Raw genomic sequence first — 57671 nt, forward strand, 5'->3', positions numbered from 1 at the left:
CCAAACAACGCGTGCCGTTTCAGCGCCAGCCACTGCAGTCCCAAAATGGTGCTGGCGTTGTCGATGGTGCCATCCTCTATCCACGCCATCGCCTGCTCGCGGCTGACCACATGGCGCAGAATGTCCTCGTGCTCATCATCCAGACCAAATACGCCCTGTCCGGCATCTGCGGCTGGCGCAGTCACTTCGGCCAGATAAAGGTAAAGCCGTTCCGAGCATGCCCCCGGACTGGGTAAGTAACTGTAAAGGAAGGTCAGGCTTTTGGCGGCCAGGCCGGTCTCCTCTTCCAGTTCACGGCGGGCCACCGACTCCGGCGCCTCTCCGGCTTCGATAATGCCGGCAGGCAACTCCAGCAACCAGGGCGTTTCACTGGTGCGGGCAGCAGGTACACGGAGTTGTTCGACCAGAATCACCTGATCGCTGATCGGGTCGTAAGGCAGGATAACCGCGGCATCGCCGCGCTCGAACACCTCGCGCCGGACCGGCTCGCTCCATTGGCCATCAAACCGCTGGTGAGTAAACGTCACCGCTTCCATTTCAAAGAAGCCCTGGAACAACGGCTCTCGTTGCAGGATGGTTAATTCGGATTTCCCGTACTTCTGGACCCGGTATTTCGACATTTTTCCTCTGTTATTTATCTCTCATTCAGCCAGATTTATATGTGTTCTGTTACACTTAGCGCGTCAATTTACGTTGACTTAACAGCTAAGGATTCAGTTAACTATCGCTGTCAAAGTCATCGTCGTCTAGGGGAACTCGCGGGGTACCCGCCAACATTTCAGCCGGCCTGTCCTCAGGCGGGCTCGTTTTTGTGAAGAAATTAAGGATTAGGAATGAACTTCAAACTGCGTTCCGTCTGTCTGGCTGTCGGCCTGGCCTCCGCCTCCTCCGCCGTACACGCCGACGATCTACTGCAGATCTACCAGCAAGCTCTGGCCAAGGATCCCATCCTGCTGCAAGCCCGCGCCAACCGTGACGCCGCTTATGAAGCCATCGGCGAGAGCCGCGCCAGCCTGTTGCCGCAAATCAACGCGACCCTGGGCTACAGCAACACCTTCTACAACCGTGAAGTGTCCGACCGCGAAGACGACGGCTTTAACGCCGGCCTGCGCCTGGATCAGACCATCTACAATCACGCCAACTACGTCAACCTGGATCTGACCAAGCAAGCCGCCAGCCAGGCGGAACTGGCTTACAGCCTGCAGATCCAGAGCCTGATCGTGCGTGTCTCCCAGGCCTACTTTGACGTACTGTCCGCCCAGGACAACCTGGACTTTGTTCAAGCCAACAAGCGCGCCATTGAGCGCCAGCTGGAGCAAACCAAGCAGCGTTTTGCCGTGGGTCTGACCGCCATCACCGACGTGCATGAAGCCCAGGCCCAGTTTGACCTGGCCGTGGCCAACGAGATCCAGGCCCAGAACAACCTGGAGAACAGCTACGAAGCGCTGCGTGAGATCACCGGCCTCGCCCACGACGACCTGAACGTGCTCGATACCGCCCGCTTCAGCCCGAGTGCACCGACCCCGACCAGCCATGAGCAGTGGCAGACCATCGCGGAAGATTCCAGCCTGCAGCTGCTGATCGACCGTCTGGGTGTTGAGATTGCCAAGCAGCAGATCAGCCTGGCCAAAACCGGTCACCTGCCGAGCGTCGGCTTTGTCGCCAGCTACAACGAGAACGCCGAGTTCAGTAACACCCCGGATAACGGCGAAGGCAGCCTGGGCGTGGAAGTGAAGGTGCCGATCTTCTCCGGCTTCGCAGTATCCAGCCAGGTTAAACAGGCCAACTACAACTACGTGGGCGCCCAGCAGAGCCTGGAAGAGACCCACCGCAACGTGGTTCGTAACCTGCGTGCCAGCCTCAACAACGTGAACGCGTCCATCAGCTCCATCCGCGCCTTCGAGCAGTCCGTGGTTTCCGCGGAAAGCGCCCTGAAGGCCACCGAGGCGGGCTTTGAAGTGGGTACCCGTACCATCGTTGACGTGCTGAACTCCACCCAGCAGCTGTACAGCGCCAAGCAGCAGCTGTCCGATGCCCGTTACGGTTACATCATTGCGGTACTGGCCCTGAAACAGGCTGCCGGCACGCTGTCCGAAGAGGACGTGGCGATGATCAACCAGGGTCTGCGTCAGGCCACTGCCGCCGACAGCGACGGCGACCAGAAGCAGTAAGCGTCACCGCATTAAAAAACCCGCCAATAGGCGGGTTTTTTTGTCTCTGGAGGATGCCTCAGAACGCCAGTTCAGCGCCCAGGAACCAGCCATCCTGACTCACGTCGGCGGTGATGCCATTAAAGTTCTTCACGTCAAAGTCGTGCTGACGGTAGCCGCCGCGCAGGTTCAGGTCGAACGCGAAGAGGCCGAGGCCATAACCCAGACCCAGCTGGTAGTCGCTGATCTTGCGGTCGGAGTAGTTGGTCAGCGCCACGTCGGCAAAGGCAAACAGGCCGGTGCCCACCAGGTTAAAGCGGCTGCGGGCGTAACCCATAAACACGCCTTTATCGATGTCCTGGCTGTCCCAGCTGCCGTCACGGCTGGCTTCACCACTGTACAGACGGTAGTTCACACCCAGGTCCAGTTCGATGCCCGGGTTGTCCAGCAGCTCGTAGTAGAAGATGAAATCGGTGTTGGTCAGGTCCAGATCGGCGCCGTTGCTGGCACCGCCATCACCCACGGTACCCATGGCGTTGTAACGCACCATCAGGTTCGGCACGATCGGGATAAAGTGCTCAAACGCGGCGTAAGCACTGATGCGGTTCTTGTCCTTCCAGGCCGCCTCATCACCCTGCAACTCACCGTTGGTGGAAACAAAGTACAGGTCCATACCGGCCTTGACGCCCAGCACATCCGCTTGGGCCGGCACCGCACATACTGCCGCCAGGGCGACAGCCAACATGCTCGGTTTCAACTTCATGGTTCGATTTATCCTTGAGTCAGTAGTTGTTTTAGGTCGATCAGCGCGGCATTCGCCCGGGAGATGTAATTGGCCATCACCAGGGAGTGGTTAGCCACCAGGCCAAAGCCACTGCCGTTCAGAATCATCGGGCTCCAGACCGTCTCCTGGGTCGCTTCAAGCTCCCGGATGATCTGCTGGAGGCTGACCCGGGCATTCTTCTTATCGAGTACCGGGCCAAAATCTTCTTCAATGGCGGTCATAAACGCCAGCAGCGCCCAGGTATGGCCGCGTGCTTCATAAAACACGTCATCGATCTTCCACCAGCTGGTGCGGACCATGCTGCTGCCGGAGGACCCGGTGGACTGACGGGCGCCGGTGTCACCGGCCAGATCGGTGTTCAGGCGCTCCTGGCCGACACTGGCTGCGAGGCGCTGGGACAAGCTGCCCAGGCGCTTGCCCACCTCATCGAGGTAGCTCACCAGGTTATCGGCGCGAGCGTAAAACTGGGCATCCTGGTTATTGGCATCCAGGATGTCAGCCCGGTAACGCTCCAGCGCTTTGATGGCATCGCGGTATTCCGACTCGGCCCGCGGCACCATCCAGCTGCGATGGTCGATATTGAACTTGGGCTGCGCCACCTGCAGGTCTTTATTTTCCGCCGATTGCGACTGCGAACGGGAGAACTCCCGGCGCATCATCAACGAGATATCACGCAGCTGTTCCAGCGCACCAAACTCAAACGCCGGCATATTATCCATCATCACGGAAGGCGGCATGATGTCGTTTGAGAGAAAGCCACCCGGCTTGTCCAGCAGGGTGGTCGCCACATCAATCACCGCCGTGGTGGTGGCATAGCCCACCACCGCTTGCCCACTCTGTGGGCGCAACTGTTCGGCGCTGATGGGGTCCGGCTCGAAACTCCACCAAACCGCAATCAAGTAGTTGATCAGCACCACAACCGCGATGCCGATGCCCAGGGCTTTCTTATTGACGGCGACCATGGCGCCCTCCTTGTTTAGTGGTGATGGTGATGATGGTGGCCCTCGTCCTCACCGCCCATTCGGGTCACGGTGAAGGCCACCGACTGCGGTGCCGCATAGCGGAACCGGAGTTCACAGCTTAGCGTTTTCCCTTCTTCCAGCGGCTGTTGCAGGCCCATCATCATCAGGTGATAGCCGCCTTCGGTCAGAGCCACAGCATCGCCGGCTTTCAGCTCAATCGCCTCCACCGGGCGCATCTTCATCATGCCGTCCTGCTGCAGCAGGGTGTGCAACTCGGTGGTTTTCACACCCTCACAGCGGGCCCCCACCAGGGCATCGTCCTTATCGGTGCTGGTCAGTACCAGGTAGCCCGCCGTATTGGGCACGCTTGGTGGCATGGCACGCACCTGAGGATCGGACACTTCAATGGCTGCCATTGCAGGCAGCGCGCACAGCAGGGGGAAAAATCCAAACAAGCGTTTAAACATCAATCACCATCCTTTAGACTGAGTTTTGTGCAACAGGACCGCACCTCAGGAGAGACCATGGACCTCATAACCGTGCACCGTGACAATGCCGTCATGGTACTGACCCTCAACCGCCCGGACAAGCGTAATGCACTGACGCAACAGATGTATTCAGCATTGTCTCAGGCCCTGACCGAAGCGGAGCAGGACGATGCCATCCGCGTGATTCTGCTTCAGGGTGACGCCCACTGTTTCACCGCCGGCAACGACCTCAACGATTTTCTGCAGAGTGGCCCACTCACCGCAGAGACACCGGTGATTCAATTTATCCAGCTGCTGCCGAAGTTGACTAAGCCCTTGGTGGCAGCGGTATCCGGTGCGGCGGTGGGCATCGGCACCACGGTGTTGCTGCACTGCGATCTGGTTTACGCCAGCGACACCGCCAAATTCCAGCTGCCCTTTGTGAATCTGGGGCTGGTGCCGGAAGCGGGTTCCAGCGCCCTGCTGCCGGCCCTGTGCGGTTACCCTAAGGCCGCCGAGTTGCTGATGTTTGGCGAGCCCTTTGATGTGCAGACCGCAGAGCAGATCGGCCTTATCAATGCGGTGGTCGCCGCAGAGCAGGTGCTGCCTTATGCCCTGGAGAAAGCCCAACAGTTGGCCACTCGTCCCCCGAAAGCCCTGATGGCCACCAAAGCCTTGCTCAAGCAGGCCCAACCCCATGATCTGGCCGCGGTGATGGAAGCCGAACTGGCACGATTCTCTGACCACCTGGTCAGCGATGAGACCCGTGCGGTCATTGCTGCCAAGCTGGCCAAACGCTAAAAAAAGGGCCCCGCATCTGCGGGGCCAAGCTCGGTTGCGCTAGCTTACGATTGGCGGTCGGCGTTACGGCGCCGTCCCAGCCACAGGCGACCAATCCATCGCCCAAGGAGAATTCCGAATCCGATCAGGGCCAGCAACAGGGGCCACCAGGTGCCCCACTCGCCCAGCGCCACTGAACGGATGTCCACCACGCCGATCAACAGGATCAGGCACAGCAGTAAAGTGATCAGCAGCCACGCCATGACGTCGGTAACAGCCAGGCGGCAGCCAGGTAGATCAGCACCACTTTCACCGGTGCCAACAGAGCCAGGCCCACTACCGCCAGGCGGGTCCAACCGGTGGACCATTGCAGCCGGTGGCTGACGCCAGCGATAACGCCGAAGCACCAGCTTTGCGGTCGAGGTGTAAGCCTTTCCATTGTCTCTTCTCCCCTATTTACGGGGGCGGCGACGCGGCATCAGCCGGTCCAGCCCCAGTGCCACCACTGCGCTGAGAGCCCAACCCAGCAGCGGCATAACCATGACCCAAAGTGTGGGTTGCATCATGCCCATCACTTGCTCCCTCCAACGCCTTGCACATCAATGCGCTTAGCCAGCAGCTGGGGTTGTTCCACGCGGGTCGGACCGAACGCGTCTTTCACCTGCTGTTTCACTGACTGGGTAACGTCGCGGTTCACTTCGGAACGGACCTCATTCAGTGAAGCGCGGATGGCGGCGTCAATGGCCTGGGCCAGGGTTTGGGTTTCGCCCGCATGAGCAGTAGGAGCCAACAACGCTGATACGGCCAGGGTGGCGAGCAAGGTGCGACGAACAGTGTTGAAGCGTGACATGATTCATTCCCTCTGATTGGTGTGCCATGTGTCTCGAATACAACAAGGTATTAACAAGGGGCGTGCCAACTTTTCAAAAACAGATAAACCACTGTTTTAAAAGGAACTTTATTTTTGCAGGTGTTGGGAAGGATTGGCGCATATGGGGAAGGGTTGAGGAAATGGTGGATTTGACCAACGCCATAGTCAAATCCACCACCGAGTGCATTACGCCTCGCGAGCCGCCTCCGGCATGCTGGCCAAAGCGTCCGCCAGCAGCTCAGCGCCCATGCCCGGCAGGTGGGCATTCTGGGCCAGGTAACGACGCCACTGACGGGCGCCCGGCATGCCGTTAAACAGCCCCAGCATATGGCGGGTGACGTGGTTGGCACGGCCGCCGTTGGAGATATGGCGCTCCAGATAGGGAATCATCTGCTCCACCACCTCAGCACGGCTCAGTACCGGACGGTCATCGCCGTACAGGCGCTGATCCACCTCTGCCATCATATAGGGATTCTGGTACGCCTCACGGCCCACCATTACGCCATCCAGGTGCTGCAGGTGCGCCTCGCACTGCTCCAGCGTGGTGATGCCACCGTTGACGGAGATGTTGAGGTGGGCGAAGTCCCGCTTCACCTGATAGGCACGATCGTAGATCAGCTCCGGGATCTCACGGTTCTCTTTCGGGCTCAGCCCCTGCAGCCAGGCCTTGCGGGCATGGATGGTAAAGATGTCGCAGCCGGCGCTGGCCACGGTGTCGATAAAGCGGGTCAGGAACTCGTAGCTGTCCTGCTCATCGATGCCGATGCGGGTTTTCACCGTCACCGGAATGCTGACCACGTCCTGCATCGCCTTGACGCAGTCGGCCACCAGCTGCGGCTCCGCCATCAGGCAGGCACCGAAACGGCCATTCTGAACCCGATCAGAGGGGCAGCCGACGTTGAGGTTCACTTCGTCGTAGCCGCGCTGCTCCGCCAGCTTGGCGCAATGGGCCAAGTCCGCCGGGTTGCTGCCACCAAGTTGCAGCGCCACCGGGTGCTCTTCCTCGTTAAAGCCCAGGTAATCGCCCTTACCGTGGATAATGGCACCGGTGGTGACCATCTCGGTATAGAGCAGCGCCTGACGGGAGATCAGTCGGGCAAAGTAGCGATAGTGGCGGTCAGTCCAGTCCAACATCGGGGCTACGGAAAAGGTGCGCTTCATCGGGGGCCTCATGGAATTTGGGGAGGCGTATTCTACCCAAGGCGGGGCCAAAAGCACAGGCGATTTTTTGAGCAGCCGGATTGGCTGCGCCAGTGCGTAAAAAGTCGTCACAACGCTAGGGCCGGGCGACGGCTTTTGGTATCCTGTGCGGCGCCGGGAGCCACAAGCCAAAAAAGCGAATAAATCCAATAGCCACGGCAGGTTCCCGCCCACTTACCTCTACCTACAACTACAGGACAGTTGCAATGAGTCTTGCTGATAAAGTCTTGGCCGTTAACAACGATCTCCCCATCCGCACCGAACTGCCGGTGCACTCCGGTAAAGTCCGCTCGGTTTACTGGCTGACTGAAGCCGACAGCCGCCGCCTGATCAAGGAAAAAGGCTACGACGTGGCCGAGGATGCGCCGCTGGCCATCATGGTCATCTCTGACCGCATCAGTGCCTTTGACTGCATCTGGCACGGCGAAGGTGGCATGAATGGTGTCCCCGGCAAGGGCGCGGCCCTGAACGCCATCTCCAACCACTGGTTCCGCCTGTTCAAAGAGCAGGGTCTGGCCGACAGCCACATTCTCGACATTCCGCACCCCTTTGTCTGGATCGTCCAGAAAGCCAAGCCGGTCATGATCGAGGCGATCTGCCGTCAGTACATCACCGGTTCCATGTGGCGCGCCTACAGCAAGGGCGAGCGCAACTTCTGTGGTATCGAACTGCCGGAAGGTCTGGAGAAAGACCAGAAACTGCCGGAGCTGCTGATCACCCCCTCCACTAAGGGCATTCTGGAAGGCATTCCGGGCGTTCCTGCCGTGGACGACGTCAACATCACCCGTCAGAACATCGAAGACAATTTCGAGGCGTTCAACTTCCGCAGCCGTGAAGACATCGACCGCTATGAGCTGCTGCTTAAGCAGGGCTTTGATGTGATCTCCGATGCCCTGGCCCAGCTGGACCAGGTGTTTGTCGACACTAAGTTCGAGTTCGGTTACGTCACCGACGCCGCCGGCAATGAAAAGCTGATCTACATGGATGAAGTAGGTACCCCGGATTCCTCCCGCATCTGGGACGGCCCGGCCTACCGCGATGGTAAGGTGGTGGAGAACTCCAAAGAGGGCTTCCGCCAGTTGCTGCTGAGCCACTTCCCCGACCCGGACATCCTGCTCAACAAAGACCGGATGGCCGAGCGCAGCGCGCTGGCTCGTGATAACGCCCTGCCGGAAGAGGTTCTGATGGCGGTGTCCAAAACTTACGTCGACATCGCTGAGAAGATCACCGGTGAAAAACTGGTGCTGTCGGACAACCCGAAGGCCGAGATCATTCAGATCCTCAAGGATCAATACGGCCTGGTGGACTGAGTCCGCAAACCCCAGCAATAAGGAGGCGAAACGCCTCCTTTTTTGTCTTCGGAAACAGGGAGGGGCCCATTGGGCCCCTATTCCTCACGCGGCTTGAATGCGCTGGTACAGCTCGTCTTTTAACTGCAGGCGTTGCTTCTTCATGCCTTCGAGCGCCTCGTCCGCGGCGGCCTCCAGGCCCTCCTCAATGCGGCGGATTTCACGGTCAAGCTCGTGATACTGGTTATACAACTGATGGAAGGTGTCGTCGGAAAGGTTCAGCTCCTGGATCTGTTCAACGTAGGCGGGGAATTCGTTCACCAGGCTGTGGTCGGCAACTATCATCGTTAGAGTCCTCCTTTGGGGGGTTCCATTTCATCATGCGCCTCTGCTGACCCATTTTTTTTGACCCGGATCAGTAAAGGGTTTGTTACTAAGCCGATTGTTTCTCCACCCGATTGCCTCCTCGCCGGGCGGACACTCCCCGCTTCAGTTCAGTCGCAATCTCCCGCTCATACCGGGCAAAATCGAGCTGCATCGTGTGGCGACGGGACGCGTAGTAGTGGCCACCATGAGCCTGCTCATCCGCAGCAATGGCCGCCTCCATCTCCGCCGCCGACGGCAACCGATAGCGCCCCTGAATAAGCGGTACCACCAGGCGCATCTGCACTTGTGCCAGGTTCAGCAATGACGGCAATGCCTGCGCCAGTCCCAGGAAAATCAGGTTGGGGTGCTCCGGCCTCAGCAGCCGCTTAAACAACGGCAGTCGGTTATCATCCAACGGCACCAGCCCCTCCGGCAGGAACGGGAAGCTGATGTCGTAGCCAGTGGCGAAAACCAACACATCGAAGCGCTCTTGGCGGCCATCGCTGAACACCACTTCATCCCCCGCCAGCCGCTCAATCGCTGGCCGCATCTCGATATCGCCACTGCCCAACCGCTGCAGAAACTCCCCCGATACCGATGGATGGGCTTCCAGAGGTTGATGATCCGGTTGCTGAATGCCCCAACGGGTGACGTCACCCACAGTGAACCGGTAGACCCAGCGAAACAGTCGCCGTGCCAGCCAGCCCGGCACCCAGGGCGGCAGCAACGCCTTATCCGCAGGCTGGCCGAAAAGGTACTTGGGCATGATGTAGCCCCCCCGGCGGGCACTGACGCACAAACGTTCCGTCAGGTAACGGGGGCTCAGCTCCGAGGCGATGTCCATGGCGCTGTTGCCAAACCCCACCACCAGCACCCGTTTACCCTGCATCTGGACGGGATCACCGGGGTGACGATAGCTGTGGGCGTGCAGGGTTTCTCCGCTGAAATCCCCGGGATAGTCAGGCCAACTCGGTTTCCAGTGATGGCCATTGGCCACTAATACGTAGTCAAAATGCGCCGCTTCCCCCTGGTCGGTCACCACCCGCCAGCCGCCCGATTCCGGCGTTACCTCGGTCACCCAGGTGTTGAAGCGGATATGGGGACGCAACTGGAAGTGCGCCACGTAATTCTGGAAGTACTGAAAAATCTGCTGATGGCTGGGGAAATCGGGGTAGTCGTCCGGCATTGGAAAGTCATCGAAACCCGCCTTGGTTTTGGAGGTGTCGATATGCAGAGACTGATAACAGGCGGATTGGCCATTGGGATTGTTGTAGTACCAGTTGCCGCCAATGTCGTCGGAGGCTTCAAAGCAGACGGTCTCGATGCCCGCCTCGCGCAACGCCTTCAGTGCCGTAAAGCCGGATGGTCCGGCGCCAATGATGCAGACTCGTGTCATGACTGGGCTCCCTTTCCCTTTGTTGCCAAGGTAACAGGGTCCGCGGAATATTGCCCCTCTTCCCCCGACCACAAAAAAAGCGCCCCGTGGGGCGCTCTGTCAGGTTGGAGAAAAGGCCGTATCAGGCCGCCACATCGTGACGGGGGCAGGCCACCTGATGGGTGCCTCCCAAAGACTCCAGAGCCGGTTTCTGCTGGGCACAGCTGTCACACACGGACGGGCAGCGGGTGCGGAACACACAGCCCGACGGCGGGTTGATCGGCGACGGCAGTTCGCCGGTCAGCAGGATGATCTCTTTCTGACGCTCCTGCTCCGGGTCCGGCAGCGGTACCGCAGACAACAGCGCACGGCTGTAGGGATGTGACGGCTTGCTGTACAGCTCCTCACTGGTGCCGGTCTCCACCTGGTTACCCAGGTACATCACCATGACGCGGTCAGAGATGTGCTTCACCACGCTCAGGTCGTGGGCGATAAAGATCAGGGACAGCCCCATCTCACGCTGCAGGTCTTTCAGCAGGTTCACCACCTGGGCCTGAATCGACACATCGAGGGCGGACACCGGCTCGTCACAGATCACCAGCTTGGGACGCAGGATCAGGGCACGGGCGATGCCGATACGCTGACACTGGCCGCCAGAGAATTCGTGGGGGTAGCGGTTGATGACGTTAGGCAGCAGGCCCACTTTGGCCATCATGGCACGAACTTCGTCCTGCACCTGCTCCTTGCTCCACTCCGGGTAGTAGTTGCGCAGCGGCTCACCGATGATCTCACCCACGGTCATCCGCGGGTTAAGGGAGGCCAGCGGGTCCTGGAAGATCATCTGCACGTCTTTACGCAGGATCTTCATCGCCGCCGGGTCCTGATGGTTCACCTTCTGGCCGTTGAAGATCACCTCCCCTTCACTGATCGGCACCAGGCCAATCAGGGCACGAGCCAGGGTGGACTTGCCGCAACCGGACTCCCCCACCACACCCAGGGTTTCACCGGGCTGCACCTCAAAGGAAACGCCGTCCACCGCTTTCAGTTGCGGCACCGGATCCCACGGCCACTTCTGCGCTTTCTTGATGCCGAAGCGCACTTTGATGCCATTGGCTTTCAACAGGGGCTGATTCATGCGGCCACCTCCTCAATCGCGATGTGACAGGCACGCTGACGGTTGTCGTCGAAGTGCACCAGTGACGCAGGCTCGGCGTGGCAGCGCTCGGACGCAAACTGGCAGCGGGCGCTGAACGGGCAGCCCGGGGGCAGTGCCAGCAGGTTCGGCGGGTTGCCCGGAATGGTGGGCAGCGCGCTTTCGTCGCCATCGAGGCGCGGAATCGCCGACAGCAGGCCCTTGGTGTAGGGGTGGCTCGGCTGGTAGAACACCTCGTTGGTGGTGCCGTACTCCATGGTACGACCGGCGTACATCACCATCACCTTGTCACACAAACCGGCCACCACACCCAGATCGTGGGTGATCATGATGATGGCGGTGCCGAAGTCGTTCTTCAGCTCGTTCAGCAGCTCCAGGATCTGGGCCTGTACGGTCACATCCAACGCGGTGGTCGGTTCATCGGCGATCAGCAGCTTGGGCTGGCACAACAGCGCCATGGCGATCATCACACGCTGGCGCATACCGCCGGAGAACTCGTGCGGGTACATGTCCATGCGCTTACGTGCTTCCGGGATCTTCACCGCATCCAGCATCTTCACGCTGTGCTCGAAGGCGTCTTTGGCGCCCATGCCCTTGTGCAGCATCAGCACTTCCATCAGCTGCGGTCCCACTTTCATGTAGGGGTTCAGGGCGGTCATCGGGTCCTGGAAGATCATGGCGATCTGCTCGGCGCGGATCTTATTCAGCGCCTTCGGCGGCAGGCCCAGGATCTCCTGCCCCTGGAAGCGGATGCTGCCGCCGGTCAGGCCGTTCTTGGCCAGCAGGCCCATGATGGCGAATGCGGTCTGGCTCTTGCCGGAGCCGGATTCGCCCACGATGCCGAGGGTTTCCCCCGCGGCCAGTTCGAAACTCAGTTTGTCCACCGCGGTGACGTCGCCGTCCGGCGTGGTGAACTTAACGTTCAGATCTTGTACTGAGAGTAAGCTCATGGCGCCTCCTTAACGGTCTTTCGGATCCAGCGCGTCCCGCAGGCCGTCGCCGATGTAGTTAAAGCAGAACAGGGTCACCACCAGGAATGAGGTCGGGAACACCAGCTGCCACAGCGCCACTTCCATGGTCATCGCGCCTTCGTTTACCAGTGCGCCCCAGGAGGTGTAGGGCTCCTGCACACCGAGGCCGAGGAAGCTGAGGAAGGATTCAAACAGGATCATCGACGGCACCAGCAGCGAGGCGTACACCACCACGATGCCCAGTACGTTCGGCACCAGGTGACGCAGGATGATGTCCTTGGTCGGGGTGCCGGACACGATGGCCGCTTCCACAAACTCTTTCTTCTTCAGGCCCAGGGTCAGGCCCCGCACGATACGGGCCATATCCAGCCAGGACACCGCACCGATGGCGAGGAAGATCAGGAACAGGCTGCGCCCGAAGAAGGTCATCAGCAAGATCACCAGGAACATGAATGGGAAGGAGTTCAGGATCTCCAGAGTCCGCATCATGATGTTGTCGGTACGGCCACCGACGTAACCGGCGATGGAGCCATACAGGGTACCGATGGCTACCGCCACCAGGGCGCCCATGATGCCCACCATAAAGGAGATGCGACCGCCCTCGAGGGTACGGACAAAGAGGTCACGCCCCAGGAAATCGGTACCGAAATAATGGCCATTGGCCAGCGACGGTGCCGACGCCATGTTCTCCCAGTCCATCTCGTCGAAGGTGTAGGAGGACAGGCTGGGGCCAATGGCTACCAGCACCGCGATCAACGCCAGTACCGCCAGCGAGACCACGGCCGCGCGGTTACGCAGGAAGCGGCGACGGGCGTCCGCCCACAGGGAACGACCCTCGACTTCCAGGCCGGAGGCAAAGTTCTCTACCGCTTCGTTATTTTGCTTTTGTGCGATGGTTTGCATGACTTAACCCTCCACCCGGATACGCGGATCGATCAGGCCATAGAGGATGTCCACGATGGCGGTAAACAGGATGGTGAGGGAGCCCACCAGGATGGTCAGGCCCAGTACCAGGGAGTAGTCACGGTTCAGTGCGCCATTCACGAAGTACTGGCCGATGCCGGGGATGCCGAACACGGTTTCGATCACCACCGAGCCGGTGATGATGCCCACAAACGCCGGACCCAGGTAGGACACCACCGGCAGCATGGCGGGCTTCAGCGCATGCTTGAAGATGATGTAGCGCATCGGCAGGCCTTTGGCGTGGCAGGTGCGGATAAAGGGCGAGTGCAGTACCTCAATCATGGAGCCGCGCATAATACGGGCGATGGAGGCCATGTAGAGGATCGCCATGGCGGACACCGGCAGCACCAGGTTGGTCCAATGGCCATCATTCCAGCCCCCCGCCGGCAGCCAGTTCAGGCCCACGGCGAAGATCATCACCAGCACCGGCGCCAGCACAAAGGAGGGCAGAACCACGCCCACCATCGCCAGGCTCATCACGGTGTAATCCACCCAGGTGTTTTGCTTCAGCGCGGCCACGGTGCCCAGAGCGACCCCGAAGATCACGGTGAACACGAAGGCCACCACACCCAGCTTGATGGACACCGGGAAGCTTTGCGCCACCAGCTCATTCACGCTGTAGTCGCGGTATTTAAAGGAGGGGCCGAGGTCCCCTTTCATCAGGTCGCCGAGGTAGTACAGGTACTGCTGCCACATCGGCTTATCGAGGTGGTACTTGGCTTCAATGTTGGCCAGCACTTCCGGCGGCAGGTTGAAATCCCCGGTAAACGGGCTGCCCGGTGCCGACTGCATCATAAAGAACGACAGGGTCACCAGGATAAACAGCGTGGGGATCGCCATGGCCAGGCGCCGCACAGTAAATTGGAACATGTCTTCACTCCTTGTGCCTCAGGGCACAGACTTCCGAGCCTCGCCGCTTAGTGGGCGATGATGTACAGGTTTTTGCTGTAAACGGTGTCTTCAACGTTGTTCATCGGGTAGCCCCCTACATAGGGCTTCACCAGACGGCTGATCACCGACTCGTACACGGGGAGCACCGGCGCTTCAGCGGCGATGATCTCTTCGGCGCGGGTATAGAGCTTGGCGCGCTCTTCGTCGTCCGCCACCAAGCGGGATTGAGCCATCAGCGCGTCGTATTCGGCGTTGGCCCACTTGCCCTTGTTCTGACCGTGATTGGACAGCATCACGTCGAGCATGGTGGAGGCTTCGTTGTAGTCACCGGCCCAACCGGCACGGGCGACCTCAAAGCGGCCTTGGTTGCGGGTATCCAGGAAGGTTTTCCATTCCTGGTTTTCCAGGCGGACCTGTACCCCCAGCGGCTTCCACAACTGCGCCACCACGATGGCGATCTTCTTGTGGGATTCACTGGTGTTGTAGAGCAGGTTGATCAGCAGCGGACGGTCGGGACCGTAACCCGCTTCCGCCATCAGCCGCTTGGCTTCCGCCAGGCGCTCTTCATGGGTCCAGGTGGAATGCTCGATCACCGGCGGTTTAAAGCCGTTTACCGAGGAGGGAGTGAAGGTGTATGCCGGGCGCTGGCCCTGGCCCAGTACGTACTTGGTCAACGCTTCGCGGTTGATCGCCAGCGACAGTGCCTTACGCACACGCGGGTCGTCATAGGGGCGAACCTTGGTGTTGAACTCGTAGTAGTACATGGACAGGTACGGGGTGGTGCGGATCTCGTCCGGGATCTCCACTTTGAGCTTCTTGTAGTGCTCCAGCGGGATGGTCAGAGTCATGTCCACTTCCCCGGCCTTGTAGCGCGCCAGTTCGGTGTTGGGCGACACGATGGCCAGGAAGGTCACCTTGTCGAGTACGGTGTTGGCGTTGTCCCAGTAGGTGGGGCTGCGCTTGAGCTCAATGCGCTCGTTCACCACCCACTTATCCAGGGTGTACGCGCCGTTGGTCACCATGTTTTCGGCACGGGTCCACTGATCACCGTACTTCTCCACCACTTTTTGCGGGGCGGGGAAGGTGTTCTGGTGGGCCAGCATGCGCACAAAGTACGGTACCGGCTTCTCCAGAGTGACCTCAAAGGTGCGGTCATCCACGGCACGGGCGCCCAGCGTCTCCGGCGGCATCTCGCCGAGGATGATCTTGGACGCGTTGGCCACGGTGGCAATCTCCAGGTACCAGGCGTAGCGGGACGCGGTCGCCGGATCCACGGCACGACGGAAACCGAACACAAAGTCGTGGGCGGTCACCGGGTCGCCATTGGACCACTTGATGCCTTCGCGCAGGTGGAAGGTGAAGGTTTTGTTGTCCTCGGACACTTCCCAATGGGTGGCCTGGGCCGGGATGATGTTGCCATCCGCGTCCTGTTGTACCAGCCCTTCGAAAAGATCCTTGGTGATGGTGGAGCCGGTGGTGCCTTCCACTTTCTGAGGGTCCAGAGACGCCGGCTCGGAGCCATTGCCCCGCACCAGCTCCTGCACGTTGTGCAGGCGGGTTCCCTCAGGTACGTTCGCCCCCTGGGCAGCCGGCAGTACCGACGCCAGGATCAGGCCGAGCCCCACGGCTTTCATTATGGTTTTCGCCATGTACAGCGCGCTCCCTGGTTCTGTTATTGTTTTTTTGCTTTTGTTAACTTCCCTCGTTTCACTTCCGCAAAACGATTAACATTTTGGCAATATCTGTTTTTTTAGTGACTTATCTGCCCAAATGCCATCCAAACATAACAAAAACACAATCCAAAGACACCAGTGAAATACATCCCGCTACACACTGGTTTCCTGTATGACAACATCACCGTGATGTATAAGCGCACGATTCATACTGCCTTTCTCTTTTTAACCAGTGGTTTGAACCAGACAGATCCATCGAAAGCCAAACAAAATAAAAACGCCGCATTGGCAACAATGCGGCGTCTTTTTAGCCAAAAACCGACGTTTTCACTCGGTGATATGGCCCTGCAGGGTAGCAACAAGTTGTCGGCCGGAGGCGTGATCACGGTGTTCACCGAGGTAGATGCCCTGCCAGGTGCCTAACAATAAGCGACCGCGTCCAACCGGGATCGAGACACTGCTGCCCAACAGACTGGCTTTCAGGTGCGCCGGCATGTCGTCCGGGCCTTCATAAGTGTGGCGGTAATAGGGGGCGTTTTCCGGCACCGCCTGGTTAAAGTGGGACTCGAAATCCTGCCGTACCGTCGGGTCGGCATTTTCATTCAGGGTTAACGAAGCGGAGCTGTGTTGGATAAACAGATGCAGCACGCCGACATCACAGCGGGCCAGTTCCGGTAACCGGGCCACCACCTGGTCGGTGATCAGGTGAAAGCCACGACGAAAGGCGGGCAGGCGAAAGGTGGTTTGATGCCAGTGGGTCATGGGTGTCTGGGTCAGAAAGTGGAACCGTCAGCATGCCACGCCCCGGCACCACAAACAATTTGGGGGCCCAGCAGGCCCCCATCAGTATCAGACGAATTCGTCCGCTTACTTCACCGCAAAATTCACCAGCGGGAAGCACGGCAGGAAGCCGTTCTTGGCGCAGTTCAGCAGACCCACCTGAACCACTTTGATCTCGTCAGTTACGTTGACGAAGCCCAGCTGAGCCTGGGAGGTTTTCGCCACGTTCACTGCACTCCAGTCGAAGCCGGTGTCACCCTCGGAGTAGTTTACGAAGCCGAGGTTAAGGCCTTTTACGTCATTGGTGATGTTCACCATACCGATGTTGGCACCGGTGGCAGAACCTTTGTTCCAGTTCCACAGACCAAAGGCCACACCCGTCATGCTGTTGTTAACGTGGTTGGCACCCGCCAGCAGCAGGGGGAACTGAAGACCGACAAAGTCATTGGTTTCACCAATGCCCAGCAGGTGCAAGTCGACGCCTTTTACGGAATCGGTTTGACCGTACAGAGTGGGGAAACGCACCCCTTCAACCTGCTCACCTGCCATCAGATTGGTGTGGTTCAAGGTGGCCAGCTGTACCGGCACCGTTTCCGCCTGAGCCATACCGGTGATCATGGCTGCACAAGCAGCAACGGCGGCAAGACTGAACTTTTTCATCGTGACTTCCCCTATCAAGTAAAACTAACCAATAAAAATCAGCGGTGTTGCAACTTCAGTGCTTCACATTACGTCGATTCAACGCCATCCGTAAACCGCCAATGACGCAATTCATCGTTTCATTAATCCGGATCAACAACCTGTGGTCACCATCCGATACTGAGGCTCGTAGTCCTCATCTTCCGGATTGCATTGGGAGACATCGGTAGTGCCGTAGGATTGGCGGTAAACAAAGTAGCATTGGCTGGCTTCAATCTCGTCCGGGTCCGTATCCAGGCCGAAATACACCAGAGCTTTATCATCGTCGTTGTAGACGATGCGGTCATCGCTGTAGGTCAGGCGCTTGGCAACGTCAGTGTTATCGAGGAAGCCGCATTTGAGGCGGGTTTCGAAAAAGCCATCGCCATCGAGATCGACGTCGGTCAGATCATCCCGATCTTCCGCCGGGCGGGAGGCGTAGCTGGGCATTTTGGCCTTCAGCTGCACCATGTCATTGGCAGCGTGGGCCGAGGCCATCACCTGCTCCAGGGCGGCAACTTTGGCATCACTGCCCAGGTTGATGTAGCGGGACAGCGCCACCACCGCCAACACGCCCAGTACCACCAGGACAATCACCAGCTCTACCAGGGTAAAGCCTTTACGTGCGTACATCAGTCACTCTCCATGTCAGGTTAAGCCAGCGGGCACTCCGTGCCCGCCTTTCCATTAATCGATGTAGCGGTACTGCACCCTTGCGGTAGTACTGCACAGCAGTTCATAAGGGATGGTGCCAGCGCATTCGGCGATCTCTTCAACCGGCAGGCCATCGCCCCACAACACCACGTCATCCCCGACCTGCACCGGCGCCTCCCCCACCTCGACGGTGAGCATATCCATGCTGATTCGACCCGCCAGTGGATAACGCTGACCGTTGATCAGCACCGGCGTTCCCGATACCGCATGCCGTGGGTAGCCATCACCGTAGCCCATGGCAATCACCGCAATGCGGGTGTCCCGACTGCTGCGCCAGGTCTGGCCGTAACCGACCGGCTCACCGGCTTTCAGCTCACGCACGGCCAACACTTTGGAGCGCATGGTCATCACCGGCTTCAGGTCGAACTGTTCGGCTCGCCCGCCAATCATGGGGTTCACCCCATACAGGGCCAGGCCGGGACGTACCCAGTCGCCATGCGCCGAGGGCCAGCTCAGGGTGCCCGCCGAGTTGGACAGCGCCTTCTCACCGGGCAGGTTCTGCGCCAGCTGGTTAAAGCGCTGGATTTGGCGAACCGTTTCCGGGTTTTCCAGCTCATCCGCGACGGAGAAGTGGGTCATCAGGTTGGGCGGCGTGCGGACGTTGTCGCACTGGCACAGGCGCTGATACAACGCGGAAAACTGTTCAGCCGTCACCCCCAGGCGATGCATGCCGGTGTCGATCTTGAGCCAGATGGTGAGCGGCTGCGACAGGGGGGTATGCTCCAGCAGGCGTACCTGTTCGGCATCGTGGATCACCACGTCCAGCTCATGCTGGGCGGCCTGCTCCAGGTCTTCCGCTGAAAACACCCCTTCCAGCAGCACCAATCGGGCCTGGCTGCCGCTCTCGCGCAGTGCCAGGGCCTCCTCGATGCGGGCCAGGCCAAAGCCATCAACATCAGACATCCAGCTGGCCAGACGAATCAAGCCGTGGCCGTAAGCGTTGGCTTTGACCACCGCCATCAGCTTGCTGTTGGGAGCCAACGCCCGCAGGCGTTGCAGGTTATGATTGAGGGCGCTGCGGCGGATCTCCGCCACCGGGGAAAAACGCATAGTTACTCGTCGTAGTCGAAGCTGTTACCGGCGTAGTTATCAAAGCGGGAGAACTGGCCCTGGAAGGTGAGCGGCACCTTACCAATCGGACCGTTACGCTGTTTACCGATGATGATCTCGGCCAGCCCTTTCTCCGCCGTGTCCGGATGGTACACCTCGTCCCGGTAGATAAACATGATAAGGTCCGCATCCTGCTCGATGGAGCCGGATTCACGAAGATCCGAGTTTACCGGTCGTTTGTCGGCCCGTTGTTCCAACGAGCGGTTCAGCTGCGACAGCGCCACTACCGGGCACTGCAGCTCTTTGGCCAGGGCCTTCAGTGAGCGCGAGATCTCCGCGATCTCCAGGGTACGGTTGTCGGACAGGGCCGGCACCTGCATCAACTGCAGGTAGTCCACCATGATCATGGAGATGCCGCCGTGTTCCCGAGCCACACGGCGGGCACGGGAGCGCACTTCGGTCGGCGTCAGGCCGGAACCGTCATCGATGTACATCTTGCCCTGCTCCATCATCAACCCCATGGTCGAGGAGACGCGGGCCCAGTCGTCATCATTGAGCTGACCGGTACGGATCTTGGTCTGGTCTACCCGGCCAAGGGAGGCCAGCATACGCATCATGATCTGCTCAGAGGGCATCTCCAGAGAGAAGATCAGCACCGGCTTATCTTCGTTCATCGCCGCCTGTTCACACAGGTTCATGGCGAAGGTGGTTTTACCCATAGAGGGACGCGCCGCCACGATCACCAGGTCAGACGGCTGCAGGCCCGCGGTCATCTTATCCAGGTCGGCATAACCGGTGGATACCCCGGTAACGCCGTTGTGCGGGTTGTTGAACAGCTGCTCAATCTTATCGACGGTCTTGGACAGAACGGTCTTGATGTCTTCCGGGCCTTCGTTGGCGTTGGCGCGCTTCTCAGCGATCTTAAACACCTTGCTCTCAGCCAGATCGAGCAGTTGCGATGAGTCGCGACCGTCCGGGTTAAAACCGGCATCGGCGATCTCATTGGCCACCTTGATCATCTCGCGCACCACCGCGCGCTCGCGCACGATGCTGGCGTACGCCGTCAGGTTGGCGACACTCGGCGTGTTGCGGGCGATGTCTGACAGGTAGGGGATACCACCCACCGCTTCCAGTTCACCCTGCTTATCCAGCTCTTCGGATACCGTCACCAAGTCGAGCGGTTCGCCACGCTCCAGCAGCACGGACATGGCAGCAAAGATCAGCTGGTGACTGCGACTGTAGAAATCGTCTTTGACCACCCGCTCGGAAACCTGGTCGAACAGATCGCTGTTCAGCATCAGGCCGCCAAGAACGGATTGCTCCGCCTCCAGCGAGTGAGGAGGCAATTTCAGTTGGTCCACCGACACCGGTGCCTGGCCAGATTTGTCTCGGGCCCGTGTTTCCGCCATGTTAATTCCGTTACACTGTCTGAGAAAATAAAAGCTCGAGGAGGGGCATTCACCCTCCCGGAAAACCATAATAATCGAAGGAACTCCGATGCCAACAAGGAAACTCTGGCGAGCGCTGACGCCGTTAGCGCTGTTGACCGCCCTTCCCCTGCACGCCGACGAAGGGCAATGGCTGCCCCATCAGTTACTTGAGCTGCAAGACCAGCTCGAACAGCGTCGCATCGAACTCCCTGCAGAACAATTGGCTGACTTAACCAAGCCGCCAATGAATGCGGTAGTGGGATTGGGGTATTGTACTGCGTCCTTTGTGTCCCCTAAAGGGCTCGTGGTCACCAACCATCATTGCGCCTACGGTGCCATCCAATACAACAGCCACGGTGAGCACAACTACATGGCCGATGGCTTCCTTGCCAAGGACATGGCCCATGAGCTCCCCGCCGGCCCCCAGGAGCGCCTCTACATCACCGATAAGGTCGAGGACGTCACCGGGCAGGTGCTCAACGGCACCGCCGCTCTGGAAGACGGTTACCAGCGCTACCAGCAGATCGAGCACAACCGCAAAGCGGTTATCCAGGCCTGTGAGGCCGACCCGGCCTACCGCTGCAGCGTCCGCGACTTCCACGGTGGGCTGAAGTACTACCTGCTGCGCCAACTGGTCATCCGCGATGTCCGTCTGGTGTACGCGCCGCCGGAAAGCGTTGGCGCCTATGGGGGCGATATTGATAACTTCGAATACCCCCGTCACAGTGGCGACTTTACCTTCCTGCGCGCCTACGTGGCCAAGGACGGCAGCCCTGCTGCCTACAGCGAAGACAATGTGCCCTACCAACCTGCGGGGTTCCTCAGCATCAACGCCGAGGGCGTTCGCGCCGGTGACGGTGTGCTGGTTGCAGGCTACCCGGGCCGCACCAGCCGCCATAAGCTGACCGAAGAACTGACCTTCTCCGCCGACTGGCTCTACCCGACCCAGTCTGAGCGCTATCAGGGCCGCATCGACGCCATCGAAGCCCTGTCAGCCACCACCCCGGAAGTGGCTGTCGCCTATGCCGCAACCAAGGCCAGCTACGCCAACCGTATGAAGAAACTGAACGGCCTGCTGGACGGTTTCCGCAAAACCGACATCCCGGCTCTGAAGGCCAGCCGGGATAACGCCTTTGTCCATTACCTTGAAGGCAAACCGGAAGCGCAGTCACTGACCGAACTGCGTCAGCTGGTGGCCACCAGCCAGGCCGATTACCAGGCCAACTTCTATCTCAGCAATGCCCAATCTGGCGCCCTGCTCAGTGCCGCCTCTTCACTGTATCGCTGGGCCAAGGAGCAGGAGAAACCCGATGCTGAACGGGATGCCGGTTATCAGGAGCGCGATCGCAAGCTGTTCGCCGCCCGCCTTGACCGACTGGAGCGTCGTTTCGATGCCCGCATGGACCGAATCCTGTGGCAACAGGATATCGATGCCTATCAGGCTCAGGACCAACGTGACCCGGTGCTGGATGCCGAGCTGGCTAAGCTGGATCTGGATACCCTGTACGTCAAAACCACCCTCGGGGATAAGGACCAGCGCCGCGCCTGGATGGAGAAATCCGCTGCCGAGTTTGAGCAGAGCTCCGATCCGCTGATCCAGATGGCCGTCGCCCTCTACCCCGGTAACGATGAGCGCCGCAAAGCCCACAAAGCCCACCTCGGTGAGCTGGCCAAAGCCCGCCCGGTTCTGATGCAGGCCATGCTCGACTGGTACCAGAGCCTCGACCGCCCGGTGTACCCGGACGCCAATGGCACCCTGCGCATCAGCATCGGCCATGTAGACGGTTACCAGGCCGCCGACGCGCTCTACAAGCAACCGTTCACCCGCCTGGAGGGGATCCGCGAGAAGCACACCGGTGAGGCGCCCTTTGCCGCGCCGGCCAAAGTACTGGCTGCCATTGATGAGCGCCGCTTCGGTGACTACGCCCGTACCGACCTGACCGCCCCGAAACAGGAAGCCTGGTACTGTGGTTTCCTGCCCTGTGCCCAAGCCGACGCCCAACCCTTTGGCTCGGTTCCGGTCAACTTCCTCTCCAGTGCCGACACCACCGGCGGCAACTCCGGCTCTCCGGTGATGAATGGCCGTGGCGAGTTAGTGGGTCTTAACTTCGACTCCACCTACGAGTCGATCACCAAAGACTGGTACTTCAACCCGGCCATCACCCGCGCTGTGCACGTCGATATCCGCTACGTGCTGTGGATGATGAGTGAAGTAGACCATGCCGACTGGCTGCTGCAGGAACTCACTCTGGTGAAGTAACCGCTCACCCAAACGCAAAAGGCCGCCCCATCGGGCGGCCTTTTTCATCCAGTAAGGCCAGGATCAGAACGGCTGGTTTACCACCACCCGCAACTGGCTCTCCTCCTCACTGAAGCCCCAGTCAACGCGGGCCACCACATTCTCTACCCACATCCGCACGCCGAAGCCCACGGTCCAGTCCATATCCTTGTGAAGTTCACCAAGGTCATAGCTGTCGTTCACCCGACCCAGCTCGCCATACACCGCGAACTGCCACCACGGGAAGTAGTAACGGTCGATAAAGGGGATCGCCCCCTGCGGTTGCCAACGCGGAATGGTGCGATACTCCGCGCCGTAAAACACCGCACTGCGGTCATGGAAACGGGCTCCCTGGTAACCACGAAGGCGGTTCCAGCCTCCTAGGGTGGATTCGGCAAACCAGGGCGGACGATGGCCCTCGGCGCCGCTGTCCCAGGTGGGCACGTCCGAGGTATAGGCCGTCAACGCCAGCACCTGCTGCTTGCTCCAGCGGTTGGCACCAAAGTTCAGGTATTGGCTGTATTGCGCTTCCCACTTGGTGTAGCTGCTGCGCTCACCACTGCCGAAGTCACGATGCAGTTGCAGTTCCAGACGATGGCCACGGCTCGGAGAGGGGATAAAATCACGGGCATCATGGTCCAGCTTCAGGCTGACCCCCTGAGTCTTATCCTTCTGGTAGAAGCCGTCGAAGCCTTCGACTTTGCGCTCCCGGTAGAAGGGCTCAAACTCAACGCTGGTGTAAGCACCGACCTGCTCCCCATCCTCCGGGGCAACCGGGATCCCAGCGACCACCCGAGAACGGCGCTGAGGTGAGTGCTTGCCCGCCCCCCAAGGCAGCACATAGCGCAGCGTCGCGTACAGATCCCGCTGACTCTCCTCCCCAAGCACGAAGTTGTTCACATCCGAACCATGGGCCCCCGCAGGCGAATCAAACGCAGGATTACCGTCGATGTAGACGTCACTCTCCCGCAAGCGGGCGTCGAAAGCCTGAAGATCCACAAACCAACGACCGGAGTCGCCAAAGTGCAGGTTGTAAGCCCCAAGGAAAGCCACGTAGCTGTCATTCTCGGAGTAGGTGCCCACCGCCACCAGCTGTGAGCGCTCCTGAAGCACGCCCTGCAACGACGCCGCAGCCCCCACGCTGAATCCCATGCTGGAGCTGGTAAACACAAAGGGCACAGCGGCACTGCGGCTCTGTGGTTGGGCAACGGTTTCAGCGGGCTTATCGTTTGGCTGAGACTCGGACTCGTCAGCCATGGCAGGGAAACTCAGTCCGCTCACCATCGCCAGACTAAGCAGAAAAAGGCGAGACATGAACACTCCAGGATATTGAGGCAGCGAAGAATAGCGCCGATGATTTGCCCTGTCACTGACAGAGAGTTACAACTCCATTGGAGTTCAGTTCAAATTCAGCAGGCGCCCAACCAAGGGCCTGAAACGACGAAAGCCCGCAGCATAGCTGCGGGCTCTCTGGAATGGGTGCCTGGCGGTGACCTACTCTCGCATGGCAACTGCCACACTACCATCGGCGCGGTCGCGTTTCACTTCTGAGTTCGGCATGGGATCAGGTGGGGCCACGACGCTATTGCCACCAGGCAAAAACGGTTGATGCTTCGCATCGGAATCTAAAAAGCCCCCGCCATCGGGCGAGGGCTCGAAATTGGGTGCCTGGCGGTGACCTACTCTCGCATGGCAACTGCCACACTACCATCGGCGCGGTCGCGTTTCACTTCTGAGTTCGGCATGGGATCAGGTGGGGCCACGACGCTATTGCCACCAGGCAAAAATCGTACAATTCGGAAAAGCTGTTTCTCGATGTAAGGTCTTCTTACAAGGTCGGATATCCGACTCACAAAACCACTTGGGTGTTGTATGGTTAAGCCTCACGGGTCATTAGTACAGGTTAGCTCAACGCCTCACAACGCTTACACACCCTGCCTATCAACGTCGTAGTCTTCGACGGCCCTTTAGGACTCTCGAGGAGTCAGTGAGAACTCATCTTGAGGCTCGCTTCCCGCTTAGATGCTTTCAGCGGTTATCGATTCCGAACTTAGCTACCCGGCAATGCCACTGGCGTGACAACCGGAACACCAGAGGTTCGTCCACTCCGGTCCTCTCGTACTAGGAGCAGCCCCTCTCAATTCTCAAACGCCCACGGCAGATAGGGACCGAACTGTCTCACGACGTTCTGAACCCAGCTCGCGTACCACTTTAAATGGCGAACAGCCATACCCTTGGGACCGACTTCAGCCCCAGGATGTGATGAGCCGACATCGAGGTGCCAAACACCGCCGTCGATATGAACTCTTGGGCGGTATCAGCCTGTTATCCCCGGAGTACCTTTTATCCGTTGAGCGATGGCCCTTCCATTCAGAACCACCGGATCACTAAGACCTACTTTCGTACCTGCTCGACGTGTCTGTCTCGCAGTTAAGCTGGCTTATGCCTTTGCACTAACCTCATGATGTCCGACCATGATTAGCCAACCTTCGTGCTCCTCCGTTACTCTTTGGGAGGAGACCGCCCCAGTCAAACTACCCACCAGGCACTGTCCGCAACCCCGATAAGGGGCCAACGTTAGAACATCAAACATACAAGGGTGGTATTTCAAGGACGGCTCCACAGCGACTGGCGTCACTGCTTCAAAGCCTCCCACCTATCCTACACATGTAGGTTCAATGTTCAGTGCCAAGCTGTAGTAAAGGTTCACGGGGTCTTTCCGTCTAGCCGCGGGTACACTGCATCTTCACAGCGATTTCAATTTCACTGAGTCTCGGGTGGAGACAGCGTGGCCATCATTACGCCATTCGTGCAGGTCGGAACTTACCCGACAAGGAATTTCGCTACCTTAGGACCGTTATAGTTACGGCCGCCGTTTACCGGGGCTTCGATCAAGAGCTTCGTCCGAAAACTAACCCCATCAATTAACCTTCCGGCACCGGGCAGGCGTCACACCGTATACGTCCTCTTACGAGTTTGCACAGTGCTGTGTTTTTGATAAACAGTTGCAGCCACCTGGTATCTGCGACTCCCACTAGCTTAGAGAGCAAGTCTCATCACCGGCAGGAGCGTACCTTCTCCCGAAGTTACGGTACCATTTTGCCTAGTTCCTTCACCCGAGTTCTCTCAAGCGCCTTGGTATTCTCTACCTGACCACCAGTGTTGGTTTGGGGTACGGTTGCTAATTACCTGAAGCTTAGAAGATTTTCCTGGAAGCATGGCATCAACCACTTCATCACCGTAGTGACTCGTCATCAGCTCTCAGCGTTATGTGAACCCGGATTTGCCTAAGTTCACCGCCTACTACCTTAAACACGGACAACCAACGCCGTGCTGGCCTAGCCTTCTCCGTCTCTCCATCGCAGTAATCAGCAGTACGGGAATATTAACCCGTTTCCCATCGACTACGTCTTTCGACCTCGCCTTAGGGGCCGACTCACCCTGCCCCGATTAACGTTGGACAGGAACCCTTGGTCTTCCGGCGAGCGGGTTTTTCACCCGCTTTAACGTTACTCATGTCAGCATTCGCACTTCTGATACGTCCACGGAACTTCTCAATTCCGCTTCAACCGCTTACAGAACGCTCCTCTACCAAGCACAACAAGTGTGCTTCCGCAGCTTCGGTGTATCGCTTAGCCCCGTTACATCTTCCGCGCAGGCCGACTCGACTAGTGAGCTATTACGCTTTCTTTAAAGGGTGGCTGCTTCTAAGCCAACCTCCTAGCTGTCTAAGCCTTCCCACATCGTTTCCCACTTAGCGATAACTTTGGGACCTTAGCTGGCGGTCTGGGTTGTTTCCCTCTCCACGACGGACGTTAGCACCCGCCGTGTGTCTCCCGTGATTGCACTCATTGGTATTCGGAGTTTGCATGGGGTTGGTAAGTCGGGATGACCCCCTAGCCCAAACAGTGCTCTACCCCCAATGGTGAGACACGAGGCGCTACCTAAATAGCTTTCGAGGAGAACCAGCTATCTCCCGGTTTGATTGGCCTTTCACCCCTAGCCACAAGTCATCCGCTAATTTTGCAACATTAGTCGGTTCGGTCCTCCAGTACCTGTTACGGCACCTTCAACCTGCCCATGGCTAGATCACCGGGTTTCGGGTCTACACCCTGCAACTAATTCGCCCAGTTAAGACTCGGTTTCCCTACGGCTCCCCTATTCGGTTAACCTCGCTACAGAATGTAAGTCGCTGACCCATTATACAAAAGGTACGCAGTCACCCTCGAAGGGCTCCTACTGCTTGTACGTACACGGTTTCAGGTTCTATTTCACTCCCCTCACAGGGGTTCTTTTCGCCTTTCCCTCACGGTACTGGTTCACTATCGGTCAGTCAGGAGTATTTAGCCTTGGAGGATGGTCCCCCCATGTTCAGACAAGATAACACGTGTCCCGTCCTACTCGATTTCACACTGTGGTCGTTTTCATGTACGGGGCTATCACCCTGTGTCGCCAAGCTTTCCAGCTTGTTCCACTAACTTCCTCAATGCTTAAGGGCTAATCCCCGTTCGCTCGCCGCTACTAAGGGAATCTCGGTTGATTTCTTTTCCTCTGGGTACTTAGATGTTTCAGTTCCCCAGGTTCGCCTCAGTTACCTATGTATTCAGTAACTGATGACACCTTATGGTGCCGGGTTTCCCCATTCGGACATCTCAGACTCAAGTGGCTCTTACCGCCTCATCTGAGCTTTTCGCAGGTTAGCACGTCCTTCATCGCCTCTGACTGCCAAGGCATCCACCGTGTACGCTTAGTCGCTTAACCATACAACCCCAAGGGGTCTTGCTTGTTCTTTGGCTTTCGTTCGTCGTTGAACCTGTCACTCACGCGGTCATTAACCGAAGTTAACTCCCTTGCTCGTTCCAGCTTCGCCTAGACCGAAACCCAAATCCCGTCGCAACCGTAATGAGCTTTGCAAAGCGCATTACGCATATGACGCAACCAAATGTTTCGTTATTCAGCTTTACGCTGAATCGCCGGATATCAAGACACTTGCAAGAAGTTTACTCTTACAATTTCTCGAGAAATTTATCAGCTTATCCAAATTGTTAAAGAACGGTTCCAAATCAACACTTTCGCATTGACTCAGACAATCTGTGTGAACACTCGACGCAGGCAAGAATTCATGTCGTTAAGGAGGTGATCCAGCCCCAGGTTCCCCTAGGGCTACCTTGTTACGACTTCACCCCAGTCATGAACCACAAAGTGGTGAGCGTCCTCCCGAAGGTTAAACTACCCACTTCTTTTGCAGCCCACTCCCATGGTGTGACGGGCGGTGTGTACAAGGCCCGGGAACGTATTCACCGTGGCATTCTGATCCACGATTACTAGCGATTCCGACTTCATGGAGTCGAGTTGCAGACTCCAATCCGGACTACGACCAGCTTTATGGGATTGGCTCACTCTCGCGAGTTGGCAACCCTTTGTACTGACCATTGTAGCACGTGTGTAGCCCTACCCGTAAGGGCCATGATGACTTGACGTCGTCCCCACCTTCCTCCGGTTTATCACCGGCAGTCTCCCATGAGTTCCCGCCATTACGCGCTGGCAACATAGGACAAGGGTTGCGCTCGTTGCGGGACTTAACCCAACATTTCACAACACGAGCTGACGACAGCCATGCAGCACCTGTCTCAGAGTTCCCGAAGGCACCAAACCATCTCTGGTAAGTTCTCTGGATGTCAAGGGTAGGTAAGGTTCTTCGCGTTGCATCGAATTAAACCACATGCTCCACCGCTTGTGCGGGCCCCCGTCAATTCATTTGAGTTTTAACCTTGCGGCCGTACTCCCCAGGCGGTCTATTTAATGCGTTAGCTTTGGAACCCACGCCTCAAGGGCACAGACTCCTAATAGACATCGTTTACGGCGTGGACTACCAGGGTATCTAATCCTGTTTGCTCCCCACGCTTTCGCATCTGAGCGTCAGTCTCTTGCCAGGGGGCCGCCTTCGCCACTGGTATTCCTTCAGATCTCTACGCATTTCACCGCTACACCTGAAATTCTACCCCCCTCTCAAGGACTCTAGCCAAGCAGTATCAAATGCAATTCCCAGGTTAAGCCCGGGGCTTTCACATCTGACTGACTTGGCCGCCTGCATGCGCTTTACGCCCAGTAATTCCGATTAACGCTCGCACCCTCCGTATTACCGCGGCTGCTGGCACGGAGTTAGCCGGTGCTTCTTCTGCGAGTAACGTCACAGCTAGCGGGTATTAACCACTAACCTTTCCTCCTCGCTGAAAGTGCTTTACAACCCGAAGGCCTTCTTCACACACGCGGCATGGCTGCATCAGGCTTTCGCCCATTGTGCAATATTCCCCACTGCTGCCTCCCGTAGGAGTCTGGGCCGTGTCTCAGTCCCAGTGTGGCTGATCATCCTCTCAAACCAGCTAGAGATCGTCGCCTTGGTGAGCCATTACCTCACCAACTAGCTAATCTCACTTAGGCTTATCCAATCGCGCAAGGTCCGAAGAGCCCCTGCTTTCCCCCGTAGGGCGTATGCGGTATTAGCAGTCGTTTCCAACTGTTGTCCCCCTCGACTGGGCAAATTCCTAAGCATTACTCACCCGTCCGCCGCTCGCCGCCCAACAAATCCCCCGAAGGTTCAATGTTGTCGCTGCCGCTCGACTTGCATGTGTTAGGCCTGCCGCCAGCGTTCAATCTGAGCCATGATCAAACTCTTCAATTAAAGATTTTGATTTGCTTCCGTAGAAGCTACTCAATGAATACTGAATTAACTTGGTGTCACTCAGTAGCATCGAGAAAATGATGATTTCTCAACACTGCGTGAGTGCCCACACAGATTGTCTGATAACTTGTTAAAGAGCGTTGCCTCACTCGAGGCAGGAGGCGCATTCTACGCGTTTCTCCGTCATCGTCAAGGGCGTTTTCAACTTTCCTTTCCGACCGTCTAAGTTTTAACCAGAACCTCTTGGAGGCCTTGGTGGCTCAGCGTTTTGTGTTCCGCTTTGCCCCGTCGACAGGGAGCGCATTATAGGGCGGAATTCGGCGCCGACAAGAGGAAATTGCAGAAAAATGACTGACTGAACAATGCCACAGCAATGGCACAGGTTATACCGGAGTTATCCACAGAAACGGCCCCAAAATCGCGTTTTGACCGCGATCCCGGGGCCATTATTGGTGTCGCTGGACGCTTAGAAATGCAGAACGCCGTGAATAAAGACGCCATCAATGTCGATGTCAGCGGTCAGATCACCCACATCGTCTTCATCCAGGTCGAGCGCCAGTACCCGATACCCCACTTCAACACCCAAATCGACCGCCACCAGATCAAAGGTCCAACCTAAGCGGACCTGATAATCGAGAAAGCTGGAGTCGGAATAGCCCACGCCCTGAATGGCCGCACCGGCGTACAGGCCGGTAAGGGGCAGGTCAACTCGCGCAGCACCATATAACAGCGGCACCCACTCATCGAAGGTTTCGGAAGCCTGGCCAGCGCTCAGGTCACCAATGGCGGCATAGCGAATGTCGGTGGTGATATCCATCTGGCGGGCCGTCAGCCCCAGGTCCAGATCAAAGCCGGTATCCCACAGTTCGTAATAAAGGGTGATGTCGGTGTGTTGGTACTCCAGACTGGTGGCCGTCGTGGCGCCGGCAGGGATGGTCACGCCGCCAAAGCTGAAGTCACTGCCCAGAGCGCCGCTGCCATCGGTATCAAAGCTCACCGCAGCGATACGGATGTTGGGCAGGAGTGGGATGGGGTGTTCCAGTGCCACATAGGCCTGGTAGCCGCTGTCGTCATCACTGAGCCCCAGGTCGTTTTCGATATCGACCGGGTCGCTGCCCAGTTGGCCGCTGGTGCTGCCTTTAAAGCTGCCGCCTCCGGCGTAGATACCCAAGGTATCGGCTTGTACCGGAAGTGCCATCATTGCCAGCACGCTGGCACAGATCCATTGTTTCATCATCCATCCTTAATAACGCAGTTCGACCACTATTGTATTGATAGCGACCGGATGTTACCGGAGTTAACACAAAACATCACGACACGGTTACCCCCCTTTCCGGCCACTGTGTGAGCCAGGGGGTGTTCACCGCGGAGCTGGTGGTCTAGATTGACTCCATCCCACTCCGAGAAGGAATGACCATGAGCACTGTATTTCACCTGGCCCTGACCCAACCCATGCTGGAAGGCGCCACACTGGCCATTGTCCCCGGCGACCCGGAACGGGTTGAGCGCATCGCAAACCTGATGGATAACCCCAAGGCGCTCGCCAGTACCCGCGAGTTCACCAGTTACTTAGCTTATATAGAAGGAACCCCCGTGGTGGTCTGCTCCACCGGCATTGGCGGTCCATCGACGTCGATTGCAGTAGAGGAGCTGGCGCAGCTGGGCGTTCGTACCTTCCTGCGCATTGGCACCACCGGGGCCATTCAGCCCGACATTGAGGTCGGCAGCTTGATCGTGACCACCGGTTCGGTGCGGCTTGACGGTGCCAGCGGCCACTTTGCGCCGATGGAATACCCGGCGGTGGCGGACTTTGATTGCACCTCGGCGCTGGTTGAGGCCGCGCGGGCTCAAACGGTACCGCTGCGCACCGGCATTACCGCCAGTTCCGATACCTTCTATCCGGGGCAGGAGCGTTACGATACCTTCTCTGGCCGTGTGACCCGCCGCTTCCAGGGGTCAATGGAGGAGTGGCAGGCGCTGGGTGTACTCAACTATGAGATGGAGTCTGCCACCCTGCTGACCATGTGTTCTGCACTCGGTCTTAAGGCGGGCTGCGTGGCCGGGGTGATCGTGAACCGTCACCAACAGGAGATCCCCAGCGCGGAACTGATGAAGCAGACAGAGACCACCGCCATTACGACTGTGGTCGAGGCCGCCCGACGTCTGTTGGTGTAAAGGCAAACGTGCGAAACGCAAAAAGGCGCCCTTAGGCGCCTTTTTTGTCTCTGTCGGCGTTAGAACGCCTGAACGATCACGTACAGAAATACGCTGATGCCACCAAATACTGCAGCAACGATGCCGTCCATGCGACTGTTTTTCTTACTCATGGCTTGTCCTTTTACGACAGGTGAAGCCGCTGGGCGGCAGAGGCTTTCGATTATATCGAGGCCCCCCGGGGGGAAAAGGAAAACCGGATTGTGGCGTGCGGATCTTTTAACCGGATCACGCTTGGTCGAGGGCGGCTCTCAGTTCCGCTTTGTGATTGTGTGCCCACTCTGAATTGAGGCCACCCCAGGACTGGATCGCATAATAGCCATCGTTGTGACGGATGCCATCTTCAACAAACTGCACCTGCACCCCAAGGCCCGGTAATGCCTTGAGAATGTCCTGAATGGTACGGCGGGGCCACCCCAGGTGACGGATCAATGCCGGCACTGACGGCCGGTCCAATTCTTCAATCGCCAACAGCAACAACACGCGCCGGCAAAACGTGGGGTTCAGCATGGATGGTCCCTCTCCAAATGGTGGGCTCACACCATACCGAATTGAACCGGTTAAAAAAAGTGCGCACCGAAGTGCGCACTGGGATGATCACATTTGTCAGGACCCAAACTCGATCTTGATAGGCCGCTGTTGCAGTTTCACCGCATCGGATTTGGGGATTTCAACCGTTAATACCCCCTTCTCGTAGTGCGCCCGAATCGCTTCTGGGTCACGAACCGCAAAGGGCAATCTCAACGTCCGTTGATAACTGCCAAACTGCCGTTCAGTAACGTGATAGTCCTCCTTTTTATCGGCCTTTTCCGTCTCCCTCTGGGCTTTCAGCGTCAGCCTGTCTCCCAGGCAAACCAGCTCGATATCCTTCTCGCTTAAGCCTGGCAGGTCCGCTTTGAGCACCAACTTGTCTTCCTCCTCCTTAAGGTCCACTGCGGGCATCAAGGGCTCCTCCCCTTCTCCCCACATGGGTAACCAGTCCCGGTCCCAGCGCTCAAACAGGCTGGGCAAGCGCTGCGCAAAACGTCCAAAGGGATGGTCAGAGGCCGCTCCAACCGGGTAACGTCTTGCCACTTTGCACCTCCATCTGTTGTGAGGCCTTATATAAGGATATGCCCTCGGTCCGGCGGCGCCTTTCGCCCGGTTGACCAGGATCAAAAAGCCCGGCAATTCTGCCGGGCTTCGGTCCTGCGCGGAGGCTCAGTGCTCCAAGAACAGGTAGTTCTGCCAGCTTTTCATCCGCAGCAACACACGCCGGATGATCGACACATGGCTGAACTTATCGGAATAGACCGCAATCTCCGCATGCGCCCCATCGGGCAGGCCCAGCTCGCTGATGTCATCCAGCAGCTGAACCTCAACAAAGGCCCGACCGCGGCGAACCAGCAGATCCGAGCTGAGCAGGGTGCCGGAGGCCTGGATCTGACCCTCGGCAATGTTGGGCAGCACCTGCGCAACCTGGGCTTTAAATACCCGTCCCGGAATCGCCTCGAAGATCACCTCCGCCTCGTAACCGCTTTGCAAGCGCAGCAGTGACTTCTGGTTAAAGGCGCCCACGAAGCGATCGTCCTCTTCATTGATAAACACCATCACCGGGCGCAGCGGCAGCGGCACAGCCATCATGCCGGGACGCAACGCCACCTGGGTAACGTATCCGTCTTGCGGTGCCCGTACGACCGTCTCGGTCAGGTCAACCTGAGCTTTATCCAGCAACGCCTTGGTGCGCTGTACCTGCGCTTCCGCCGTCAGATAGAGCTGACGCCGGTTATCCAGTTCCAGCTCGGTAAAGGCACCGCCGCGTTTAAAGCCCTCTTCATAACGCTTAAAGGCCGCCAGGGTGCGATCGCGCTCTGACTCGGCCGCAGTCAGCTCCGCCAGGTAACGATCGACCTCATCCCGGAAGCGGGCATCATCAATGCGAAACAGGACATCCCCTTTACTGAGCGGCTGGTTCGGCTGCACCGGCACCTCTACCACGATGCCGCGCACCGTCGGGACGATGGGTGTGGCCACATAGACCTGGCGCGCCAGCGGAGTGAAGGGATGGTTGTAGTTCATCAGCAGCAGCAGGGTGCCGATCAATACCACCCCACCCAACACCGCCGTCGGTACGGTCCATTTATTGAGGGGGATATTGAACACTTTGAATATGCCCACGCACAGGGCGGCGTAGGTCAGAATCAGCAGTAAGTCCATCAGGCACCTCCCCGCTGTTGCTGCAACTGGGCTTTCAGCTCGGCCACATCCGAACGCAGCTGCGCCACCTGCTGTTCCAGCTCGGTTTCGCGGTCTTCCAGCGCCGTCTCGCGACGCTCTAAGGCTTCCTGACGTTGAATAAAGCCCCAGCCACGCTCAGAGCGATACAAGGTGGCCCAGATCCAGAGGAACGGCCAGATGGCATGGAGGGTAAACAGACTGACCCAGCCCGCCACATGGATGGCGTCCTGGTGGGGGTGGTCACGATGCTTGGCAATCTCGTAGGGGATGTCGTGAATCGCGATGATGCCGTAGAACAGCACCAGTGCCACGAACACCAACAACCCCAACGCGAAGTAGTCGAGAAACATCGGTGGCTCCTTTTCCGATGGTGGTAGGCCCCACTTTGCCCGACAGTTTAGTTCAGGTCCAGTTCTCGGCCCTGTTTCAGCAAATCACGAATTTCATTAAGCAAATCACGATTTTCGCTGTGTTCATTCCAGGCACAGAAAACCTGGCGCTCAACCGTTGGCTCATTCTCAATCAGGTGTAAGCGGCCTTCACTGATCAGATCCGCCACCCGATCTTCCGGCAGGTAAGCGCTGCCACCACAACTGAGCAGGAAGCGCAGGGCAATATGGCTGGTGCTGACCCGCAATACCGGCCGTGGCGTCGGGCCGTTCTGACGGGCCAGGCGAATATCAAACGCGGTGCCCCAATCCACATGGACGTAGTCACTCATGCTGCCATCTTCAAAGGTGGTCACCGGCAGCAACCGCACACAGGGCAGCTCCTCGATCTGCAGCCCCTCCGCCTTGGGCGGATCAAACATCACGGCCATGTCCAGAGTGCGCTCCAGCAACTGCCGTGTCAGCTGGGCAGAGGGCAGTGATTCCGCCCGCATCGCCAGGGCCGGCAAGGCCTGATGGATGCGCGGCAACGCCTCGCTGAGAACGCCGTCCCAGATATTGGGGGTGCCGCCAATGGCCAGCTGGTTGTGCTGGTCCTCACCCAGAGCCACTTCCAGCCGGGCACGTTCCAGATTGCTCAAAATCGCTTCAGCGTGAGGCAGCAGACGCTCGCCCGCGGCGGTCAGGGTCAGCTGGCTGCGTTGGCGGGCAAACAGCGCCACACCAAGGTTCTGCTCAAGCTGTCGAATGCGGAAGCTGACCGCAGACTGGGTCAGATAGAGGTTCTCCGCCGCGCGGCTGAAACGCCCCGCTTTGTAGACCTCCATAAAGGTTTTTAGAAGCTCAGTATCCATAGTTCCGTTTTCGTTCAGCGCAAAAATTTTTCGCTTTGGCCTTTGGCCACGAGCCCTATACTAGCCGCCCCCCAAACCGGCGGGCCAGCGTCGAGTCATTATTTATCTTAAGACTTTGATAAGAAACAACTTAACTTTAACTGGAGACCACCCCCATGCGCGGCTGGATCATCTACAAAGATTGCGCCAATCTGCTCAAGCCTGAGCGCTACGAAATTGACCGCTTTATGGAAGAAGCCGCCAAGCAGAACATCCAACTGGAAGTGTATGCCCCCGAAGACTTTGACCTGAAAGTCACTCAAGGTGGCGACCGTAGCATTCTGCTGCATGGCGAGCGTGTCTCCCTGCCCGACTTCGTATTGCCCCGTATGGGCTCTTCCACCACCTACTTTGCCCTGGCACTGATCCGCCATCTGGAGCGCCTGGGTGTGTACGTGGTGAACCAGTCCCACAGCATCGAAGCGGTAAAGGACAAGTTGTTTACTCAGCAGATCCTGGCTCAGGAAAACCTGCCGACCCCCAACACCATGCTGGTTAAGTTCCCGGTTGATGTGGAGCTGGTCAAGAAGTCCCTGGGCTTCCCGGTGGTGATCAAGACTCTGTCCGGCACCCAGGGCAGCGGCGTATTCCTGTCCAAGGACGCCAGCGAGTTCAACGACCTGATGCAGTTGATCGAATCCACCGCGCAGAACGCCAACATCATTCTGCAGGAGTTTATCAAAGCCTCTCACGGTCGTGACCTGCGCGTGTTCACCATTGGTGGCCGTGCCGTAGCCTGTTTTGAGCGCGTCGCCAAAGATGGCGACTTCAAGGCCAACTACAGCAACGGCGGCAGCCTGAAGCCGACGGAGATGACCCCGGAGATCGAATGGCTGGCCACCCAGTGCTCCCGCGCCGTTGGTCTGGATGTTGCGGGTATCGACCTGCTGTTTGATACCGACCACTTCAAGATTTGCGAAGCAAACTCCTCCCCGGGCTTTGAAGGCCTGGAGAAAGTGGTGGACATCAACATCCCGCAGGAGATTTTCCACTTTATCCGTATCCGACTGGGGCTGTTCGATAACACCGCCAAGCCGAAAGCCAAAGCCTGAGGCATAAAGGCATTTTGCGCAAAGCGCGAAAATATTTTGTTTTAGCTGTCACGCGGCTCTCATATAACTTTGCCAGCGTGACGCTAACTCTGATTCATCGAGGCTGAAAAACCCATGACCGCAAGTCAAAGCTTTAGCTCTGAGCAAAAATTCTTTGATAACCGTCATTTCCCCCGAGGCTTCCGCCGCAGCGGGACTTTCACCATTAACGAAGCGGACCTGCTGGAACGCCACGGCCAGGCCATGCAGGCCCTGTCCAACGGCTCCCGCGCGCCGCTGTCTGAAGACGAACAGCACTTCGTTGAGTTCGTCCAGGGCAAGGTAGAGGGCTGCACGCCGCTTGAGCGTCTGTGGGCCAAATACCTGAAGGCCAGCCAGGGCAAACGCCTGATCACCATCAGCGGCTCCCCTCGTGGCACCAATGACGACAGCGACGACAGTAGCGACAGCGACGACCTCGACGACTGATCTGTGACCACGCCACCAATTTTGGTGGCGTGTTTATTTCTAGCCCTCTGGCAATGCATGCCAACCATGACAGCGGCCCGCTCTGGTGGCACACTGCGACCATCAGCGAAATGGATTTTATTTGCCCCCCCTATGCCAACCCCCAAGGCTGTGCCCCAACGCTCTCATGAGGCCGAACCGGACCTCGGCACAATGTTGTTCCAGATCGCCCAACTCGCGGCCCAGGCCAGTGCGCCTCATGCCTACTGTCAGGCCATCATCGACCTGCTCGCCACGCGCATGCCGGGTAAAAACGGCTTTGTCGCTCTGGCGGATGAGGATGGCCCGCGCTTGCTGTGGGCCCAGGACCGCCGCGTTTCGGCGCCGCCGGAAAGCCTGCGCCACGGCCTGACTGATCTGCTGCTGAAACGGGGCCGCTCGATGTTCCTCCATCAGGTGGAGATCAGCTCCATGCTGAGCCGTGGCCAGATCCGCCTGATTGGCGCCTTGCCGGACAGCTGGATGGGGGTTGTGCTGAAGCATGAAGACAAAGTGATTGGGGCGCTGGTGGTGCAAAGCTACGAAAAGGAACGCTACTGCGCCGCCGACCTCAACCTGCTGGATCAACTGGCGCCCTACATCGCCCAGGGCCTGACCCAACAACTGCGACAGCGTCCCTGCCTGGGCCAGGGGCCCGAGCGTTCAGACCGCATCCTGTCGGTGCTCTATCGCATTACCGAGCTCAGCCAATCCAACGCGCCGCTGCTCGAGCTCTACGGCGGCTTCCACCAATTGATTGGTGAGTTGCTGATGGCCGACAACTTCTATGTGGCCCTGCTGGATGACAGCGGCAAGCAACTGCACTTCCCCTACAGCTGTGATGACCACTCTCCGGTACCGGAAGCGCGACCACTGGGCCGGGGCGCCACCGAGTACCTGCTGAAACTCAATGCGCCGGTACTGCTGAACTACCAGCAGATGCTGACCCTGGCCGACGAGGGCGAGATTGAACTGCTCGGCCGCACGTCCCAGTGCTGGCTGGGGGCCCCTCTCAGCCACGATGGCGTTGCGCTTGGCGCCCTGGTATTGCAGGACTACAACAACCCCATCGCCTACGGTGAGGAGGAGCTGAAACTGATCGGCTACCTGGCCCACCATATTGCCGGAGTGATCCGCTGGCGCCGGGCCGCAGAACGGCTGACCAACAACCAGCAGGCGCTGGAACAAGCCGTACTGCACCGCACTCAGGCGCTGGAGCACGAGATTAACGAGCGTCGCCGCATTGAGTCGCAACTGCGTCACGATGCCCTGCACGACGAGCTGACCACCCTCCCCAACCGCAGCATGATCATGCAACGCCTGCACCAGGTGCTGTCGATCAAAGCGCGGGACCCGAACTTCCACTACGCCCTGCTGTTTCTCGACCTCAACCGCTTCAAGGTGATCAACGACTCGCTCGGCCACCTGACCGGTGACCGCCTGCTGGCTCAGGTAGCCCACCGTCTGTCCGGCTGCGTTCGTGGTTCCGATACCGTCGCGCGCCTTGGTGGCGACGAGTTTGCCATCCTGCTGGAGCACCTCTCCTGCGATAACGACGCGCTGCAGAGCGCCGAACGCATCCAGGCGGTGCTGGCCAAGCCGTTCTACATCGACGGTGAGGAGATCTACAGCGGCACCAGCATCGGCATCGCCTTCGGACTAAGCCAGTACCAAAGCCCGGTCGAACTGCTGCGCGACGCCGATGTGGCGATGTACCGCGCCAAGCAGGCCCACCGGGCCGCGCCCGTGGTGTTCGATAACAGCATGCGTGAAGCCGCCCAGCATCGTATGAAGCTGGAGAACGAACTGCAGCGCGCACTGGAGCTGAACCAGTTTGAGGTGCACTACCAGCCGGTCTGGAACCTGGCCTCAGAACAGCTGGTGGGCTTCGAGGCACTGGTGCGCTGGCGCCACCCGGAACGTGGCTTGCTGCTGCCCGGGGAGTTTATCGAGCTGATGGAGGAAACCCACCAGATCCTGCCTCTGGATCGCTGGGTACTGAACCAGGCCTGCCAGCAGTTTGCCCAGTGGCAACGCAAATACCCCCGGCTGGCCCGAGTCGGTGTCAGCGTCAATCTGAGCTCCGAATGGTTTAACCGCGCGGACAGTCTCGACGTGGTGATGCAGTCACTGAAGCAGTCCGGCTTGTCAGCCCGCTCTTTGCTCATTGAGATCACCGAACGCTCGCTGCTGCACCAGCCGGACCAGGCAGCCAGTGTGCTGCGTCAGCTGCGTCGGCTTGGCATCAAGTTGATGATGGATGACTTCGGCACCGGCTACTCCAGCCTCAGCTACCTGCACCGCCTGCCGCTGGACGTAGTCAAAGTGGATCGCAGCTTTATCAGCCGCCTGCACGAGGACCAGCGGGCAGAAGCGGTGATCTCCGCCATCCTGAACCTGGCGTCGGCGCTGGGAATGAAAGTGAATGCCGAAGGCATCGACAACCCAAAGCAGGTGGCGATGCTGAAACAGATGGGCTGTCAGTACGGTCAGGGCTATCAGCTGGGTCGGCCCCTGCCGGCAGAACGAGTCAGCGACTTTCTGGCTGGAAAGAGCCACACCCGCTAGCCCCATTTCGCTAAACTAATCGCTACATTTTGCCAACATCGCGAGTAGCGCCATGGTTCGGAACAGATGGACCCTGTTCCCACTCGCGGCAGGGGTGTTGTGGCTGGCCGCCACCACCTTATGGACCCACCTGCCGCCCCCTAAAGTCACCCCGCAATACGCGGCCGCGCCCGCTGTGGCGATCGCCAGCAGCGTTGTCACGCATCACCGCATTACCCCCGACCAACCCATCTTTGACTCACTCGCCCGGGCCTACCGTCGACACGGTGACGTGGTGGAGTACGGCGGCAAGGTGTGGCTGGCCGATGATAATGGCCAGACCCTGCTCGGCTTTGTTGCCATCGCCGACCTCCCCCCATCCCCCGCACCGGAAGCCGCCATTCAGCAGGAGTGGCAGCGCTTCTATCAGGACCATCGCTGGGGAGACTGGAGCCAGGACTGGCTGAAACCGGCTTGGCTTGGGCCAATGGGGGAGCCGCTCAGCCACGCCCTGATGTGTCGTGAGCGACGCTGCCTGGCAGGTCTGGACTTCGATACCGAACCCCACTGGCAGGATCAGATTGACGCCCTGCAGCAGCGCCTGCCCCGCCATGTTGAGCTGCGTGAACTGCACGCGCCGTCACACGCTCTGCTGATCTTCACCCGCTACTGAGCGGCATAAAAAAACCCGCCGAATGGCGGGTTTTTCCGATGACTCCGTCTTAGCAGACGTTCAGCACCTTGATGGCCAGACCGCCACGGGAGGTCTCGCGGTATTTCGGGTGCATATCCTTACCGGTCTCGTACATGGTGGCGATCACCTTGTCCAGAGACACACAGGGCTCGGAGTTACGACGCATCGCCATGCGGGTGGAGTTGATCGCTTTTACGGACGCGATGGCGTTACGCTCGATGCAGGGAACCTGCACCTGGCCGGCAACCGGGTCACAGGTCAGGCCCAGGTGGTGCTCCATCGCGATTTCCGCGGCGATGCACACCTGAGACGGGCTCGCACCCATCAGCTCAGCCAGACCGGCAGCGGCCATGGAACAGGCCACGCCCACTTCACCCTGACAGCCCACTTCCGCACCGGAGATGGACGCGTTCATCTTGTACAGAGCGCCAACGGCACCTGCAGCCAGGTAGAACTTGGTGTACTGCTTTACGCCCACCTTCTCGATGAACTTGTCGTAGTACGCCAGTACGGCCGGAATGATGCCTGCCGCACCGTTGGTCGGTGCAGTCACCACGCGACCACCGGCAGCGTTCTCTTCGGACGCGGCCAGGGCAAACATGTTAACCCAGTCGATGATGGCCATCGGGTCGTTGTTGGTGCGCTCGTTGGCGATCAGCTGGCGATGCAGGGCAGAAGCGCGACGCGGCACCTTCAGCGGACCCGCCAGCAGACCTTCGGTGGCGCAACCACGCTCGATGCACTCACGCATCACATTCCACACCTGGCCGAAGCCTTCGTAGATGTCGGACTCGCTGTGGTAGACCTTTTCGTTCTCCATCATCAGCGCGCTGATGCTCATGCCGGTTTCCTTACACAGGGCCAGCAGGCTCTCTGCATCGGTAAAGGCGTAAGGCAGCGGCTTCAGGTTGGCGTCCGGCTGACCAAAGTGCTCCTCCTCTACGATGGCGCCGCCACCGATAGAGTAGTAAGTCTTGGAGTAAGCCACTTCGTCACCGATAAAGGCGTGAATGCTCATGCCGTTTTCGTGCAGCGGCAGGGTGTCCTCGTGGAAGGTCACCGCGTCGCGCGGGAAGTCAACGGTGTGGCAGTGCATGCCGACCGGCAGACGCTCGGTTTGCTCAACCCGGCTGATGAACTCGGGGATGCCGTCGATGTCCACGGTTTCCGGGCTGTTGCCGCCCAGACCCATGATGATGGCGATGTCAGTGTGGTGGCCTTTACCGGTCAAAGACAGGGAACCGTAGATATCCACGCTGATGCGGGTCACTTGACGCAGCTTGTCCATGGCACGCAGGTCATCAATGAACTGCTTGGCCGCCTTCATGGGGCCAACGGTATGGGAGCTGGAAGGACCAACACCGATTTTGAAGATATCAAACACACTGAACATCAGGGCATTCCTCGAAGAAACAGGGGAAAAAAAGAGCCGGGGTGAGGACCCCGGCTCAGGAGTCATAAGGGGGGTTTAGAAGAAACCACCCACGATGGAGCTGATGGCAATCAGGCCCATCACGGTCACGAAGATGTTGGACAGCTTGCCGTCGTACTTCTTCATGGCCGGTACTTTCTTAATGGCGTACATCGGCATCAGGAACAGGATGGCGGCGATGAACGGCGCACCCAGAGATTCAATCATGCCCAGTACAGACGGGTTGATAACGGCCACACCCCATACGGAGAAGAAGAAGAAGGCCACCAGAGCTTGGTCGAATTTCTTCTCGCCCATGCGCTCAACCGCTTTCGGAGCAGACTGCTTAACGATGCCAGCCAGACCCTCTTTGGCACCCAGGTAGTGACCGAAGAAGGAGGAGAAGATAGCCAGGAACGCCACCAGCGGACCTACGTAGGAGATCAGCGCAGAGTCGTGCACGTTCGCCAGGTAGCTCAGGATGGAGATGTTCTGAGCCTTAGCTTCAGCCAGCTGCTCCGGAGACAGAGCCAGTACACAGCTGAATACGAAGAACATCACGAAGCCCAGCAGCATGCCAGAGGCGCGCATCAGGATGGCGTCAGACTTCTCAACCGCTTTCTCACCGTGCGCTTTGCGCTGAGCCAGAGCCATGGAGGAAACGGCCGGGCTGTGGTTGAAAGAGAAGATCAGCATCGGGATGGTCAGGTACACGGCCAGCAGCATGGCGTCCATGGACGGCATGGCATCAACGCTCATGGCAGCCATAGACCAGTCCGGGATCAGGTATACGGACATGGCGAACAGGATGAACACCAGCGGGTATACCAGCATCTCGGTAACCTTCAGCATCAGCTTCTGGCCCAGGATCATCACGCCCATCATCATGGCAACCAGAACGCCGGACAGCAGCCAGCGCGGCAGAGACTCCAGGCCCAGCTGGTGAACCATGAAGCTGTCCACGGTGCTGGTGATGGCGTTGCCGTAAATCAGCACGATCGGGTAGATGGCGAAGAAGTACAGGAAGGTGATCAACCAACCCGCCGCTTTACCAAAGTGCGCTTCCACCACTTCAGTGATGTCAGCGTCTTTCTTCGGGGAAGAGAGAACGAAACGTGCCAGGGCACGGTGAGACAGGTAAGTCATCGGACCCACCAGCAGCACCATCAGGATCAGAGGCCAGAAACCTTCCAGGCCAGCACGGATCGGCAGGAACAGTACGCCGGCACCAACAGCGGTACCGAACATGGACAGGGACCAGGTCAGGTCCTGCTTGGTAAAGCCAGACTTGGCAGCAGTCTGGGTGGCGGTTGCAGTGTTGTGGTTCTGCATTAGAAATCACCTATGAGTGTTCGAGTTAGCGGGGGCAAGAATAGAGATTTCCCCAGCCAAAAACGTGATCGAAATCACTTCGCAAAACAGCTCAGGTGACGCGGATCACAAATCCGATCCAGAGTGAACTTTTTTCGTGGATTGGTCTTACCATTTTACCTTGATATTCATCACTGTGAGGGTTTTTCACTGTGATATCGCTCACATGGCAGACGCACGCACTATTACAGATTTGATTTACCAGTCATTTACGCTGATGAAACTTTACTACAACATCAGCAGACGAACGCCCAGAATCGCCATAAACGCCGCAAAAGCCCGCTGTAGCACGTGCCCAGGTAGTTTCACCGCCAGCGTCGCACCCACCCGGACAAACTGGGTACTGGCCACGACGATGCCGAAGAAAGCGGGAAGGTAGACGTAGCCCAGGCTCCACTCAGGCAACTGAGGATGACCCCAACCGTTGATCAGGTAGCTGATCACCCCAGACAGGGCGATGGGAAACGCCAGCGTCGCAGAGACCCCCACCGCCTTGGTGATCGGTAACGAACACCAGCGTAAGAAAGGCACACTGATGGTGGCCCCGCCAATCCCAAACATCGACGAGATGGTTCCGATGGTCCCCCCCGCCAGCGCCAGTCCGGGGGTTTTAGGCAGCGAGCGATCCGGGTTCGGTTTCAGGCTGAACCACATCTGGGTCGCCACCAGCAACAGGAAGATACCGAACAGCCGTTCCAGTAACGCCCCCGGCAACAGGGCCGCCACCGAGCCGCCGGCAAAGGAGCCCAACACCACCCAGGGCACAAAGCGCTTCACGGTCTCCCAGTCGACGTTGCCGCGCTTATTATGAGCACGAATGCCGCTTGAGGAGGTGACCACAATGGTCGCCAACGAGGTGCCAATCGCCAGGTGAATCAGCACCTCCGGCGCCACCCCCATCCAGGGCAATACCGTCAACAGGACAGGGACAATCACCAGTCCCCCACCGATGCCAAACAGGCCGGACAAAATGCCCGCCAGCACACCCAGCAGAAGGTAGATCAATACGGTCAACAACATAACGGCTCACGGCAGTGACGAATTTGCCGCCATTGTCGCAATGGCCGTGGCAAAATAACAGTCTAACTCCCTGACTCAGGAGCATTCATGTCCCAAGCCGTCGTCGCGGTGGCCTCCCATAACCCCGTGAAGATTCGGGCCGCCGAGCAGGCACTGGCCCACAGTTTTGCCGACCGGCCCTGGCAGTCCCGGGCACACGCCGTGCCGTCCGGCGTGGCCGAGCAACCGATGAGTCATGAGGAGACCCGTCAGGGCGCACTGAATCGGCTGGCCGCCCTGCGACAGGCCGACCCGGAGGCCGACTATTACGTGGCCTTTGAAGGCGGCTACGATCGCCTCGATGGTGTGCCCTGCACCTTCGCCTATGTGGCTGTGAGCGATGGCCATCGCACCCGCGTTGGCCGCAGTGCCCCGCTGCCGCTGCCCCCCGTCATCGCCACACGGTTGGAAGCCGGCGAAGAGCTGGGCCCGGTGATGGATGATCTGTTTCAGCAGCACAACATCAAGCAGCGTGGCGGTGCCATCGGCATCCTGACCGGTGGCCTGATGGACCGCGCCAGCCTCTATCAGGACACCCTGATCCTGCAACTGGCGCCCTTTCGCTTTCCCGAGTTATACCCCCTGAACGCGGAGTAACCCTATGCAATTGAATCGCCTGCCCCACAGTGAATTGCGCGTCAGTGCCCTCGGCCTGGGCACCATGACCTTTGGCGAACAAAACAGCGCCGCCGAGGCGTTCGAGCAGATGGACCGCGCCCACGGCGCCGGCATCAACCTGCTGGACGCCGCCGAGATGTATCCGGTGCCGCCCCGCCCGGAAACTCAGGGCGCCACCGAAACCATCATTGGCGACTACCTGCGCCAACGGGGCAATCGCCACCAGTGGGTGGTGGCCACCAAAGTGGCCGCACCGGGTGGCCCCTGCGATTACCTGCGTCCCGATATGGCGCTGGACCGCCGCAACCTGTTCGCCGCCTGCGACGCCTCACTGAGCCGGCTCGGCATCGAGTGCATCGACCTGTATCAGGTGCACTGGCCCCACCGTCGCACCAACTTCTTTGGCCAACTGGGCTACGAGGCCAGCGAGAAGGAGTCGATGACCCCCATCCTGGAGACCCTGTCGGCGTTGGATGATCTGGTGCGGGCCGGTAAGATCCGCCATATCGGCCTCTCCAACGAAACCCCCTGGGGGGCGATGCAGTATCTCCACCTGGCCGACAAGCACGACCTGCCCCGGGCGGTCAGCATTCAGAACCCCTACAATCTGCTCAATCGCAGCTTTGAAGTCGGCCTGGCCGAGATCGCCCAGCGCGAACCCCTGCCACTGCTGGCCTACTCGCCGATGGCGTTCGGCGTGCTCTCCGGTAAATACGCCGGTGGTACCCGCCCGGAGGGTGCCCGCCTGACCCGCTTTGAACGCTTCAAGCGCTACGCCGGGCCGGCCGCCGACGCCGCTGTGGAGGATTTTCTGGCGCTGGCCAACCGGTTCGGACTCAGTCCGGCCCAGCTGGCGCTGGCCTTTGTGCGCACACGCCCCTTCTGTGCCAGCACGCTGATCGGCGCCACCACCCTGGCGCAACTGGAACAGAATCTGGCCAGCGTGGATCTGGCCTGGAACGACGAACTGGAACAGGCCCTGCAGGCGCTGGGTGACACCCACCGTTATCCCTGTCCCTGAGTCTTGCAACCCCGGGGCGCATCAAGCATGCTCTGCGCCCCGTTTAAAAGGAAAGCCGCCCCGATATGAGCCTGGACACCCTGAGAGCGCAGTTTCCGGCCCTGCAACAGCCCGACCTGATCTACCTCGACAACGCCGCCACCACCCAGAAACCGACGGCGGTGCTGGAAGCGATGCAGCAGTTCTATCAGGCCGATAACGCCAACGTGCACCGGGGTGCCCACCGTCTCTCTGCCCGTGCCACACGGGCCTTTGAAGGGGCGCGCGACACGCTGGCCCGCTTTATTAATGCCCCAGAGCGGGAATCGGTGCTCTTTACCCGGGGGACCACGGAGGCGATGAACCTGCTGGCCAGCAGCCTCGGCGGCCAACAGTTGCAGGCGGGAGACCTCATCCTGATCGACTCCTGGGCGCACCACGCCAGCATCGTGCCTTGGCAACAAGCCGCCCAGCGCGCCGGCGCCCGACTCTGCCCTATCCCACTGGATAAGGCGGGTCAGCTGGATGAGGCCGCTTACCTGGCCCTGCTGGCGCAACAGCCCAGGGTGGTGATCCTGACTCAGGTGGCCAATGCCCTCGGGGCACGGGCACCGCTGTCACGCTGGTTGCCCCTGGCTCGCGCCGCCGGGGCGATCACCATTGTCGATGGGGCACAGGGCATCGCCCATGACACCGTCGACGTGCAGGCGCTGGGCTGCGACTTCTATGCCTTTTCCGGCCATAAGATGTATGGCCCGACCGGCATCGGCGTGCTGTGGGGACGCAGAGCATTGCTGGAGGCGATGCCTCCCTACCAGTTTGGCGGCGAGATGATTCACAAGGTGTCGTTTGAACAGAGCAGCTTTAACCAGCTGCCCTTTAAGTTCGAAGCGGGCACCCCCGCCATCGCCGAAGCGGTCGGCCTGGGTGCCGCCGCCCAGTGGCTGATGGCGCAGGACCGTGCCGCTCTGGCTGCCCACGAATCGGTCTTGCTGGCCCGTGCCCGCACCGGGCTGGCCAGCATCGAGGGCATCACCCTCTATAGTGCCTTCGAGGACAACGCCGGTAGCCTGGCCTTTAACGTTGAGGGCGAGCATCACCAGGACGTGGGCATCTGGCTGGATCAGGCCGGCATTGCGGTGCGCTGTGGCCACCACTGCTGCCAACCCCTGATGGCGGCATTGGGCGTCAAAGGCACCTGCCGGGTGTCAGTAGCGGCGTATAATACGGCGGCGGAGATCGACGCCTTTGTCGAGGCGTTGCGCGATATGAGAGAGTTTTTAAATGATGATCCCCTCTGAGGCGGCGTTTCGTGAAAACCCGGTTGGCCCCACCCTGACCCGTGAGCAACTGGATGCTGAGTTAAAAGCCCAGGGCCACTGGCAGGGGCGCTACCGCCTGCTGATGAAACTCGGCAGCCGAATGCCGGCGCTGGCGCCACAGTGGCACAAGGCCGACGCCGAAGTGGCGGGATGTGAGAGTGCCACCTGGCTTTACCACCAGGAACTGGAGGGTCGCCACTATTTCCTGGCGGACTCCGAGGCGCGCATTGTGCGGGGGTTGCTGGTGTTGGTGCTGGCGGCTTGCAATGGGCGCAGCAGCGCTGAGCTGGCGCAAGTGGGACTGGATGAGTGGTTCCGCGAACTGGGTCTGGCCGACCACCTCAGCCCCTCCCGGGCCAGCGGCCTCAATGCCGTTGTGCGCCAGATCCTGGCCCTGGCGGATCAGATCTGATTGATCCGATCCCGCCCCCGATCCCAGTTACCGAACTGCACCTCCAGGGTGAGGCGTAACTCGAGATTGGTGACGTAGTCGTATTTGCGCGGCCAGGTCAGCTGCGGCTCGATCTCGTAAAACAGCCAGCTGCGCAGAAAGTTGCGACGATAGTTGGCCCCCAGTCGGTAGATCTCGCTCTGCTCCTCCTCATCCTTGGTCTGGCCGGAAGCCGATACAAAGGTCGCCAGCGCAGAGCGGGTATCGAGCCGCTGCGCGCGCACAAAGGTGGTGCTCCACTCCAGCCCTTCGGTCTGCTCGCCGTACTTGGCACGGCCATGCAGACGATAACCTGAGCGGCTGAAGATGCGTTCCAGTGTCAGCCGCGACGTTTCACTCCAGCCATCCTGCACCTCCGCTTTGAACTCCTGGGAGAACTTCATCACGGTGCGCTCATCAAAGCTGTAGAAGTAGCGGGCCCGGGTTCGGGCAAAAGGATCCAGGCCGGAGTCCAGCTGCACCCCGATATCAAAGGAGAGATCCCAGCGGCGAAAATCCAGCGGGATCCAGCGCAGCGCGGCCCGGGCCCCGCCATCCCCCTCCTCCGACTGACCGTCGCGCAGTTCGGTCAACTCGCTGTCCGGGTCGGACTCCACCAACAGTTTCAGGCGTTTTTCGGTGTTGGGCAGGTAGTAGGAAGCGGAGACCCGCACCTTGAACTCGTTGGACTCCCGCTCAAACATCCGCTGCTGCAGACGCAGACGAAAGTGGCTGGAGGCCTGGTCCGCTTCCTCGCTGGGACCAAAGAAGTCATCAAACCAGAGGGCGCTGTCCTGGGCAGAAGCGGACAGCAGGTTGTGGGCTTTGTCGTACCAACGCTGATCCGCGTCGTCAGTGGGATCTTCTAACGGCGGGGCTTCCGGCAGCGGTTCGCTGGCCTCTTCGGCGGTGGGCTTGGTCGGGGCCGTCGCCAGCATCGGATGGATCTCCGAGCTTAACGCCAATGCCAGAACCGTTGCCGCAATCATCACCTAACACCTTGATCAACAAACCATTGACCCCAGTGTAACCGATTGCGGCGCGGTGCTCACTCGCTCTGTTGGTTGGCCCGCTCCGCCAGCTTAAGCAGCACCCGGCTGGCGGCCACAAAACCAAACGTGCCGGTCACCGGCGTCACCGCACCGAATCCGCTGCTGCAGTCCATCGCCTTCGGGCCCTCAGCGGCGGACTTGGCCAGGCAGACGGTGCCATCAGCGCCGGGGTAGCGCAGTTGCTCGTCGGAGAACACGCACTCCACCTGGAAACGACGCTTGGGGTTCTTGGAGAAGTGGTACTCGCGGCGCAGCAGATTGCGCACCTTGGCCGCCAGCGGATCCTGATAGGTCTTGGCCAGGTCGGCCACCTGCACCCGGGTGGGGTCCAGCTGCCCACCAGCACCGCCCACGGTAACGATGCGGATCTTGCGTCGCTTGCAGTGGGCAATCAGGGCCGCCTTGGGTTTGACCGCATCGATGCAGTCCACCAGATAGTCCAGCCCCTGCGGCAACACCTCGTCGAGGTTATCCAGATCAACAAACTCCTCCACCTCATTCACCACACAATCCGGATTGATGGCACGGATACGCGCCGCCATCACCGCCACCTTGGATTGGCCGATGGTGTCGCTGAGGGCATGGATCTGGCGATTGGTGTTGGTGGTGCAGATGTCATCGAGGTCGATCAGGGTGATCTGACCGATGCCGGAGCGCGCCAGCGCTTCTGCCGCCCAGGTGCCCACGCCGCCAATCCCCACCACACACACGTGGGAGCGGGCATAAGCAGCCAGTGCAGCCTGACCATAAAGGCGGCCAATACCACCAAAGCGTTGCAGATAAGCGTCGTTCATCTTTGCGTTCCAGCGACCAAAAAGGCCGCGATTATAGCAGCAATGCGGAGGGCGCCAAGGGCAAGAAAACTCCCCACCCTAGTGCCTCTGATCTTGGCTGACAAGAGCCTGCCTTGCCGCACCGATCACAATCCAGCCAGCTCACACCTTTATTTAAAACAAAGGTGAGCCAGATCAAATTCTTAAGGCGTTTTGCGTTACATCACAAAAACCCCATGACAAACTGCCGCCAACTTCACCAATTCTGGCGAAAGCAGTCTAACAACCTGCTTACAAACGGACTTTTGAACTGCCCCACACCACCTGCAACCGGGGCGGGCAACCCAAAGAGGACAAGAAGTAATGAAGCAACGCCTGTTATCTGTCGCCGTGGCCTCCCTGCTGGCCGGTTTCTCCACCCAAGCCCTGGCCGACGGCCCCACCTTCTACGGTGACCTCAACGTCTCCATTACCGACAGCGACACCGGTATCCTGGTTCAGGGCACTGGCAACAAGTCCGGTACCGTTCTGGAAAACAACTCCTCCAACATCGGTATCAAGGGTACCCACGACATCAACACCAACCTGTACGTCGTGTACAAGGCGGAAGTGGGCGTCAACGGCGGTGACCAGAGCAACGGCAAAGAGCCCTTCAGCAGCCGTAACACCTACGTGGGTCTGGGCGGCAACTTCGGTGAAGTGGTGTTCGGTCGTAACGACACCGCATTCAAAGCTTCCGAAGCCGGCGTTGACGCCTTCGGTAACCTGAACGCCGATATCTTTGCCATCCTGCCGGGTCAGGATCGTGTCGGTGACAGCATCACCTACACTCTGCCGAAGCTGGGTCTGTTCACCGGTAAAGCCACCTACCTGCTGGAAGACGACTTCTACGCTGAAGGCGCTGACGTGGACGGCAACAACTTCGCGGTAATGGGCGGCTTTGGTGACAAGGGCCTGAAGAAAGCCCCGTACTACATCGGCTTTGGTTACGTGGATGGCATCAGCGACCTGACCTCCTACCGCATCACCGGTCAGCTGAAGCTGGCTGACCTGCAGCTGGGCCTGATCTATCAGGATTCCGAGCTGACCAGCAACAGCGACGTTGACGGCACCGGCTACATCGTGTCCGCCAAGTACCCGCTGGGTAACTTTATGCTGAAAGGCCAGTTCGGCTACGACGACGGCGGCATGGGCTCCTTCGCGAAGGGCCTGGACACCGACGGCACCGTTAAGGAAGTCACCAACTACACCCTGGGTCTGGATTACACCCTGACCAAGTCTGCCTACGTATACGGCCACGTGGCTTACTACGATGCGGCCATCGATAACGCTGAAGACATCGATGACACTCTGGTTACCGTAGGTATGCGCTACCGCTTCTAAACCTCCCTCCCTGGGACAGATAAACGGCAACCTTCGGGTTGCCGTTCTTTTTGCTGCGGTTCGGTCAGCCTGTTCAGCGACGCACCAGGCGATACACCTCTTCCTGCAGCCAGGGCGCGCCCTTGGCCACAAAGCGCGGGTTATCCGCCAGCACATCATGGCTGGCCAGCTTCTCCACCACGAACCAGGGCGACAGTCGCTCAACCACCTCCTGCTCCGCCACTGCAAACGGCGGTCCGGCCAGGGCGTCCTGGGGGTAATCAAGCGTCACCAGTAACCCGACAGCGCCACTGGGCAGCAGTTCGGCCAGGGCGGTCACATAGCGATCCCGCATCGGGGCTGGCAGGGCGATCAGGGCGGCACGATCATAAAAGGCGGTGCAGTGGCGGGTTTGCTCTGGCGTCACCTGAAACAGGTCGCCTTGCAGCACCGTCAGTTCATCGAACTGGTGACGCAGAAGGGCCCCCTCCTGGCTCACGGTCGGGGTTTGGCCCAGGCTGGCAAACAGCGCGTCCACCGCCAGCGCGTTCAGCTCAACCCCCAGTACCGGATGCCCCTCACCGGCCAGATACGCCAGGTCCAGGGATTTGCCACACAACGGCACCAGAACCGGCGTGCCGCCGGGCAGGTTCAGTTGTGGCCAGTGCTCTGCCAGATGGGGATTGATGTGATCGAGATGGAAGCCGGTAATGCCCCGCTCCCACTTGTCGTGCCAAAACGCCGCTTCCATGAGCGCCCTCCATTGAAGAAATGGGGCTCAGGGTAACGACCGCCCGGCAGAGAGGCAAACAAAAGGGGGCCGAAGCCCCCTGAAGTCAAATTCGTTATTGCGGTTATCGGGACAGGCCGAGCACCTGACGGGCCTTGCTCAGCCACACGCAGTTATCGCAGTTGCAGGCGCGGCGGTTAAGGTGTGCCGCAGTCAGCTGTGCTTCAACGTAGTCCACGGCTTTCACCAGTTCACGACGGATGTCCTTGGCGTCTTTATGCTCAATCGCCACCAGCTCGTCGTTATGGTTCAGCCACTTGCACTCCATGTCCTGATGACAGTAGAGGCAGCGGTCGTCCACCGGATTGTAGAAGGTCGCGTGGGGACAGAAACGCACGTCCATATTGTCCCGCATTTTACGGCGGGGATAGGCCAACAAATCCGCCAGGGTGGCGGGATCCACCGAGAGAATGGGGTCTGTCATATTTACGCCCTACCCTAGTTCAATACCCATAAGCAAATACTCGCACAAAGTGGGGGGATGCTCTTGATTGGGATCAAACACTCGTGAGACTGATCACGTTTGCGCCACAGCCACGTCACTCGGTATGCTGAAACGCCTAACCACAAGGAGTGTTCGGTGGGCAGTGCCAAGCCGCTTCAGCAGTTTTATATCTCCGAGGAGCAGTCCATCTACCTGCTTCGGGAGGAGGACGCCCGTAAGCATCGCCAATGGGTTTCACTGTGTCAGCAACAGCTGCGTCGCCTTGGCTATCAGCAGGTGCACTTTATCGGCAAAGGGGTGTTTGGCTTCGTCTTCGCCGGCCGACTGGGCAACACCGAGCAGGTGTTCAAGTTCTCCCGCCGCACCCTGCCTGCGCGTCTTCAGGCGCGCCTGCAGGAGGAAGCGGAGATCCTGGCGCCGCTTGACCATCCCCACATCCCCGCACTGGTGCGCCATGTCACCGCCTCCGGCCAGGGTATCCTGCAGATGGAGCGCGCCCCGGGGGTCGATCTGGCCCATTTTGCCCAACGCTGTGGCCCGCTGCCGGTCACCTACCTGGTGCCCATTGCCGCGCAATTGGCGGACATCCTGACCTACCTGCGCGGCCTGCCAAGACCGGTGGTGCATGGCGACATCAAACCCTCCAACCTGGTGTTCGACCATCGCCACAAGCACCTCTCACTGGTGGACTGGGGCTCAGCGGTGCTGGCCCAGCGCGACGCGTATGACCACCCACTGGGCTCCGCTTTGGGTCGGGTGGATGGCGACCACGACTCCAACGCACGCATGGGGGATGTGTTCTTTATCGGCCCGGAGCAGTTGGCCGGCGCCCCCAGCAGCCCGCGCTTTGATGAACAGGGGGCCGCAGCCACCCTCTATGCCCTCGCCTCCGGCCAGATCAGCCGCTTTGGCAGCAAACTGCTGCCCGCCGCCAGCCTTGGCCTGCCCCGGCCACTGGCCGAGATCCTGGATGCCATGCTGAGCGACGACCCCAATCTGCGCCGGGAGGGCGGCGACCACTTTATTAAGACCCTGCCCGCCAGCCGCCACTGGCTGCTGCTGCCGCTGCCGGCCCCGGCGCCATCGCCGCAGCTGCCGGTCTGGACCCATCATCAGGGCAAGGCGGTAGAAACCGTGGCCTACTCCTCCCGCAAATCCTTTCTGCGGGAACATCAGATAGCGCCCCTGCCGCCGGAGCGTGAAGCCGACCTGCAACTGGCGCACTACTACCGCGACTTTATGGTGGGGATGGGCGATAACGAGAAGGGCTTTGTTGCGGCAGTGGGGCAGTTGGGCCACTACCCGCTGCTGGGGGGGCTGGCGTTGCACTGGACCGACACCGGCCTGCACATCGACTCCAGCCTCAACCTGCAGGACCCCACCCTCAAGACGCCCTTTATCCGGGCAGTGAACAATATGGTGGCGTTGGCCCGTGGCATCCGCCCTGCCCCTCAGGCCGATGGCAAAGCGGTGTTTAAGGCCTGCTTCTTTAATGCCCGTGACACCCTCCATCTGGAGCGCAACCAGCGTCAGGCCCGCTTTGTGGCGCCGCCGGAACTGGCCCTGCCGTTCGAGATCAGCGACGCACCGGAACTGGAGGACAAAACCCGGCTTCACTCCTACTTTGAGGATGGCCAGGACCCGGATGAAAACCTGACCCTGCCCGCCAGCATCATGGCCGAGCTGGGACGGCTTAACCTGATCCACCATACCGGCTGCATCATCTTCGAAGTGCTGGAGGATCACCTCAAGATCCACTCCTACCTGCGCCTGCTCAACCCCCGCAAGGCCGACGAGTTCCGGGCCTGTCTGGCCCGCATCCTGGATGCGGTGGGGGACATTGACGATCTGGGCATCGCCGGCTTTATGAAGCTGCCGTATAAAAACACCCGCCAGTTCCAGCCCCACGGGGGCGCCGAGCCGCGCTACTACCCCCGCGACCCCCGTCGTCCAGCATAAAAAACGGGGCCATTGGGCCCCGTTCAATCACGTCCGGTTAAATCGGTGAACCCGGTGGCAAGGGCAACGGCTTGGCGATCATCCGTACCTCGCTGTCCTGCAAACCCGAGCGCAAGGTTTCCGCCATCAGACGGAAGAACGCGCTTTCCCGATCGGAGGCACGACGGGCACGACGGTCCAGCTGTTCGGCATCCTCCAGCATGCGGGCCCGTACCAGCGCTTTCACCTCCGGCGTCGCATTGTCGTCGTGGTAGAGCGTCAGGTAGCGATCGACCAAAACCGCCTGGCTGCGGTTGAGTGCAGCACCAGCCAGTCCGGACTCCTCATCGCCTTCCAGTACCGCTTCCGACACGCTGTCCAGCAACCATTGCGGGCCGGGCAGTTCGCTGTCGAGCCACTGCTGCTGGGCCAGTCGATTGACCCGCTCCGGTGCCAGCAGTTGGGTCAGCACATGACGGCTGGCCACTTCCGCCAGTCCGGTCAGGTCCGGGATCGGCCCAAGACGGGAGCCAAACTGCTCCCGGCCCGGCGCGCTGCCGTAGGCCAGGGGCGGCCATTGGCTGGCCAGCTCATTCGGCAGCGCCAGCGCCGAGGGCGCCAACACCTTAAGCAGGCTCTCCAACGCCGCCTGCTGATACTCCGGCGCCACCGCGCTTGGGCTTTGGCCCGCGTAATCGTAACTGACGCCCCCAATCAGGCGGCTGACCGCCTCAACCTGATAGCGGGGCATCAGATAGATCGGCACCAACAGCTCACCCAGAGCGCTGACCGGTTCACCGGGCAACAGGGCCTGAGGCCCCAGTTCGGCCAGTGCCAGCTGACGAATCGCCATCACATTATCCAGCTGCACCACCGGGTCGGTGCCGTTATCCCACAGGTGAGCCTGCGGGTGGGCGGCCGCGGTTCCCCGTGCATCGGCATCGCTGATAAAGCGCAAACCGGCTTCCCGGGCCTGACGCGCCAGCTCTGCCTGAACGCTGGCTTCCGGGCCATCGTAGTGGCCGTATCCAAACGCGATGACGTGCTTATCCCAGGGGCTCAACCCTTCGGCATAAGCGTGGTCGAGCACCACCTGACCCTCCTGCAGCGTCACATTAGGGTGGGGGTAGTCCAGCACCGAATGATCGCCGCTGGCGGAGGCGGCAAAGTTATGGGCCAGCCCCAGGGTGTGGCCAATCTCGTGCGCGGAGAGTTGGCGCAGGCGGGCCAACGCCGTGGCTTGTGCCGCCGCCAGCGCGGCCTCCCTGTCGCCCCAGCCAGCGGTCAGGCCGCGGAAAATCTTGTGGTCCTGACGCACCCGCAGTGAGCCCAGAGTAACGTGGCCCTTAAGGATCTCGCCGCTGCGCGGGTCTACCAGGGCATCGCCATAGGACCAACCCCGGGTCGCACGGTGGACCCACTGGATGATGTTGTAGCGGATGTCCTGGGGGTCTGCCCCTTCCGGCAGCATCTCCACCCGATAGGCATCGATAAAGCCTGCGGCTTCAAACGCCTCAGCCCACCAGCGGGCCCCCTCCAGCAGGGCGCTGCGCATCGGCTCCGGGGTGCCCGGATCCAGGTAGTAGACGATCGGCTCCATCACCTCGGAAGGCGCCGCACCGGGGATCACCTTCTCCAGCCGATGCCGGGGCAGATACTGAACCCCCATCGGCTCGGACAATCCGGCGGCGTAATCCTGGTATTGGTAATCAAAGAAACCCGACTCGGGATGGAAACGGCGCGGCGTCATCGGCTCGTCAGGCAGGGCCACAAAGGAGAGGCGCACCTTAAGGCTGAGGATCTCCGGGTCCGGCGTGACCTGCTGGACATAGGCACCGGGCTCGCTGCTGGTGAAGGTCAGCTGCAGGTCCACATCAGCGTTTTGGGGAAAGCGCTTAACGCTGTCGCTCAGCACCAGTGAACGCGCCGCATCAAGCCGGAAGCTGCCCTGGCCGGTGGCCTTAAGACGGTTGGCGATGCCATGCAGGTCGGACAGCAGCAACGGATTCAGTTCGGCGGCCCCGTTCTCCAGTGCCCCCACCCACAATACCGACTCCGCAAACGCCTGGGTCAGCGCCGCGCGCTCGGCCTCATTGCCGGTATGGGCGCGGTAGCGGGTATTGAGCTCCCGCAGCAGCAGGCGATCGCCATGTTGCTCAAACTGAACCAACCGGCGACTGCCCAGTTGGCCGCGGTCCAGGCCGATGTCATTCGAGCCGGCCCCGTGGGGCAGACTGCTGACCAGCAGTAACGGCGTATTCAGGGGAGGCTGACGCAGCAGTACCTTGCCGTGTTCATCGATGGAGAGGGAGAGAAACGGGGCGTCTGCGGCGCTGGCAGGCAGTGACAGAGTCAGAGCCAACAGCAGCCAGGCGATCCTTGCGAGCATGATGTGCATCCATAGGTGACTGATTCAGCTCAGCTTACCTAGCACACTCATTCACCTCAATAGCCGCCCGGCTCGGGAAGGCGCTTTAACCGCATCAGGTAAACGCTGACGCCGGTGGCAATCGCCAGCAACAGCACTTTGACCGACCACAACGGCACCAGCAGGATGGCGATGCCCATGCCCAGCCATTTTCCCAGCAGGCAACGCTGCAACTGAGTGCGGGTCAGCCCCTTGCGGCTGACAAAGTTGTGCAGGTAGGGGCCCAGCACCCGGTGCTCAAACAACCAGCGCTGCAGTCGCGGTGAGGAGCGGCTGAAACAGAAGGCCGCCAGCAACAAAAAGGGCACGGTCGGCAGCAGCGGCACCACCACCCCGGCACTGCCCATAGCGATGGCCAGCCAACCCAACATCATCAGCAACGGACGAAACGGCGCGGCCACCAAGCCATCACCAGATCCCAACTTGGCAGCAACATCGCCGCACTTAACCCTATTTTTACTGTCGATTCCGCACATTACCTCGATCTCCATCACGGACAACCTTTGCACTCGATGCGAGTCTATATGCGACCAATTATCATTACTATTCTTAATTAATTATGACGGTAAAACTTGATGAGTCGCTCACAGGGCGGCTGACCCGAGACCCGATGACCGGTGCCTTCAGCCGTAAAGAGACGGCGCACATTCAGGTGATGGGCAACCCGGTGCTGACGCAAGACCAGGCCGATTGCTGGCACAGCCTGCTGCGCAACGGCCCCAGTGACGGCCCGCGCCTGGCGTACCTGCACATCCCGTTCTGCCGCACCCGCTGCAGCTACTGCGCGTTTTTCCAGAACCGCTCCAGCGACGATAAGATCGCCCAATACCTGAAGGCGCTGCACCGCGAGCTGGCGATGGCCGCTGATCAGGCCGCCCTGACCGGGGCCCCGTTCGACGCCATTTACGTTGGTGGTGGCACCCCCAGCGACCTCTCGCCCCAGCAGATCCTGGAGCTGGGCCAGCGGATTCGTGACACCCTGCCACTGCGCACCGACGCTGAGCTGACCTTTGAAGCCCGCTTCCACGGCTTCGATCAGGGCCGTTTTCAGGCGTGCCTCGATGCCGGGTTTAACCGCTTCTCTCTGGGCGTCCAGAGCTTTAACACTGAATTGCGCCAGCGGCTTGGCCGCATCGACGATGGCGATACGGTACTGCGGGCGCTGGAGCGGATGTGCAATCAGGATCAGGCGGTGATCGTCGCTGACCTGATCTACGGCCTGCCGGGGCAAACGCTGGCGGACTGGCAGCGCGACCTCAACACCCTGGTGGATACCGGCGTAGGCGGGGCCGACCTGTACCAGCTGATCCTGTTGCCGGAGAGCCAGCTGGGTCGGGCGGTTAACAAAGGACGAGTCGCACCGCCTCCGGGCACGGCCGAGAAGGCCGCCATGTTTGAAGCGGGGCTGAGCACGCTGGCTCGTCACCACTTCAATCGCTTGAGTGTCAGCCACTTTGGCCGTGATCGCCGTGAGCGAAACCGTTACAACCACCTTTCCAAAGCGGGCGCAGAACTGATACCGTTCGGCGCCGGAGGCGGCGGCCGAATCCAGGGCCACGGCATCATGCTGGAGCGCCAGCTGTGCCGCTATCTGGAACGCATAGAGGCGGGCGAGAAGCCGATCGCGATGATGACCCAGCCCCATGAGGAGCAAGGCCTGCGCTACGCCGCAG

The 57671-nt window shown here is 59.5% G+C and carries 52 protein-coding genes and 4 rRNA genes (2 of these 56 cut by a window edge); 16 read left to right on the forward strand and 40 right to left on the reverse strand.

All coding sequences use genetic code 11. From position 1 onward, the window contains the following. A protein-coding gene (locus FBAL_RS16820; protein WP_013346791.1) for an NUDIX domain-containing protein crosses the window boundary here: on the reverse strand, positions 1-620 show its 5' portion. Its footprint begins 13 nt before the window's first position; 620 of the gene's 633 nt are visible here — the first part of the coding sequence; its start codon is at positions 618-620; its stop codon lies beyond the left edge, outside the window. A gap of 213 nt (positions 621-833) precedes the next feature. Here FBAL_RS16820 and tolC point away from each other — a divergent pair, with 213 nt between their 5' ends. Then, the gene (gene tolC / locus FBAL_RS16825) at positions 834-2171 is read left to right on the forward strand and encodes an outer membrane channel protein TolC (RefSeq protein WP_013346792.1); all 1338 of its coding nucleotides are present in this window, start codon (positions 834-836) and stop codon (positions 2169-2171) included. A gap of 58 nt (positions 2172-2229) precedes the next feature. Here tolC and FBAL_RS16830 read toward each other — a convergent pair whose 3' ends face one another. The 3 genes from FBAL_RS16830 to FBAL_RS16840 are packed head-to-tail and all read right to left on the reverse strand — an operon-like array spanning position 2230 to position 4363. After that, positions 2230-2913, reverse strand: coding sequence for a TIGR04219 family outer membrane beta-barrel protein (locus FBAL_RS16830; RefSeq protein WP_013346793.1), 684 nt, complete (start codon positions 2911-2913; stop codon positions 2230-2232). 8 nt (positions 2914-2921) lie between these two features. Continuing rightward, positions 2922-3896 carry a DUF2333 family protein gene (locus FBAL_RS16835; RefSeq protein ID WP_013346794.1) on the reverse strand — a complete coding sequence of 325 codons (975 nt, stop codon included), beginning with the start codon at positions 3894-3896 and terminating at the stop codon, positions 2922-2924. A gap of 14 nt (positions 3897-3910) precedes the next feature. Continuing rightward, complete coding sequence (locus FBAL_RS16840) at positions 3911-4363, reverse strand: copper chaperone PCu(A)C (RefSeq protein ID WP_041251348.1); 453 nt, start codon at positions 4361-4363, stop codon at positions 3911-3913. A gap of 57 nt (positions 4364-4420) precedes the next feature. Here FBAL_RS16840 and FBAL_RS16845 point away from each other — a divergent pair, with 57 nt between their 5' ends. Continuing rightward, positions 4421-5164, forward strand: a complete 744-nt coding sequence (locus tag FBAL_RS16845; RefSeq protein WP_013346796.1) for an enoyl-CoA hydratase — start codon at positions 4421-4423, stop codon at positions 5162-5164. Between the two features lie 44 nt (positions 5165-5208). Here the strand turns inward: FBAL_RS16845 and FBAL_RS16850 are convergent, their stop codons facing one another. From FBAL_RS16850 to dusA, 4 genes are all read right to left on the reverse strand, one after another. After that, positions 5209-5406, reverse strand: a complete 198-nt coding sequence (locus FBAL_RS16850) for a hypothetical protein (RefSeq protein ID WP_013346797.1) — start codon at positions 5404-5406, stop codon at positions 5209-5211. Further along, positions 5391-5582, reverse strand: a complete 192-nt coding sequence (locus FBAL_RS16855) for a PspC domain-containing protein (RefSeq protein ID WP_013346798.1) — start codon at positions 5580-5582, stop codon at positions 5391-5393. The genes FBAL_RS16850 and FBAL_RS16855 overlap by 16 nt, the downstream gene beginning before the upstream one ends. Before the next feature lie 132 nt (positions 5583-5714). Next, positions 5715-5993: a hypothetical protein gene (locus tag FBAL_RS16860; RefSeq protein WP_013346800.1), complete on the reverse strand. Its 279-nt coding sequence runs from the start codon at positions 5991-5993 to the stop codon at positions 5715-5717. Between the two features lie 207 nt (positions 5994-6200). Beyond that, positions 6201-7175: a tRNA dihydrouridine(20/20a) synthase DusA gene (gene dusA, locus FBAL_RS16865; protein ID WP_013346801.1), complete on the reverse strand. Its 975-nt coding sequence runs from the start codon at positions 7173-7175 to the stop codon at positions 6201-6203. Positions 7176-7420: 245 nt separating this feature from the next. Between dusA and FBAL_RS16870 the strand changes: the two genes are divergently transcribed. Beyond that, positions 7421-8524, forward strand: a complete 1104-nt coding sequence (locus FBAL_RS16870) for a phosphoribosylaminoimidazolesuccinocarboxamide synthase (protein ID WP_013346802.1) — start codon at positions 7421-7423, stop codon at positions 8522-8524. Positions 8525-8608: 84 nt separating this feature from the next. Here FBAL_RS16870 and FBAL_RS16875 read toward each other — a convergent pair whose 3' ends face one another. From FBAL_RS16875 to dnaB, 12 genes are all read right to left on the reverse strand, one after another. Continuing rightward, positions 8609-8848: an HP1242/YdcH family protein gene (locus FBAL_RS16875; RefSeq protein ID WP_013346803.1), complete on the reverse strand. Its 240-nt coding sequence runs from the start codon at positions 8846-8848 to the stop codon at positions 8609-8611. Between the two features lie 88 nt (positions 8849-8936). Next, positions 8937-10265, reverse strand: coding sequence for a flavin-containing monooxygenase (locus FBAL_RS16880; protein WP_013346804.1), 1329 nt, complete (start codon positions 10263-10265; stop codon positions 8937-8939). A gap of 121 nt (positions 10266-10386) precedes the next feature. After that, positions 10387-11379: a murein tripeptide/oligopeptide ABC transporter ATP binding protein OppF gene (gene oppF, locus FBAL_RS16885; RefSeq protein ID WP_013346805.1), complete on the reverse strand. Its 993-nt coding sequence runs from the start codon at positions 11377-11379 to the stop codon at positions 10387-10389. Next, a complete protein-coding gene (gene oppD, locus FBAL_RS16890) occupies positions 11376-12347 on the reverse strand; it encodes an oligopeptide ABC transporter ATP-binding protein OppD (RefSeq protein ID WP_013346806.1) in 972 nt (323 codons plus the stop codon). Before oppD ends, oppF begins: the two co-directional genes overlap by 4 nt. Positions 12348-12356: 9 nt before the next feature. Then, positions 12357-13271, reverse strand: a complete 915-nt coding sequence (gene oppC / locus FBAL_RS16895) for an oligopeptide ABC transporter permease OppC (protein ID WP_013346807.1) — start codon at positions 13269-13271, stop codon at positions 12357-12359. A gap of 3 nt (positions 13272-13274) precedes the next feature. Further along, complete coding sequence (gene oppB / locus FBAL_RS16900) at positions 13275-14201, reverse strand: oligopeptide ABC transporter permease OppB (RefSeq protein ID WP_013346808.1); 927 nt, start codon at positions 14199-14201, stop codon at positions 13275-13277. Positions 14202-14248: 47 nt separating this feature from the next. Further along, a complete protein-coding gene (locus FBAL_RS16905; protein ID WP_013346809.1) occupies positions 14249-15871 on the reverse strand; it encodes an ABC transporter substrate-binding protein in 1623 nt (540 codons plus the stop codon). 351 nt (positions 15872-16222) lie between these two features. Further along, positions 16223-16657, reverse strand: a complete 435-nt coding sequence (locus FBAL_RS16910) for a secondary thiamine-phosphate synthase enzyme YjbQ (protein WP_013346810.1) — start codon at positions 16655-16657, stop codon at positions 16223-16225. 105 nt (positions 16658-16762) lie between these two features. After that, positions 16763-17335 carry a VC2662 family protein gene (locus tag FBAL_RS16915; RefSeq protein WP_013346811.1) on the reverse strand — a complete coding sequence of 191 codons (573 nt, stop codon included), beginning with the start codon at positions 17333-17335 and terminating at the stop codon, positions 16763-16765. A gap of 132 nt (positions 17336-17467) precedes the next feature. Further along, positions 17468-17986, reverse strand: coding sequence for a prepilin-type N-terminal cleavage/methylation domain-containing protein (locus FBAL_RS20755; RefSeq protein ID WP_013346812.1), 519 nt, complete (start codon positions 17984-17986; stop codon positions 17468-17470). 54 nt (positions 17987-18040) lie between these two features. Next, positions 18041-19117, reverse strand: a complete 1077-nt coding sequence (gene alr, locus FBAL_RS16925) for an alanine racemase (RefSeq protein WP_013346813.1) — start codon at positions 19115-19117, stop codon at positions 18041-18043. Positions 19118-19119: 2 nt separating this feature from the next. Then, the gene (dnaB, locus tag FBAL_RS16930) at positions 19120-20526 is read right to left on the reverse strand and encodes a replicative DNA helicase (RefSeq protein ID WP_013346814.1); all 1407 of its coding nucleotides are present in this window, start codon (positions 20524-20526) and stop codon (positions 19120-19122) included. Between the two features lie 88 nt (positions 20527-20614). Between dnaB and FBAL_RS16935 the strand changes: the two genes are divergently transcribed. Then, positions 20615-22807, forward strand: coding sequence for a S46 family peptidase (locus FBAL_RS16935; RefSeq protein ID WP_013346815.1), 2193 nt, complete (start codon positions 20615-20617; stop codon positions 22805-22807). Between the two features lie 63 nt (positions 22808-22870). Here the strand turns inward: FBAL_RS16935 and FBAL_RS16940 are convergent, their stop codons facing one another. The 6 genes from FBAL_RS16940 to FBAL_RS16965 form a co-directional block, all read right to left on the reverse strand. Beyond that, a complete protein-coding gene (locus FBAL_RS16940; RefSeq protein ID WP_013346816.1) occupies positions 22871-24139 on the reverse strand; it encodes a BamA/TamA family outer membrane protein in 1269 nt (422 codons plus the stop codon). Positions 24140-24306: 167 nt separating this feature from the next. Then, a 5S ribosomal RNA gene (rrf, locus tag FBAL_RS16945) occupies positions 24307-24421 on the reverse strand. 70 nt (positions 24422-24491) lie between these two features. Then, positions 24492-24606: ribosomal RNA gene (gene rrf / locus FBAL_RS16950) — 5S ribosomal RNA — on the reverse strand. Between the two features lie 91 nt (positions 24607-24697). Beyond that, positions 24698-27586, reverse strand: a 23S ribosomal RNA gene (locus tag FBAL_RS16955). A gap of 368 nt (positions 27587-27954) precedes the next feature. Continuing rightward, a 16S ribosomal RNA gene (locus tag FBAL_RS16960) occupies positions 27955-29507 on the reverse strand. The 16S, 23S and 5S rRNA genes sit together here, the layout of an rRNA operon. A gap of 466 nt (positions 29508-29973) precedes the next feature. Further along, positions 29974-30744 (reverse strand): TIGR04219 family outer membrane beta-barrel protein, encoded by a 771-nt coding sequence (locus FBAL_RS16965; RefSeq protein WP_083771244.1) that lies wholly within the window; start codon positions 30742-30744, stop codon positions 29974-29976. A gap of 179 nt (positions 30745-30923) precedes the next feature. On the opposite strand from FBAL_RS16965, the gene udp reads away from it, so the two are divergent. Continuing rightward, complete coding sequence (udp, locus tag FBAL_RS16970; protein WP_013346818.1) at positions 30924-31682, forward strand: uridine phosphorylase; 759 nt, start codon at positions 30924-30926, stop codon at positions 31680-31682. A gap of 267 nt (positions 31683-31949) precedes the next feature. Here udp and FBAL_RS16975 read toward each other — a convergent pair whose 3' ends face one another. The 5 genes from FBAL_RS16975 to FBAL_RS16995 all read right to left on the reverse strand — a co-directional run bounded on the left by FBAL_RS16975 (position 31950) and on the right by FBAL_RS16995 (position 35181). Beyond that, on the reverse strand, positions 31950-32231 hold the full coding sequence (locus FBAL_RS16975) for a helix-turn-helix domain-containing protein (protein WP_013346820.1): 282 nt from the start codon (positions 32229-32231) through the stop codon (positions 31950-31952). Positions 32232-32327: 96 nt separating this feature from the next. Beyond that, positions 32328-32795: an Hsp20/alpha crystallin family protein gene (locus FBAL_RS16980; protein WP_013346821.1), complete on the reverse strand. Its 468-nt coding sequence runs from the start codon at positions 32793-32795 to the stop codon at positions 32328-32330. Positions 32796-32921: 126 nt separating this feature from the next. Continuing rightward, complete coding sequence (locus FBAL_RS16985; protein WP_013346822.1) at positions 32922-33917, reverse strand: efflux RND transporter periplasmic adaptor subunit; 996 nt, start codon at positions 33915-33917, stop codon at positions 32922-32924. After that, positions 33917-34288, reverse strand: coding sequence for a DUF3302 domain-containing protein (locus FBAL_RS16990; RefSeq protein WP_013346823.1), 372 nt, complete (start codon positions 34286-34288; stop codon positions 33917-33919). Before FBAL_RS16990 ends, FBAL_RS16985 begins: the two co-directional genes overlap by 1 nt. Before the next feature lie 47 nt (positions 34289-34335). Continuing rightward, entirely contained in the window at positions 34336-35181 is an 846-nt protein-coding gene (locus FBAL_RS16995; RefSeq protein ID WP_013346824.1) for a LysR family transcriptional regulator, read from the reverse strand. 155 nt (positions 35182-35336) lie between these two features. On the opposite strand from FBAL_RS16995, the gene FBAL_RS17000 reads away from it, so the two are divergent. The 4 genes from FBAL_RS17000 to FBAL_RS17015 all read left to right on the forward strand — a co-directional run bounded on the left by FBAL_RS17000 (position 35337) and on the right by FBAL_RS17015 (position 39978). Next, complete coding sequence (locus tag FBAL_RS17000; protein WP_013346825.1) at positions 35337-36272, forward strand: ATP-grasp domain-containing protein; 936 nt, start codon at positions 35337-35339, stop codon at positions 36270-36272. A 114-nt stretch (positions 36273-36386) separates the two neighbouring features. Next, positions 36387-36740, forward strand: coding sequence for a MaoP family protein (locus FBAL_RS17005; RefSeq protein WP_013346826.1), 354 nt, complete (start codon positions 36387-36389; stop codon positions 36738-36740). Positions 36741-36932: 192 nt separating this feature from the next. Continuing rightward, complete coding sequence (locus FBAL_RS17010) at positions 36933-39326, forward strand: bifunctional diguanylate cyclase/phosphodiesterase (RefSeq protein ID WP_013346827.1); 2394 nt, start codon at positions 36933-36935, stop codon at positions 39324-39326. Between the two features lie 52 nt (positions 39327-39378). Beyond that, complete coding sequence (locus tag FBAL_RS17015) at positions 39379-39978, forward strand: hypothetical protein (RefSeq protein ID WP_013346828.1); 600 nt, start codon at positions 39379-39381, stop codon at positions 39976-39978. A gap of 49 nt (positions 39979-40027) precedes the next feature. On the opposite strand, the gene FBAL_RS17020 is transcribed toward FBAL_RS17015, so the two are convergent. The 3 genes from FBAL_RS17020 to FBAL_RS17030 form a co-directional block, all read right to left on the reverse strand. Next, positions 40028-41392: an L-serine ammonia-lyase gene (locus FBAL_RS17020; RefSeq protein ID WP_013346829.1), complete on the reverse strand. Its 1365-nt coding sequence runs from the start codon at positions 41390-41392 to the stop codon at positions 40028-40030. Positions 41393-41467: 75 nt separating this feature from the next. Beyond that, the gene (locus tag FBAL_RS17025) at positions 41468-42742 is read right to left on the reverse strand and encodes an aromatic amino acid transport family protein (RefSeq protein ID WP_013346830.1); all 1275 of its coding nucleotides are present in this window, start codon (positions 42740-42742) and stop codon (positions 41468-41470) included. A 267-nt stretch (positions 42743-43009) separates the two neighbouring features. Then, positions 43010-43801, reverse strand: a complete 792-nt coding sequence (locus FBAL_RS17030; RefSeq protein WP_013346831.1) for a sulfite exporter TauE/SafE family protein — start codon at positions 43799-43801, stop codon at positions 43010-43012. Positions 43802-43888: 87 nt separating this feature from the next. Here FBAL_RS17030 and yjjX point away from each other — a divergent pair, with 87 nt between their 5' ends. The 4 genes from yjjX (at position 43889) to FBAL_RS17050 (ending at position 47192) form a co-directional block, all read left to right on the forward strand. Then, positions 43889-44437, forward strand: coding sequence for an inosine/xanthosine triphosphatase (gene yjjX / locus FBAL_RS17035; RefSeq protein WP_013346832.1), 549 nt, complete (start codon positions 43889-43891; stop codon positions 44435-44437). Between the two features lie 4 nt (positions 44438-44441). Continuing rightward, complete coding sequence (locus FBAL_RS17040) at positions 44442-45479, forward strand: NADP(H)-dependent aldo-keto reductase (RefSeq protein ID WP_013346833.1); 1038 nt, start codon at positions 44442-44444, stop codon at positions 45477-45479. Positions 45480-45544: 65 nt separating this feature from the next. Beyond that, complete coding sequence (locus tag FBAL_RS17045; RefSeq protein WP_013346834.1) at positions 45545-46759, forward strand: cysteine desulfurase; 1215 nt, start codon at positions 45545-45547, stop codon at positions 46757-46759. Then, positions 46743-47192, forward strand: coding sequence for a SufE family protein (locus tag FBAL_RS17050; RefSeq protein WP_148226774.1), 450 nt, complete (start codon positions 46743-46745; stop codon positions 47190-47192). Before FBAL_RS17045 ends, FBAL_RS17050 begins: the two co-directional genes overlap by 17 nt. Here the strand turns inward: FBAL_RS17050 and FBAL_RS17055 are convergent. Continuing rightward, positions 47183-48199, reverse strand: a complete 1017-nt coding sequence (locus tag FBAL_RS17055; protein ID WP_148226775.1) for a hypothetical protein — start codon at positions 48197-48199, stop codon at positions 47183-47185. The genes FBAL_RS17050 and FBAL_RS17055 overlap by 10 nt on opposite strands. Positions 48200-48258: 59 nt before the next feature. Beyond that, positions 48259-49056: a tRNA cyclic N6-threonylcarbamoyladenosine(37) synthase TcdA gene (tcdA, locus tag FBAL_RS17060; protein WP_013346837.1), complete on the reverse strand. Its 798-nt coding sequence runs from the start codon at positions 49054-49056 to the stop codon at positions 48259-48261. Between the two features lie 342 nt (positions 49057-49398). Between tcdA and FBAL_RS17065 the strand changes: the two genes are divergently transcribed. Then, the gene (locus FBAL_RS17065) at positions 49399-50418 is read left to right on the forward strand and encodes a porin (protein ID WP_013346838.1); all 1020 of its coding nucleotides are present in this window, start codon (positions 49399-49401) and stop codon (positions 50416-50418) included. Between the two features lie 73 nt (positions 50419-50491). On the opposite strand, the gene FBAL_RS17070 is transcribed toward FBAL_RS17065, so the two are convergent. Together FBAL_RS17070 and FBAL_RS17075 are read right to left on the reverse strand one after the other, a co-directional pair. Next, positions 50492-51148 (reverse strand): thiopurine S-methyltransferase, encoded by a 657-nt coding sequence (locus FBAL_RS17070; RefSeq protein ID WP_013346839.1) that lies wholly within the window; start codon positions 51146-51148, stop codon positions 50492-50494. A gap of 103 nt (positions 51149-51251) precedes the next feature. Continuing rightward, positions 51252-51611 carry a hypothetical protein gene (locus FBAL_RS17075; protein ID WP_013346840.1) on the reverse strand — a complete coding sequence of 120 codons (360 nt, stop codon included), beginning with the start codon at positions 51609-51611 and terminating at the stop codon, positions 51252-51254. 156 nt (positions 51612-51767) lie between these two features. Between FBAL_RS17075 and FBAL_RS17080 the strand changes: the two genes are divergently transcribed. Then, on the forward strand, positions 51768-53591 hold the full coding sequence (locus FBAL_RS17080; protein ID WP_013346841.1) for a protein kinase domain-containing protein: 1824 nt from the start codon (positions 51768-51770) through the stop codon (positions 53589-53591). 37 nt (positions 53592-53628) lie between these two features. On the opposite strand, the gene FBAL_RS17085 is transcribed toward FBAL_RS17080, so the two are convergent. Next, on the reverse strand, positions 53629-55959 hold the full coding sequence (locus FBAL_RS17085; RefSeq protein WP_013346842.1) for a zinc-dependent metalloprotease: 2331 nt from the start codon (positions 55957-55959) through the stop codon (positions 53629-53631). A 56-nt stretch (positions 55960-56015) separates the two neighbouring features. After that, positions 56016-56399, reverse strand: coding sequence for a YbaN family protein (locus FBAL_RS17090; protein ID WP_245544360.1), 384 nt, complete (start codon positions 56397-56399; stop codon positions 56016-56018). 158 nt (positions 56400-56557) lie between these two features. Here FBAL_RS17090 and hutW point away from each other — a divergent pair, with 158 nt between their 5' ends. After that, positions 56558-57671, forward strand: partial view of a heme anaerobic degradation radical SAM methyltransferase ChuW/HutW gene (gene hutW / locus FBAL_RS19725; protein ID WP_013346844.1) — the 5' portion only. The gene runs 932 nt beyond the window's last position; 1114 of the gene's 2046 nt are visible here — the first part of the coding sequence; it begins with the start codon at positions 56558-56560; its stop codon lies beyond the right edge, outside the window.

Source organism: Ferrimonas balearica DSM 9799 (genome assembly GCF_000148645.1).
Lineage (GTDB): Bacteria > Pseudomonadota > Gammaproteobacteria > Enterobacterales > Shewanellaceae > Ferrimonas > Ferrimonas balearica.

Coding starts and splice junctions, on each gene's coding strand:
- tolC (WP_013346792.1), top strand. CDS start 834: ATGAACTTCAAACTGCGTTCCGTCTGTCTGGCTGTCGGCCTGGCCTCC.
- FBAL_RS16830 (WP_013346793.1), bottom strand. CDS start 2,913: ATGAAGTTGAAACCGAGCATGTTGGCTGTCGCCCTGGCGGCAGTATGT.
- FBAL_RS16835 (WP_013346794.1), bottom strand. CDS start 3,896: ATGGTCGCCGTCAATAAGAAAGCCCTGGGCATCGGCATCGCGGTTGTG.
- FBAL_RS16840 (WP_041251348.1), bottom strand. CDS start 4,363: ATGTTTAAACGCTTGTTTGGATTTTTCCCCCTGCTGTGCGCGCTGCCT.
- FBAL_RS16845 (WP_013346796.1), top strand. CDS start 4,421: ATGGACCTCATAACCGTGCACCGTGACAATGCCGTCATGGTACTGACC.
- FBAL_RS16850 (WP_013346797.1), bottom strand. CDS start 5,406: ATGGCGTGGCTGCTGATCACTTTACTGCTGTGCCTGATCCTGTTGATC.
- FBAL_RS16855 (WP_013346798.1), bottom strand. CDS start 5,582: ATGGAAAGGCTTACACCTCGACCGCAAAGCTGGTGCTTCGGCGTTATC.
- FBAL_RS16860 (WP_013346800.1), bottom strand. CDS start 5,993: ATGTCACGCTTCAACACTGTTCGTCGCACCTTGCTCGCCACCCTGGCC.
- dusA (WP_013346801.1), bottom strand. CDS start 7,175: ATGAAGCGCACCTTTTCCGTAGCCCCGATGTTGGACTGGACTGACCGC.
- FBAL_RS16870 (WP_013346802.1), top strand. CDS start 7,421: ATGAGTCTTGCTGATAAAGTCTTGGCCGTTAACAACGATCTCCCCATC.
- FBAL_RS16875 (WP_013346803.1), bottom strand. CDS start 8,848: ATGATAGTTGCCGACCACAGCCTGGTGAACGAATTCCCCGCCTACGTT.
- FBAL_RS16880 (WP_013346804.1), bottom strand. CDS start 10,265: ATGACACGAGTCTGCATCATTGGCGCCGGACCATCCGGCTTTACGGCA.
- oppF (WP_013346805.1), bottom strand. CDS start 11,379: ATGAATCAGCCCCTGTTGAAAGCCAATGGCATCAAAGTGCGCTTCGGC.
- oppD (WP_013346806.1), bottom strand. CDS start 12,347: ATGAGCTTACTCTCAGTACAAGATCTGAACGTTAAGTTCACCACGCCG.
- oppC (WP_013346807.1), bottom strand. CDS start 13,271: ATGCAAACCATCGCACAAAAGCAAAATAACGAAGCGGTAGAGAACTTT.
- oppB (WP_013346808.1), bottom strand. CDS start 14,201: ATGTTCCAATTTACTGTGCGGCGCCTGGCCATGGCGATCCCCACGCTG.
- FBAL_RS16905 (WP_013346809.1), bottom strand. CDS start 15,871: ATGGCGAAAACCATAATGAAAGCCGTGGGGCTCGGCCTGATCCTGGCG.
- FBAL_RS16910 (WP_013346810.1), bottom strand. CDS start 16,657: ATGACCCACTGGCATCAAACCACCTTTCGCCTGCCCGCCTTTCGTCGT.
- FBAL_RS16915 (WP_013346811.1), bottom strand. CDS start 17,335: ATGAAAAAGTTCAGTCTTGCCGCCGTTGCTGCTTGTGCAGCCATGATC.
- FBAL_RS20755 (WP_013346812.1), bottom strand. CDS start 17,986: ATGTACGCACGTAAAGGCTTTACCCTGGTAGAGCTGGTGATTGTCCTG.
- alr (WP_013346813.1), bottom strand. CDS start 19,117: ATGCGTTTTTCCCCGGTGGCGGAGATCCGCCGCAGCGCCCTCAATCAT.
- dnaB (WP_013346814.1), bottom strand. CDS start 20,526: ATGGCGGAAACACGGGCCCGAGACAAATCTGGCCAGGCACCGGTGTCG.
- FBAL_RS16935 (WP_013346815.1), top strand. CDS start 20,615: ATGCCAACAAGGAAACTCTGGCGAGCGCTGACGCCGTTAGCGCTGTTG.
- FBAL_RS16940 (WP_013346816.1), bottom strand. CDS start 24,139: ATGTCTCGCCTTTTTCTGCTTAGTCTGGCGATGGTGAGCGGACTGAGT.
- FBAL_RS16965 (WP_083771244.1), bottom strand. CDS start 30,744: ATGATGAAACAATGGATCTGTGCCAGCGTGCTGGCAATGATGGCACTT.
- udp (WP_013346818.1), top strand. CDS start 30,924: ATGAGCACTGTATTTCACCTGGCCCTGACCCAACCCATGCTGGAAGGC.
- FBAL_RS16975 (WP_013346820.1), bottom strand. CDS start 32,231: ATGCTGAACCCCACGTTTTGCCGGCGCGTGTTGTTGCTGTTGGCGATT.
- FBAL_RS16985 (WP_013346822.1), bottom strand. CDS start 33,917: ATGGACTTACTGCTGATTCTGACCTACGCCGCCCTGTGCGTGGGCATA.
- FBAL_RS16990 (WP_013346823.1), bottom strand. CDS start 34,288: ATGTTTCTCGACTACTTCGCGTTGGGGTTGTTGGTGTTCGTGGCACTG.
- FBAL_RS16995 (WP_013346824.1), bottom strand. CDS start 35,181: ATGGATACTGAGCTTCTAAAAACCTTTATGGAGGTCTACAAAGCGGGG.
- FBAL_RS17000 (WP_013346825.1), top strand. CDS start 35,337: ATGCGCGGCTGGATCATCTACAAAGATTGCGCCAATCTGCTCAAGCCT.
- FBAL_RS17005 (WP_013346826.1), top strand. CDS start 36,387: ATGACCGCAAGTCAAAGCTTTAGCTCTGAGCAAAAATTCTTTGATAAC.
- FBAL_RS17010 (WP_013346827.1), top strand. CDS start 36,933: ATGTTGTTCCAGATCGCCCAACTCGCGGCCCAGGCCAGTGCGCCTCAT.
- FBAL_RS17015 (WP_013346828.1), top strand. CDS start 39,379: ATGGTTCGGAACAGATGGACCCTGTTCCCACTCGCGGCAGGGGTGTTG.
- FBAL_RS17020 (WP_013346829.1), bottom strand. CDS start 41,392: ATGTTCAGTGTGTTTGATATCTTCAAAATCGGTGTTGGTCCTTCCAGC.
- FBAL_RS17025 (WP_013346830.1), bottom strand. CDS start 42,742: ATGCAGAACCACAACACTGCAACCGCCACCCAGACTGCTGCCAAGTCT.
- FBAL_RS17030 (WP_013346831.1), bottom strand. CDS start 43,801: ATGTTGTTGACCGTATTGATCTACCTTCTGCTGGGTGTGCTGGCGGGC.
- yjjX (WP_013346832.1), top strand. CDS start 43,889: ATGTCCCAAGCCGTCGTCGCGGTGGCCTCCCATAACCCCGTGAAGATT.
- FBAL_RS17040 (WP_013346833.1), top strand. CDS start 44,442: ATGCAATTGAATCGCCTGCCCCACAGTGAATTGCGCGTCAGTGCCCTC.
- FBAL_RS17045 (WP_013346834.1), top strand. CDS start 45,545: ATGAGCCTGGACACCCTGAGAGCGCAGTTTCCGGCCCTGCAACAGCCC.
- FBAL_RS17050 (WP_148226774.1), top strand. CDS start 46,743: ATGATGATCCCCTCTGAGGCGGCGTTTCGTGAAAACCCGGTTGGCCCC.
- FBAL_RS17055 (WP_148226775.1), bottom strand. CDS start 48,199: ATGATTGCGGCAACGGTTCTGGCATTGGCGTTAAGCTCGGAGATCCAT.
- tcdA (WP_013346837.1), bottom strand. CDS start 49,056: ATGAACGACGCTTATCTGCAACGCTTTGGTGGTATTGGCCGCCTTTAT.
- FBAL_RS17065 (WP_013346838.1), top strand. CDS start 49,399: ATGAAGCAACGCCTGTTATCTGTCGCCGTGGCCTCCCTGCTGGCCGGT.
- FBAL_RS17070 (WP_013346839.1), bottom strand. CDS start 51,148: ATGGAAGCGGCGTTTTGGCACGACAAGTGGGAGCGGGGCATTACCGGC.
- FBAL_RS17075 (WP_013346840.1), bottom strand. CDS start 51,611: ATGACAGACCCCATTCTCTCGGTGGATCCCGCCACCCTGGCGGATTTG.
- FBAL_RS17085 (WP_013346842.1), bottom strand. CDS start 55,959: ATGCTCGCAAGGATCGCCTGGCTGCTGTTGGCTCTGACTCTGTCACTG.